The following is a 57671-nucleotide window of genomic DNA, read 5'->3' on the forward strand; positions in this document are numbered from 1 at the left end:
CTGATCAATATTATCTGCATCCTGCAGGAATGGTAGAATTAAAAGGTCTTTCTACAGAGGTTGCTTTCTTCAAGGATTTTGCTGATAAATACGGGATTGGAATTGAAGTAATTCGTCACGGTAAATTCAAGTCTGCAGTAGAACCTTTTCTAAGAAATGATATTTCTCCTGAAAATAAAGAACAGTTAAGCACTCTCTTGAATGACCTTTGGAAAAACACTTCCAATAAAATGGCTGCTTCAAGAAAAATTGATACTGCTCAGTTCAGAATGATCACAGATAGTTTGTATGGAATGATTCCTGAGCAAAGTTTAAAATATAAACTAGCAGATAAACTGATTCAGAAATCAGAATACGAAGATCTTCTTAAGGCTAAGTTAAGCGTAAAAAATGACGAAAAACTGAACAAGATTTCTTTGACAAGTTATATCAATTCTTATGCGGATGAAGATAAATCCGGCGAAAAGATCGCAGTACTGTATGCTTCAGGATCTATTAATAACGGAGATGAATACAATGATATTCATTCTGAGAAATATGTGAAGTATATTAAAAAACTTCAGGAGGATGATAAAGTGAAAGCGGTTGTTTTCAGAATCAACTCTCCGGGAGGAAGTGCTAATGCTTCAGATGAGATCCTATTTGAGTTACAGCAGCTGAAAAAGAAAAAACCACTGATCGTATCTTTTGGAGACTATGCGGCATCAGGAGGATATTATGTAGCAATGGCTGCAGATAAAATTTATTCAGAGCCTAACACACTTACCGGTTCTATCGGAGTGTTCGGAGTAATGCCTTACTATAAAGATATTGCGGCTAAAAACGGAATCCGTGCAGATATTGTTTCTACCAATGCCAACTCTATGTATTATTCCGGGTTAAACGGAGTGACGCCTTATGGAGTGAATATGATGACAAGAAGTGTAGAAGGTACTTACAAGAGATTTGTTCATTTTGTAACCCAAAACAGAAAGAAAACTTTTGAGCAGATTGACAATGTAGGAGGCGGTAGAGTATGGAGTGGTGTTCGTGCCAAGCAAATAGGATTGGTAGATGAATTGGGTACTTTAACTGATGCTGTGAAATTTGCCGCTCAGAAAGCAGGATTAAAATCTTATCATGTAGAGGCTTTCCCTAAGAGAATGACTCCGTTCGAGCAAATCTTTAAAGACCTGAATGAAGAGGACGTTTCTGCCAGAATTATCAAGAACAAGATTGGTAAATCCAACTATGAAATTCTGCAGCAGATTACAGATAAGAAACTACAATCTGAGGTGAAAATGGAGATGCCATATCAGATTAGAATTAACGACTAACTAAATTTTATATTGTATACAAAAATCCCGGACCTGAAATTTCAGATCCGGGATTTTATTTTTTTATCAGCTTTACTATCAGCTTTTCTTTGTGGCCATTCCGTAAATCCAGAGAATGATTAAAGCTCCTCCGATGGAGAGAATCCAGCTTCTTGGATTCCAGAATGAGGTAACATCTCCCCAGTGTAAAACGTAAACTCCTATAGCTCCTCCTACAAATGCTCCCAGAATTCCAAGGATAATAGTGATTAGCCATCCTCCTCCCTGAGTTCCAGGCATGATCATTTTAGCGATAGCACCTGCAATAAGACCGAATAAGATCCATGTAATAATTCCCATAGTTGCAAATTTTTTATTGTTAATATTTTAAAAATGATTTGTTACTAATATAAGGGAAAACATGATATAAATCATCTTTTCTTGAAGAATGAGTCTACAAATTCCGTACCATTAAAAAGTTGTAAATCCTGCATTTTTTCGCCTACACCGATATACTTCACCGGAATCTGGAACTGATCGGAGATACCGATTACAACGCCTCCTTTGGCTGTTCCATCCAGTTTAGTTACTGCTAAAGCATTTACTTCTGTTGCCGCTGTAAACTGTTTTGCCTGTTCGAAAGCATTCTGTCCTGTAGAACCGTCAAGTACTAATAGAATCTCATGAGGGGCATCAGGAATTACTTTCTGCATTACTCTTTTGATCTTGGAAAGCTCGTTCATCAGGTTGATCTTGTTATGAAGTCTTCCTGCAGTATCAATGATGACAACATCTGCATTTTGAGCTACAGCACTTTGTACTGTATCAAAGGCTACTGAAGCGGGATCTGATCCCATTTCCTGTTTTACAATAGGAACACCCACTCTTTCACTCCAGATAACAAGCTGATCAACGGCAGCAGCTCTAAAGGTATCTGCAGCTCCAAGAACTACTTTTTTACCTTCTGATTTGAACTGATGAGCCAGTTTTCCGATGGTTGTTGTTTTTCCAACTCCATTTACCCCTACGACCATGATGACGTATGGCTTTTTGGAAGTATCGATATTTCCTGTACCGGCATGCGGATTTTCAAGCAATAATCCTGAAATCTCATCACGAAGAATTTTGTCAAGTTCGTTGACGCCTACATATTTATCTCTGGCAACACGTTCTTCAATTCTTTCAATGATCTTGATAGTGGTAGAGGCTCCTACATCGGAAGCAATCAGTACTTCTTCCAGATCATCCAGAACTTCATCATCTACTTTGCTTTTACCGACTACGGCTTTCGTCATTTTTTCAAAGAATCCCTGGCTGGATTTTTCCAATCCTTTATCTAAGGTTTCTTTTTCTTCCTTTTTGAAAATATTTTTAAACCAACTCATAGTTTTAGTTTATTCTTATTTATTTTTAATCACTGCTGTGGCTTCTACTTCTATAAGCACGTCATCTCTGAAAAGCTTGCGCACTTCCACAAGGCTGCTTACGGGAGGGTTTTGAAGGTTGATATGCAAATCCCTTACTTTTCTGAAATCAGGTGTTTTTTTGATGTCTGTGGTATAAATTACCAGTTTGATAATATCTTTTCCTGTACCTCCATATTCTTTCAGGATGTTTTCAATATTTTTGAAAACCTGCTGCGTCTGCTCTTCAATAGTATTTCCCACAAGATTACCTTCAGAGTTCAGAGGAACCTGTCCGGATAATAAAATCATTTTAGAATTTCCACAGTCAATACTTACTGATTGTGATAATCCTTTAATAGTGAAAACTTTTGGCGAACTTTTATATTCTACAGAATTCATTGTTTTCTGACTGAATGAAAATAGAAAAGTTGCTGTACAGGCCAGAACAAGTATCTTTTTCATACTTTACTGATTAATAATCTGGTGAGCAAAGATAACAAAAAAACTACCCAAAACAGGAGTTGTTTTTTTATATGTAAACAAAGTCTTTATTATTTTTATTTCCTGAAGCTACTTATCAGGAGTTTTATTGTTGTCTCCTCAATGAAACTGATTGTCGCTATAATTCAAACTCATCTCCCATTCGTGCAATATTAAAACCTTTTTCTATGACCTGCTTACTTTGTTTGCTTTCCGAATTTAAAATTTTATTGGTATGATTAAAATGGATAAAGAAAATTCTTTTTTTATATTCAGGTGATAGGCTTTTAAACAGTTCCATACTCTCCACTACAAATGGGTGCGGGATATCTTCAATATTTCTGTAGCCTATTTCTTCCGAGTCATAGAATGTACCGTCCAGAAATGCATAATCTACTGTTTTTATCAGATCTGTAATATTGTATTTCCACTTATTCCATTTGTCTATATCCGGAATGAATAACGCCTTTTTATGAGGCCCTTTAATGATGAAACCAACCGTTTCTGAATATTCATCACGATGAGGAACCTGTATAGGAGTAACTTCCAAATGAGAGTTCACCTGTATTGGTGTTTCATTCTGCATCTCATAAGGAACAATATTCTGCAAACGGATCAGCTGAGACCACGGTCCATTGTTTTCGAAAAACTTTTTAAGCCGTGGCATGGTGTACACAGGAATATCCCTGGAATTCATAGCTTCTTTCCCCAAAAACATAAGACCTGTATAATGTCCGATATGAGCATGGGTGATAAAGATACCATCAGGTACAGTTTTCTTTGGAACGGCTGTATGTTCCATCAGGAATTGCAGCTGCTGGGTAAAATCCGGACTGGCATCGAAGATATAATTTTTCTGCAGCTCTTTATCAATAAGTCCCAGAGAAGTTATTTTCCTGTCTTGCAGAGGATGTTTCCAGAGGTCCAAACAACATTCTTTACGGCATCCGATCTGGGGTGACCCTGCGTCCTGTACATTTCCTAAAACAATAATTTTTACATTCCCAGGAGCGCTTTCTTTGTTTTGAAGACTTTGAGAATGATATAAAGATCCAGTGAATAATAGGGAGGAAAATAAAATAAAGAATTGCTTCATAATGTGTTTTTTTATGAAGCGAATATAACAAAAAAACTACCCAAAAAATGAGTAGTTTTTTTATATTGTAAACAAAGTATTGATTATTTTTTTAAATAACCGTCTACTTCGTCAGCATTCATTACTTTTTCTTCGAAAACGTAAGCTCCTGATTTAGAAGACTTAACCATTTTCACCACTTTAGTCATCTTCTTAGACTGACCGCTTTGTAGGGTTGCTACTACTTTCTTTGCCATGGTAAGTTATTATTTATAAATTACTTAATTTCTTTGTGAAGGGTAGATCTCTTAAGAACTGGATTATACTTTTTAAGTTCTAATCTCTCTGTAGTGTTCTTTTTATTTTTTGTAGAAATGTATCTAGACATTCCTGGCATACCACTTTCTTTGTGCTCTGTACATTCAAGGATTACTTGAACTCTATTTCCTTTTTTTGCCATGATTTATTAATTCTTTTTAATCAATCCGTTTCTAGTAGCTCTTTCAATAGCTTCCTCGATTCCAATCTTGTTAATCACTCTCAATCCATGAGCTGATACTTTCAGTGTAACGTGCTTATCTTGCTCCGGAAGGTAAAACTTCTTCTCTAATAAGTTAATTTCAAAACGACGCTTCGTTTTGTTATTAGCGTGAGAAACGTTGTTACCAACCATTGCACGCTTTCCTGTTATTTGGCAAATTCTTGACATATCTCGATGTTCTTATTTGTATAATATTTGAGAGTGCAAAATAACGAAGAATTTTTTAGATAGACAAATCTTTTGGAAAATATTTGCAAATAAGTGGCTGATTAATAATATTGAATTTTTAAAATAGCAGAATCCTTGGGATACAGCAGATAAAGGGTGCTGATATATTTCATACAGCCTTTTTTTTACCCTCAGAATTTAATACTCTATCTTTGTTTTTAATTAATCTAAATAAAAACAACTATGGGGAGGATTTATATTCTATGGTCTATGATACCAGCCAGTCTGATGGCTCAGAACTTTACTGAGTTACAGACCAGCATGAATAATTTTTATTATTCTGCAGCTGATATTGCGGATATAGACAACAATGGGACGCTTGATATTGTGCTCAACGGAGCAATAGATTCTGATGGGGACGGAAATGTAGACAGTACCTATAATGAAGTATATCAGAATAATGGGACAACCTTATTGCCATTTGTAGGATTGGGAGCTGATGTAACCCATCTTGGAGATATTAAGTTTATTGATTATAATAATGATGGTCTGATGGATATTATTTCTACAGGACTCAGCTATATGGATGTTGTTAATTATAAACAATACCGATTCAAAAATACCGGGACAGGATTTGTAAAAGAAGCAGAACTGCCTGGTAAAATTTATGGTTCTCTGGAAGTTTTTGATTTTAACCATGATGGGAAACCTGATTATGCCATTAATGGAACTCAATATGCTCATGGAGGAGGTTTTGGAAATAGCTTGGATTATTACAAAAACACAGGCGCCGGTTTTGATCTTACGGAAAATTGGATAGATGGAACTCAGAGTGGAAGTTTTAAAGTAGTAGACCTCAATAACGACAACCTGCTGGATCTTGTGATTATAGGATCGGATATTAATGGTGATGCGGTATCCAAAGTATATATGAACCAGGCTGGAGTTCTGACTCCTACACAGGATCTTGCGCCTGTAGCAGTGGGTAAAATAGATTTTGCAGACTTTAATGCAGATGGTTTTCAGGATATCGTGGTAATTGGAAGAGATGCCAACGATGATGCCTATTCTGCTGTTTTAATGAATGATGGTACCGGTACATTAACTCCTCAGACTATTGCTGTAAACGATATTTCAGATGTGGCACTAAGTGTTGGTGATTTGAATAACGACGGCTATTACGACTTTATTATTTCAGGGAATGAAAATTACAACGCTGTTGTGAAAACCTATATCTATGATGTTTCCAATCATACATTCAATGAAGGAACTGTAACGGGTATTACTGCGCTTGGAGGTCCGGGACTGGTGCAGCTTTTTGATTTTAATAATGATCATCATCCGGACATCTTATTGGGTGGATTCGACTGGTCTGCTTCAGATCTGCCTTCACTGACTAAAGTATTTAAAAATAATTCCACGGCAGCTAACGCAAAACCTGCAGCGCCTACTCAATTGAATCTGACTAAAAACGGAAATCGTTTCAATTTTACTTGGAGTGGCGCATCCGACGATAGAACTCCGGTGAATGCTTTGCGTTATGAAATTACCGTAGGATCTACACAGGGAGCTCATGATATTGCAAAATACATAGTGACAACATCATCATGGTTTCTGGAGCTTGATCCGGCTGTCCAGAATGTATACTGGAGTGTAAAATCAATTGATGCTGCAAAAGTATATTCTGACGCTTCTGCACAAAGTGTGTTGGGAACAGCGGAAATTAAATCTGAAAAGCAGCTTGTTATCTATCCCAACCCTACGTCAGATAAAGTATATATCAAAGGAGAAAAAGTTTCGGAAGCCGAAATGTATTCTATGGATGGAAGAAAACTGAATATCAGTATCAATGGAGATCAGTCTATTGATGTTTCTCATTTATCTAAAGGAGTCTATTTATTAAAACTGAAGATAAAAAACGAAATAACCACCAGAAAGCTTACGATTAAGTAATTGAATCAATTCTATCTTCTATCAATGAGAAAAGCCAGACGTCCAGCTGGCTTTTCTCTTTTTTATGGAACAAAATCTTTATGATCTGCAGATCTTGTGCTATTCGTGCGTAAATTTGTACAATTAGTGTTTGAGAACTAAGCTTTCTTTGTTTTCTTTTTGAACCATTCAATCAGGTAGTAGAACAATAAGAATCCTAACGCAAATATGGAAAACCTTGAAAGAAGATCTCCTGCTCTTGTATAAAATGTCATGGTATCATACAGGTTTACTTTTGCGAATAAGGCTGTCTGGTCACCATAGAAGGTGTCAGCAGTTACCTCACCTTTAGCATTGATATGTGCAGAAATTCCACTGTTGGCCGCTCGGGCAATTTCTCTTCTGGTTTCAATAGCTCTCAGTTTAGCATAAGATAAAAGCTGTTTGTGTCCTTCTGTAACGCCCCACCAGGAGTCGTTGGTCATAATACCTAAGAAATTAGCTCCTTTTTTAACATAGTCTGTCACAAATTCACCATAAATACTTTCATAACAAATGATAGGCGCTAGTTTCCCTTTGTTGTAAGGATTCGAAAAGGCAACTCTTTCTTTATCTGTTCCCAAAGAAGCTACTGTTCCTCCCAGATTCAGCATAGCATCTCCAAGCAATGGCTTTAAAACATTCATATAAGGGAATATTTCAACGCCTGGCACTAGTTTTCCTTTGTGATAAGCCTGTACTTTTTGGTTAGGTACCAGTTGAATGGCGGTATTATAACTGCTCACCCAAACTCCGCTGTTGATCTGGTATGCTTCTTTTGGTAAATCGGCTGGATTATAAAAAAAACGGTGTGAAGAAATTCCTGTTGCAAAAACAGATCCGGGGTGATTGGATAAAAATCCTTTGATATTATTGAGAAGTAAACTCTTTTCAAAAGCTGTTTCGGAAATAGATCCTCTTCCCGGTAAAGCTGTTTCCGGGGCAATATAATAATCAATTTTACCTGTTGAGTTTTTTCCAGCAAGTGCTAATAAATCCTGTTCTATGGTTAGACTGTCTTTCGAATATTTTTCAGCATAAGGATCAAGATCCGGCTGCAGCATCAGAACATTAACTTGTCCTGTTGGTTTCTCATCGAAATTATTGTATTTGATTACCGAAATAATCATAGGCAAAGCAATTAAAGCTCCAATAATAGCCGAATTTTTGATCAAATCTTTTCTCTTTCTTCCGGCTTCCCATGTTCTTACTGTGTAAAAAATAAGTACATTAATCAGTAGAATCCAGAAACTTCCTCCGGTTGCTCCTAGGGTATCATACCACTGGATCAGTTTTGGATAATCTGAAAATACATTCCCAAGGTTTAGCCAGGGCCACGTAAGTTCCCATCCCAGATGAAATTTTTCAAAACTCATCCAGATAGCGATTAAAAATCCTAATCCCCAATATGTTCCCTGAGCATTTTTGTACCAGTGATAACATTGGAATACTAAAGAATATAAAAGAGAATTGACCAGTACCGGAAATAAAACAGCCATCAGAGAGTGGCTTCCGTCAGGGTTTTTGGAACCATACAGCCATCCTGTGGTTACTACATTCCAGATGATAAAACACAGGTAAGACAATCCAAAGACCATCCAGCTTTTCCTTTTATAATCTGAAAATTTCGAAATTCCATGCTCCATCATCAGAAGAGGAACAAGAGCAAAAAATATAAAAAACGGAACCCCATAAGTTGGCCATGAAACCGACAGCAGCATTGCTGAAATAAGTGTAAGCAGAACGTATTTCATTAAATTATTTTAATACACAAATTTAATATTTTTGAAATGAATATATTAGCAGTTCGATGTTAAAGAAAATTTATAAAATCATTATTGTTCCGTACACTCTGTTTTTGCTCTATTTGATGTTTTTAGGAATGGGCAGATTTCAATATGAGGAAAATCTCATTACGGTAGAACCTTTTTTTTCTACCATAAAATTTATTCAGGGGCCTAATAAGACGATAGATATTGTGAGGATTGTTTTAGGGAATATCATAATGTTTATTCCTTTTGGATTTTTGGGTTGGATCATTCCTGAACTGAAAAAACTGAAGCCGTTATTATTTGGTTTTATCTCATGCATCGTTATTGTAGAAGCTCTTCAGTATTTTACCAGGATGGGAATATTTGAAGTAGACGATATCATCCTGAATACTTTTGGGGTGTATCTGGGATTGAAGATTTGCGGATTGATTGAAAAAAAAATTAATTATTAAGTTCCTTTGCACGCTTTTCGGCGTTCAGAATTCCCTGCTTCAGAATTTCTTTAAAACTGTTTTCTTCAAATGTTTTTAAAGCAGCTTCAGTAGTTCCGCCTTTAGATGCAACATCTTTGATCAGCTCTTCAAGATTCTTTTCTGAATTATTGATCAGATGATAAGCCCCAAGCATGGTCTGTTTTACAAAAAGCTTGGAAAGATTTTCTTCAATTCCCATTTCAATACCTGCTTTAATCATAGCATCGATGATATAATAGAAATATGCAGGACCACTTCCTGAAAGGGCGGTGACACCATCCAGAAGTTCTTCGTTCTCCAGATAAACCGATCTTCCTGTGCTGTTCAATAATCTTTCAATATTGATTAACTGGCTGAAAGAAATTCCATTAGCTGCAGTATAACCTGTGATTCCCATTCCCAGAAGGGTAGGAGAGTTTGGCATGGCTCTTACAACAAGCGGATGATTCAGTAATTTCTGGATTTTTTCAATATTGATTCCCGCCATGATCGATAAAATCATCTGGTTTTCTTTAAATGTAAATTGAATATTTTGGGCAACGGTTTGAAAATCCTGAGGTTTTACAGCAATAATAATAAGATCAGCATCAATTTCTTTTACTTCTTGAAAAGTGGAAATTTTAGATTTGGGAAATTCCTCAGCTATTTTGGTGATTTTTTCCTGACTCCTGATAATAAGATGCAGATGCTCAGGTTTGATCAGTTCGTATTTCAGGAATGATTTTGAAAAAGAAAGTCCCATATTTCCGGCTCCAAGAATAGCTATTTTCATCGCAAATTGTAATTTTTAAGCTAAAATAATGATTTTCCGGAGACTGGATATGAATTGATTCTGAATTAATTTTTGTTACGCAAGGGCAAAGGTGCAAGATTTGAATAATATGCTGTTTTAAGGCGTAAGAAAATCGAAGATTTTCAGCAAGAGTGAAATAAAATTAATATCATAAAGATCTGTGCTACCTGAGAAATCCGTGCGAGAAATATATTTCATAAAATAAGACTTCAAAATATTGGACACTTATAGATAATTAAGAAATAAAAAAAGACTGAATTCATATGAATCAGCCTTTGTGTATTTTTAGATTAAATAATATTCACTTCCCTTTCTAATTCTATTCCGAATTTTTCTTTTACAGAATTAATAATCTCAGTGGAAAAATCAAATATTTCTTTTCCGGTAGCATTTCCTGTAGCATTGATGATGACCAGAGACTGCAGTTTGTGTGAAGCTACATTTCCGATCTGCTTCCCTTTCCATCCACATTGCTCAATCAGCCATCCGGCAGGAACTTTTACCATCTCTCCATTCGGGTAACCCTGAATATTTTCAAACTGTTGTTTTAATGCTTCAAACTGAGCCAAAGGAATAGTAGGATTCTTGAAAAAACTTCCGGCATTTCCGATTTCTTTAGGATTTGGTAATTTGCTTTGTCGGATATTGATCACTGCCCTGGAAACATCCTGAATTGTAGGATTTTCAATGCCAAGATTTTCCAGTTCAGATTTGATAGCTCCATATTCTGTCTTGATAAGGTGATCTTTTTGAGTCAGTTTAAAAGTAACTTCCAGAATAACATATCTGCCTTTTCCTTCCTGTTTGAAAATAGAATCTCTGTATCCGAATCTGCATTGGTCAAGAGTGAAAGTTTTCAGTTCAAGATTTTCTAAATCCAATACCTTACAGCTTATAAAAATATCTTTGATTTCTGTTCCATAAGCTCCGATATTCTGCATGGGAGAAGTTCCTACATTTCCGGGAATTAAAGAAAGATTTTCAAGGCCTCCATAATTTTTTTGCAGGCAGAACATTACAAATTCGTGCCAGTTTTCCCCTGCTTTTGCGGTTACCCATACTTCATTTTCATTGATATGCTCTTCAGAAATTCCTCTTAAATTAAGTTGAATGGCAAGACCGTCAAAATCTTTGGTAAGAAGAATGTTACTTCCACCTCCTAAAAAAAGAAGCTGAAGAGATTGGGTTTCTGCAAAATTAAGTGCCTCTTTTAACTTATCAATGGTATTGACTTCAGTAAAAAATCGAGACTTGGCTTCAACACCGAATGTGTTATAAGATTTTAATGAAAAGTTTTCTTGCATGTTTTATTGGTATTCTTTAGGAAGAATCTTGTCTAGTTGTTCTTTAACTTGCTGTAGCTGCTTGTAATGTATAGTGTCTGCATAAGCATTCACATAGATATGTGATTTTTTGGGAGTCCGAATCTGGAAGGTTTCATCTATTCCGTCTACGGACTGTTGACTGTGAGAACTTTTTATATGGTCAAGATCTACAATGTTAATAGATGATGTAAGCTTTTTCCACGTTTCGGAATTGATGGCAGATGCCCACGCTTTATGGGTTTGATTGGCTGTCATTCCTTTTTCTGCAAAAACAGAATCTTTTGTGGCTTTGATAATCCTGTAGTTTCCGAGGTTTCCTTCAACATCAGATACACTGATGAAAGTAATTTCGTGTGGATTTTTAGGGGAAACAGGCTGTTCTGTCTTTTTGGAGTCACAGGAAAAAAATGCCGACAGCAAAAGGATCGAAAACAGGATTTTCAGATGGAGTTTTTTTGTTGTCGGCATAGGGTCTATTTTACAGACTGAATTCTTCTCTGTACTTCTTTAAAGCTTCTTTAAGAATTTCAGCACTTCTTTTTAAATCTTCTTCTTTCAGAACGTAAGCAATTCTTACCTGTTTTTTACCTAATTCAGGATTGCTATAGAATCCTCCTGCAGGCGCCACCATGATGGTTTCGTTATTCAGAGAATATTTTTCAAGTAACCACTGAGCAAATTTTTCAGTATCGTCTACCGGAAGTTCGGCAACACAGTAGAATGCTCCTCTTGGTTTAGGGCAAATTACCCCAGGAATAGCATTTAAAAGATCTACCAATACATTTCTTCTGTGGGTATATTCTTCTCTTACGGCTCTGATGTAAGGTCCATCATTCTGGTGTGCTGCTGTTGCTGCAATCTGTCCTAAAAGAACCGGGCTTAATCTTGCCTGTGCAAAAAGCATGGCAGCATTGCGGATCTTGTTGGAACGTGTTAACATACATCCGATTCTTACACCACACATAGAGTATCGCTTGGATTCTGAATCAATGATGATACAGTTTTCAGCTAATTCCGGGAAATCAAGCATTGAAATCTGTTGCTTCCCATCATAAACGTATTCTCTGTAAACTTCATCAGAAATGATTACGATGTCATATTTTAAAGCAATTTCTGCCAGTTTCTGAAGTTCCTCACGGGTATAAAGATATCCGGTAGGGTTTCCAGGGTTACAGATAATGATTGCTCTTGTTTTCTCTGTAATTTTTTTCTCGAATTCCTCAACAGGTGGCAAAGCAAAACCAGTGTCAATTGTAGAAGGAACTGCTACTACATTCACATCAAATGTGCTGGTGAATCCATTGTAGTTGGCATAATAAGGTTCAGGAATAATCACTTCATCCCCCTCATCACATAAAGTAGAGATGGCAAAGTTTAGTGCTTCAGAACCTCCGTTGGTAACAATAAAATTATCTGGAGTAAGATCTGAGAATCCTAATGAATGGTAGTATTCTGTAAGGGCTTTTCTGTATTCAATATTCCCTTCAGAAAGCGCGTATTCCAATACTTTTAAATCGATGTTTTTTAAAGCATTTAAAGCTGTTTCCGGAGTTTCAATATCAGGCTGCCCGATATTAAGGTGATATACTTTTATTCCTTTTTGTTTTGCTTGTAACGCAAAGGGAACCAGTTTTCTTACCGGCGATGGTGGCATATGCAGTGCTCTGTTTGAAATATTCGGCATTGTTCAAAAAATTTGTATGACAAAAATAGGATTTAATTTCTCAATAATAAAATTAAGAATCAACAAGAAGGTGTTTCATTAAGCCTTACGTTGTCTTTAAAATTTACTGATTTAAATAGTTTTTAATATTAATTTGTCATACATTTTAAATAAAGTTTAGGATTTTGTTAAAAATAATATTTTTGTATTGTTATTTTTCCTAAATTTCGCCACAAATGTGATTAAAATGGTAATAAATTTATTTTCTAGAGTGGTACCTGCTATCGCTCTGTTTTCTGCCAGTGTATTCATGGCTCAGAATTATCAAACTATGCCGGTCTCTTCAGGCTTTACAGCCGATGTGATTGCCAACGGGATAGGTTCTTCAACAATTAGTACAAATAATGATGTAGACGGAGTTTCTTATGCTTTTGTAGCTAAAGATTTTCAGCTTACATCATCAAGTAATGCCATTACGTATGGGATTCCTGTTGACGGAATTATTAATTCTGTAGTGGCAACCACTCCCGGATTGAGTTTTCAGTTAGCAAATTTGAATACGAATAATTCTTTAAGACTGGCTGCAACCAATGATAACGGAACTTTGGCATTTACAACACCAAAGGCAGCAACCAAGCTGTATATGCTTGCTGTAAGTGGAAGTGGTACTTCTACGGTAAGTGTGGTGGTAAATTTTACAGATGGCAGCTCGCAGACGTTTTCAGGTATCAGTCTTGCTGACTGGTATAATGGACCTAATTTTGCGATCCAGGGGATAGGAAGAATTAAAAAGCCGGGAGCTACTCCTGGAGCTGGTGATGATGTTCCTTCTCCTGAAGGCGGAACTAATCCAAGATTATATCAGGCTGAACTGGCAATAGATGCAGCCAATCAGGCAAAACTAGTACAAAGTGTAACAGTAACCAAAGTAAGTGGTTCTGGTATACCAAATATTTTTGCTTTTTCAGCAGATGCTTATTCGGATTGTATGCCTCCTGTATTGCAGGCGGTTTCAGGGATCACAGCTAATTCTGCTTTAGTGTCATGGACAGGTAGTGCTGCCAGTTATGATGTATACCACAGTACTTCAAACACAACACCGGCGAGCTCAGTAGCACCTACTTATCCGGGAGTAACAGGTACCAGCACAACAATAGGAGGTCTTAACTCCAATACAACTTATTATTATTGGGTCAGATCAAATTGTAACACGGCGACAGGCCAAAGTGTATGGTCTTTTGCAGGCACATTTAAGACAGCTTGTTCTACTTTCACTGTTCCATATACAGAAAACTTTGATACCACAAGTACAGGTTCCAGCTCAAATACGAATGCACCAAGCTGCTGGGCATATTTAGAAAGTGCGTCATTTGCAGGATATGGTTATGTAACCACAACGAATAATTACTCAGCACCTAATGCTTATTATATGAATAATTCAAGTGGGACAACAGGTAGCCAAATGTTGGTTGCGCCTCCTACTATAAATCTTTCAGATGGTACGAAGAGGGTAAGATTTTATGCAAAAGCCGGAGGAAGTAATTATACATTATTAGTGGGAACATTATCAAACCCTGCAGATCCTGCTTCTTTCACACAAATTGGTTCTCCTATTGCTTTAACAACTACCCACACCCAATATACCGTTAATATTCCAGTGGGTACTGATTTACAGTTAGCATTTAAACATGGTTTAGGAGGTTCTTCACGTTCTATTTATATTGATAATATTACCGTTCAGAATATTCCTTCCTGCCTTGAACCAACGGCACTTATGTCATCAAACGTAACAATGAACTCGGCAACAATCGGTTGGACGGCACCAGCTTCAGTTCCTGCAAACGGATACGAAGTATATTACAGTACAACCAATACAGCACCTGATGCTACAACGGTATTGAACTCTACCAATTCCGTAACTTCTACCACTATTTCTGCACCATTAAGTTCATTATCTACGGATACGAATTACTATGCCTGGGTAAGATCTGTATGTAGTGCTAGTGATAAAAGTATCTGGAGTGAAGCGACTGCATTCAGAACGGGATATTGTCTGCCTTCATCCAGTTCTCAGAATTCCTGGCTTTCTGAATTCAGTTCGACAGGAGGCCTTGTAGATATGGCTTATTCATCTGGATCAAGTGTTGCAGGTGGGTATCAAAACTTAACAACAAGTAGTAACAAAATAATCAATGCTCCGGGATCCAGTACTTCAGTATCTTTCACTGCCGGTGGTCCTACATGTGGAATCGGGGTTTGGATAGACTGGAATAATAATTTAACTTTTGAAGCTTCAGAAAGAATGTTTGTTACTAACACTTATATTACAAATGCTTCGGGATCTATCACTGTGCCTGCAGGAACACCTCTGGGAACTTATAGAATGAGAGTGGTGACTGATTATAATAGTACAGCCCCTTCAAACCCTTGTTCTGCTATTTCAAGAGGAGAATTTATTGATTTTACATTTGAAGTAGCTACTTCTTTATCAACTTCAGAAACGCAATTGAAGAAAAAAGAAGTGAGTGTATATCCTAATCCTTTCAAAGATGTTCTGCATATTGCGGATATCAAAGATGTTAAATCTGTAACTGTTACAGATGTAGCGGGAAGAGTAGTGAAAACTATTGACAATCCTACCACAGAACTTCAGTTGGGTGAATTGAATGCCGGTTTATACTTAGTGACGATGAACTTTAAGGATGGTTCAAAATCAACAGTAAAAGCCATTAAAAAATAAAATTTTTTGAGTTAATAATTTCTGTAGACGGCTGCATTCGTGCAGCTGTCTTTTTTGTGATCGGTTTATTAATAACTGGACAAAATATTATCAGAAAATGTCCATAAAATTATTATACATTTGCACCGAAAACTATAATATCCATGAATAAATTTAAACTACTTTTTTTAATACCATTATTTTATTCCGAATTTTCCCAGGCTCAGCGAATTGATAAAGAAATAATCAGTTTCCAGCTTTTAAAAGAGCCGGTTTTTCCTACGGAACTTTCCAACAGAAATTATACGATTACGGTAAAGTCTCCCTATAACATTACAAAAGATGATGTCATAAGAATTTCAAAAGAAGACCACCAGAAAAAGGTAGATAATTATCAGACGAATGTTGAAAATGCCAAGTATGAGCATCAGGAAAGATTAAAGGACTATGATGCTGAGGTGAAAAAACTTCAGGAAAAATACAAACTTGAATCTGCAGAATACAGCAAATTGTCAGCGGTTGAAAAAATTGCCGCAACCAATGGTGCTCCTACGCTTAGACTTCCTTCAAGACCTGTCCTTAATATTCCTCCAATGCCGGTTTACCAGCAGCCCGACCTGAGAGATGCTTTAATTGTGGATAACAAAATTCTGGCTTCTCAAATCGATGTGATTGGTTTTTCAAAAGGTGGAAATTATCTTGACATTGTGATTGAGATGGAAAGAACAAACTTTCAGGACAATCAGGGAAAAACCTTTGCCAATCAGCCTACAAAAATCACGGCGAAGCAGGACGGTGCCATAAAACTGGATAAAACCTACTTCTCAGATTTTGCTGAAATAGCAAGTGTTCCAACTAATGAAATTAATCTGAATGCCCAGGAAAAAAGATTTCTGCAAAGAACAATTGACCGTACAAGAAATATTATCAATGAAAACTTCGGCTATCAGACCATTAATTCTACAGTCACATTAGCAACTGTAAAAAATAAAGGAGAGTATGATGATCTGGAAAAAGCATATATCTATGTGACGACCAATCTGAAGAAACTTCAGGCAAAATCTGATTATGCACCGAACAAAATTGCCATGGAGAACATGCAGAAAGGAATTGATCTTTGGAAAACAGCTTTAACAAAAGTAAATTATAATGATAAGAAAGCAGTTTACAATCAGAAGATCGGAGAATACCTTTATTTTAACCTGATCAGATTGAATATTGCGTTAGGTAATTACCAGGAAGCAGAGAAATATTTAAATGAGTTACAGGAACATTTAGTAGATATTAAACTGTCCTACGATGCTAATCTTGAACTGAAAAGACTGGAAGAAAAAATTTATAATAACTAAAGAAAACGATATGATTAAACAGGTTATTGCTTCGGCATTAATTACCGCTTCTGTGTACTCTTATGCACAGACGAAAGTAACGGAAGGAACAAAATTCACTGTGGATGCCAATCTTGAAACGGATGATAAACTGGTGCTGGCAGATGATTACAATTCTTATATGTTCAGCGCTATCAATATTGACGGTCTGATGAGAAATGTTTTTCCTCATAAGAAATTACTGATGAGAAAACTGGATCAGAACGGAAGTCTTGTGGATACTTATGTGAAAGATTATGCCAACAAAACGAATGGTGTTCTTCACAATTATCTGGGGTCACAACAGATTGATGATGATAAATTTATAGCATTTACGGAAGAGTATTTCGGAAAAGAAAACAGAAAAGAAGTTTTCCAGCATGTTTTCAGCAGAAAGGAAGGTACTTTTACAACAAAGAGTATTGCAAAATACAGTATTGAATCTACCAATAAATCAGGAACTACTTATGTCCTTTTCTCAGAAAACGGGAAATATGCAGCCATCTTCAACGACAGATTTGCCAACAAAAAAACGGAAAATGTAAATGACGTTCTGGTATTGGATCTGAGAACACTTACTCCGGTATGGAACAAAGAAATTATATTAAGCAGTGACTATGTTGAAAAGTCTCTGACATTAACGAACTCAGCGAAAATCGTTGTATTGCGTAAAGCAGCAGGCTGGAAGGAATCTTACAAGCTGGAACTGGTTTCCAATACGGAAGATAAAGACCTTCCGTTCGATGATAAATATATTCCTGAAAAATTATATGCATTCAGTAAAAATGATAATGATTACCTGGTAACTTTTGGAAGAAAAAATGCAGCGGTTACTATAGGTTCAAGTACTTTCGGAACGGTAATGTTTTATGATATGAAATCCGGAAAAGCAGTTATCAGCAATACCAATCTGGCAGGAAGTAAAGACATGAGTGATGTGAAAGTCATCAAAACGATTGTAAAAGGAGATGAAACTTTAATGGCTGTTCAGCAGGAGACGGTAACAAGACCGATGCCTACAGCAATGAACCGTTTCCCGGATCCTGTATATTCTCTGGATGCGGGAATGCTGATCAAGTTTAATAAAGAAGGTGAGGTAAAACAATTTGTAGCGGCAGGCACTTCTACCGGAAAAAGAATTCATGTGGTGGAAGCAGGAGACAAACTTTATATTTCCGCTTTCTATCCTAAAGGAGCATTTGGTAATACAGGATTTTCTATGAAAGTTTTTGATTTCGCCAATCTGAAACCTCAGGAAGTAAACCTTGATTATAAAGGCAGAAACTTCTTCCAGAATTATGGTTTTGCAGATGGAAATATGATTCAGTATGTTCCGAATGTTAACAAAATGATGTTCCTTCAAAAGAGCAGCAAGGAGGTTCAGATGTTCAGTGTTTACAATTTTATAAAATAATCGTATTTTAGAAAAAATTATCACATGCAGATTCAATCGGTTTCTATAGAAGATTATATCTCAAAAATTCCTGAAGAGAGACAGGAAGCTTTTAAAAAACTTTTTGATACGGTGAACGATAACCTTCCGAAAGGTTTTGAAGACGCTGCCAATTATGGGATGATAGGCTGGGTAGTTCCTTTAGCAAAATATCCTGCCGGATATCACTGTGCACCCGGGACCCCGCTGCCTTTTATCAATATTGCTTCCCAGAAGAATTTTATAGCATTGTATCATATGGGACTGTATTCAACACCGGAACTCCTCGACTGGTTTGTGACAGAATATCCTAAACACTCCAAAAAGAAACTGGATATGGGAAAATCCTGTGTACGTTTCAAAAAAGCAGAAGATATTCCTTTTGAACTGATCGCTGAACTCAGTAAAAAAATGACCGCAGACGACTGGATTAAAATTTATGAATCGCAGTATAAGAGATAAAAAAAGCCCTGAAATCAAACAGATTTCAGGGCTTTTTTATGTTGGAAGATGGAAGCTGGAAGTAATATTTTTTTTAAACTACTGATTGTCATTTCTTTATAAATATTCCAAGTATTAATAAGTTACTTAAATGGCGTGTATTTATTCATCGGTTTCCAGATGTCTCCATCCTTCTGCTTCCTTCTTCCAGCTTAAAAATGAATATCCCAGATTCCTGCCTTCCTTTCAAGTTCAATTAAAGCTGCTGCATTATCGGCAAGAGCCTGATAATAATCTTTTCGTACATTATTATAGGTTCTCTGGGCATTCAGAACTTCAAGAATAGAACTTTCGCCTCTTTTGTAGCTATAAATGATTCCTTCCAGAATACTTTTGGCCTCAGAAAGCATTCCGTTATGAAATTGTCTGAGCTGTTTCTGAGTGGCTGTGTATTGCTGAAAAGCCTGCGTTACCTCAGCTTTTATCTCCTGTTCGATCTGTTTATACTCAACTTCTGCCTGCGAATGGGCCATTTCTGCTATTTTCAATCCGGCATTTCTTCTGTTGGAAAATTTTAAAGGAATACTGATACCCATTTTTACAGCATTTACAGTGGGAGAAGGGGCAATTTCATTCGTTGCTTCGGTGTGTCGTTCTGTTCCGGCACTGATGCCCAGATCTATGACACGATTAGCTTTTTCAAGATTGATCTGGCTTTTGGCAACTTCTGTATTTTGTTTGGCTGCCAATAAATCTGCTCTTTCATTCAATGCCTGAAGAATCAGATCGTCAATGTTGAAATCTCTGTTGAAGGTATTAAAATCTCCGGTAACATCTCTGCCAGTTATTTTGCTGTCTCCAAGAAATACAGATAAACCGGTGAGAGCCTGCTGCTCTGCACTTTCGGCCTGATATACTTCATTGAGTAAAGAAGCTGCTTCCAGCTTACTCTGTTTGGAAGTGACCAAGGTTATCGTTCCCAATTGGTACCGAATACTGTCGGATTTTGCCAGTTGCTGCATATTTTGATAAGAATCCTGCTGTACTTCGAGCAAAGCCTTGGATTTTAAAGCCTCAATATATCCTAAACTGGCATCTGCACGAAGATTTCTGAAAAAATCCTGCAGCTGTATTTTGCTTAGCTCTGACTGGTTTTTGGCCAGATTAACACGAGCTTTTCTTTTTCCTCCCAATTCAATTGTCCAACCAATGGCGGCTCCGTAGACATATCCCATATTCTGCTTCACTCCGTTATTAGTGGTTTCCATTTCCAGTTGAGGGTCAGGAAACATATTAGCGGTTTGAATGGCAGCTTCGGCCATGCTTACATTATATTTCTGAGAGGCATAACCCAGATTCTTATTTCCGACAAGGTTCAGGTATTCTTCAAATGGTAAAAGCTCTTTTTCCTGTGCCTTTATCCCTGTAATGCTCAATAATACTACAGATAATATGATAAACTGAACTCTAATTTTCATGTGATTCTAAGTTTTGTTTTTCGTTTCGGCGTTCAGCCATAAAATAAATAGCCGGCAGCACGAATAAGGTTAAAATAGTAGAGAACATCAATCCATATACGATTACTGTTGCCAGTGGACGTTGTACATCAGAACCGATTCCTGTGGCCAATGATGCCGGGAAAAGCCCGATTACAGCAACCGTCGCAGTCATCAGTACAGGTCTGAAACGGTCTTTTGCTCCTTTGATGGCAGCCTGTTTCAGTTCATATCCTTTCTTACGCAGATTGTTGATGTGGGAAATCATAATGACTCCATTCTGGATAGCAACTCCGAAGAGCGCGATAAAGCCTACTGCGGAAGATACATTCAGAGACATTCCGCGGATATTGAGTGCCAGCATTCCACCAAATAATGCCAGTGGAACAATAGACATCAGAACCAAAGCCTGTCTGAAATCTCCAAAGGCACCATATAATAACAGAAACATGATGGCTAATGCCAGTGGAACAATAAATGCCAGTCTGGAATAGGCTCTGTTTTGATTTTCAAACTGTCCGCCCCATTTGATCTGATATTTTTCATGATCATATTGGATATCTTTTTCAATTTTATCCTGTGCATTTTTCAGGAAAGAAGAAAGATCGGTTCCTCTTAAATTCAGCTTTACCGTAAGATGTCGTTTATTCATTTCTCTGGTAATAGTACTTTCACCTGTACTTAATTTTACTTCTGCCACCTGTGATAAAGGAATTTTTGCTCCGGAAGCTGAGGTTAGCATCAGATTTCCGATTTTATCAGGAGTGTCACGGCTGTCTTCTGTATATCGGCATGAAATATCATATACTTTATTGCCGATAAAGATCTGGGAAATGGCTTTTCCTCCCAATGCAACCTCAATGAGATCGGCGACATCGGCTACATTCAAACCATATTGGGCAATTTTATCTCTGTTGGCAATAATCTGCAGTTGAGGCAATGGGGGTTCCTGATCTATAGCAAGATCTGCTGAACCCGGAATTTTATTTAAAGTAGACAATACATTTTCAGCAATTCTTCTGGTTTCTTTAAAATCTTCTCCATATACCTTTACTACTAATTCGCTGTGAGCTCCGGAAATTTTATCCATAACTCCGTCAATCATAGGCTGTGAAAAACCTACGGTAAATCCCGGCATATCTTTATAATCAGCTGCCAGTTGTTTGATGAGGTCTGCTTTGGTTTTTCCTTCAGGCCATTCGCTGTAAGGTTTTATCCCGACCGATACTTCAAAATGGGAAGCTGTCCACGGGTCGGTACCATCATCATTACGTCCCGCCTGAACCATCATATACGTAATTTCAGGATGTTTTAAGGTGCGGGAACGTAAGGTATCACTCATTTCTTTTGATTGGGCTAAAGAAATTCCGGGAGGCAGCTGTACCTGCAGCCATATAGAACCTTCATCCAGTTCGGGAAGGAAATCTTTTCCTACCTGATAGGAGAGAATTCCGGCAGATACTAAGACAATCATAATGGGAATGAGAACTCTTTTAGGAGTCTGCATTATTTTTTCAATGCTTTGTCCATAGGCTGTGCTGAGTTTCTCCAGCCATTTATTGTAATAAATCTTTTGTGGTTTCCGATAAATTACATAAGCTAATCCCGGGATAAGAAGTAATGCTACAGCAAGGGCTCCCAACAGAGCATATCCAACAGTAAAAGCCATGGGGGTAAATAATTTTTTTTCTACTCTTTCAAAAGCAAATAAAGGCAGATAGGCGGTAATGATAATGATGGTGGAAAAGAAAATAGGTTTTGCCACCTCAATCACTCTTTGGGTAATGGTTTTTTCTTCCAGTGTCTCTTCAGAATTTTCTTCCCGTTTCTTCAGAATGGTTTCCAGCATGACGATGGCTCCGTCCACAATGATTCCAAAATCAATAGCTCCCAATGAAAGCAGATTGGCGGGAATATTGGTAAAATGCATTAATATAAAAGCAAATAATAAAGAAAGAGGAATGGTAATAGCCACTAAGAACGCTCCACGCCAGCTTCCAAGAAATACAATCAGCACAATAATAACCAGTACAATTCCTTCGGTAAGCGTATGGGAAACTGTTGTAAGCGTTGTTTTGACAAGGTCTGTTCGGTCCAGAAAAGGATGGATCTTTACACCGGGAGGAAGTGTTTCATTATTCAATTCTTCAATAGCTTTGTGTACTCCTTCCAGCACTTGTGATGGGTTTTGACCTCTCAATAAAAGCACGATTCCTTCCACACTTTCAGAATAATTGCGGTTTCTGTCGGTGTAGCCAAGAATTCCTTTCCTTTCCAGATTCCCGTATTTTAATGTTCCTACATCATTCAGGAAAACTGGAACTCCGTTTTGGGTTTTGACTACAATTTTTCCAAGATCATCTAAATCTTTTACCAAACCTATTCCACGAATTACATAGGCAAGATTTCCGCGGGGCAGCATACTTCCTCCGGCGCTTACGTTATTTTTGGAGATGGTTTCAGTAACTTCAGAAAGTGACAGTCCATATTGTTCAAGTTTATGCGGATCCAGCTCAATCTGAAACTGCGTGGTAATTCCTCCGAAATTGGTCACATCGGCAATTCCTGAAACCTGTTTGATACGGGGGATAATTACAAATTTTTGTAAATCCGTAAGTTCCCGCAGACTGTGGTTATTACTTTCTATAATATAACGATAAACTTCGCCAATAGGAGAGGTGAGAGGATCTAATCCAGGCTGTGCACCATAGGGGAGCTCCACATCCGTCAGTCTTTCCTGAATACGCTGCCGTGCCCAGTAATCATCTGTACCATCATCAAAAACCATAGTAATGATGGATAGTCCGAAGGTACTTTTGCTTCGCATTACATGCATTCCCGGAAGCCCGTTGAGTGATCTTTCCAGAGGAATGGTAATCTGTTGTTCTACTTCTTCGGCAGCCAAGCCCGGAACCTGTGTTACCACCTGGGAAGTTACATCGGCGATATCGGGATAGGCTTCTATGGATAGCCTGGTCCAGGAATAATACCCGAAGAATCCCAGTAAAAGGAAAAGGGCAAGCATGAGCCATCTCTTCTGTATCGAGATTGTTAGTAATTTCTTCATAGTTTTTCTTTTACATTATTTCGCATCCAGCATATAAATTCCTCCTTCAGTCATGATGGTTTCTCCGGATTTTAATCCCGATATAATTCTTACTGTTTTCTGATCGGTTTCTCCTGTTGTGACAGCACGTTTTGTATATTGGCTCTTGCCTGTTTTTACCCATACATACTGAGAGTTATCCTGCTGCATTAAAGCGGTTACGGGAATCATTACTGTCTTTTCAGGAGTTGTTGAAAAGTTGACTGTAGCGTACATGCCCGGCTTTAGTTTTCTGTCCGGGTTGTTACATTCAATAAGGACTTTGATGCTTCGGGTATCTTCGTCTACAATTTCATTGATGTGGTATACTTTTCCGGTAATATTCCTGTCGGGATAGGCGCTTACCTTTACAGAAACCTGATCTCCTTTATTCACAAAGCGGATGTCTTTTTCTTTTACATCACCGGAAATCCAGACTTTTGATAATTCTGCGATGATCATTACCGGATCTGCATCTCCTTTCAGATATTGGCCGTTGACAATTTTGTTGGAAATAATTTCTCCGTTAATGGGTGCTCTTACCAAAAGAGGACTTCCTATACCTCCGCCTTTGCTGTTATATACCTTCAAGGCAGAAGAAGCATTGGAGAGGGATGTTTTTTTATTTTTAAAATCAGTTTCTGCTTCGTCCAGTTCCTTCTGAATACCCACTCCATGTTTTACAAGATCCTGTTGGCGTCTGTAATTTTTTTCTGCAAGCTGTACATCATTTAACGCATCTGTGTAATCCTTTTGAACCGAAAAATAATCTGAAGAAAGGATTTCAAAAAGAGGGCTTCCGGCCGAAATATTTTGTCCAAGCTGAATAAAAGATTTTGTAATTCTTCCGGAAAAAGGACTGGCAATTTCCGCATAATGATTGGGTATTGCCTGGATTGTTCCCGCTGAAATCACTCCATCACTGTGTTCCTGTTCAGTAACGACCTGTGTTTTAATTTTTTTGAAAACGGGATGGGTTTCCGGAACGGTGACCTGATTATTTTTGATGAGGAGATCCTGATCCTGCGGAGTTTCACTTTTGGAATTTTTGCAAGAGGTAACAATTGTCAAAAGTACCATTGTTAATACTGTTTTTCTCATATAAGTTATTTATAACCATTATTTTATTGATAGATCTGCTAGCAATGAATTTTGTTACTAAAGCCACTGCCCGAATTTTCTGATAAACCATTGTTTCACAAACTGGGTTAAAACACAATATCCTGTAAGAATTCCTATTAAATAAGGGAAGTAGCTCAGAGGTAAAGGCTGCATTTTGAGATACACTGCCATTGGAGTGAAAGGAACCATAATTCCGATCAGCATGATTAAACTTGTTAAAGCAACAACTGGTGTGGCGGCCCAGCTTTGGATAAATGGAATTTTCTTCGTTCTGATAATGTGAACAATCAAGGTTTGAGATAATAAACCTTCCACAAACCAGCCTGTCTGAAACAACCCTTGTTGTTCTGGTGTATTGGCTTTGAAAATAAAAAATAGTACGGCAAACGTGACATAATCAAAAATGGAGCTCAAAGGACCTATATACAGCATGAATTTTTTAATGCTTGCAGCTTCCCATTTTTTAGGTTTTTCCAGAAAATCTTTATCCATTGTATCCCATGGGATGGAGGATTGTGATACATCATACAGTAAATTCTGTGTCAGAATCTGTAGCGGAAGCATAGGAAGAAACGGAAGTAGTGCACTGGCTCCAATCATGCTGAACATATTTCCGAAGTTGCTGCTGGCCGTCATTTTGATATACTTGACGATATTCCCGAAAGTTCTTCTTCCATAAATTACTCCGCTTCTAAGGACCATCAGATCTTTTTCCAACAGAATGATATCTGCACTTTCTTTGGCAATGTCTGCTCCGGTATCCACAGAGATTCCCACGTCTGCTTCTTTTATAGCTGCTGCATCGTTAATACCGTCACCCATAAAACCAACGGTGTGACCTTTTGATCTTAATATTTTTACAATACGTTGTTTTTGTAACGGGCTTACTTTAGCAAAAACAGAATAGAGATCCATATCCTTGCAAAGTTCATCATCAGTCATATGCTCCAGTTCATCACCCAGCATAATGGTATTGATAGGAATTCCTACATCATGGCATATTTTTTTAGCAACAATATCATTATCTCCGGTTACTACTTTCACTTCTACACCAAGCTTGTGTAAAGCTTTGATACTTGGTTCTGCTGATGGTTTTGCAGGATCAAGAAATCCCATAAATCCTGTAAGGGTAAGTTTATTTTCGTCGGCAACGGAATAATTCAATGGATGATCACCGTCAAATTCCCGGATGGCAATTAGCAATACACGAAGTCCTTCAGCATTGAGCTTTTCAGACATTCTGATAATCTGTTGTTTCATAAGATCATCCAACGGAACACTATTGTCATTCTCAACATGCAGGCTGCGATCATCTCCAGGATCTAAGGCATATTGACATAAAGGAAGCATTTCTTCCACTGCCCCTTTGCAGATCATAAGATGCTTTCCTTTTGATGTATTCAGGATGACAGACATTCTTCTTCTTTCAAAGTCAAAAGGAATTTCATCCACTTTTTGATACAATTCATCTGCCCTCATCATATTGTGAACTTCAGCATGATCGAGAACAGCCTGATCCAACAGATTTTTGAGGCCGGTTTGATGAAAACTGTTAAGGTAGCCCCATTTTAATACTTCATCATCTTCAATACCACGAACGTTGAGGTGGGTTTCCAATACAATTTTATCCAGCGTAAGTGTTCCTGTTTTATCGGTACACAGAATATCCATAGCTCCGATATTCTGGATGGCATTGAGTCTTTTAACAATTACTTTCTTTTTACTCATATTGACTGCACCTTTGGCAAGATTGGCCGTGACAATCATAGGAAGCATTTCAGGAGTCAATCCCACAGCTACGGCAATGGCGAACAATAAAGCCTGCATCCAGTCCCCTTTTACCAATCCGTTGATCAGAAAAATAACAGGAGTCATGATCAGCATAAATCTGATCAGCAGATAGCTCACTTTATTAACTCCGATATCAAATGCAGTCTCAGGTCTTTTAGAAGCCAGACTTCTGCTGATGCTTCCGAAATAGGTGAAAATACCGGTATTGGCTACAACAACCGTTGCTGATCCGCTTACCACATTGGTTCCCATAAAACAGATATTCTGAAGGCTGAGAGGATTACGGTATTGGGCATCTTTGATAGGAAGTGCATTTTTCTCAACCGGAAGAGCTTCTCCTGTAAGAATGGATTCGCTGATGAAAAGATCTTTGCTTTTAAGAATTCTGCAGTCGGCCGGAACCATATCACCTGCGGACAGAACAATAATATCTCCGGGAACAATTTCAGTGATTTCTATTTCTTCGCTCTCATTAAATTTTCTTTTGGTAAGACAGCTTGTTTTTACCATCTTTTTTAATGCTTCTGCCGCTTTGTTGCTTCGGAATTCCTGAATGAATCTTAAAACAGTACTGAAGAGCAGCATCACCGAAATAATAATACTTGTACTGAAATCTTTTTCTCCTGCAGGGACAAGAATAGCATCAATAAATAATGAGATGATGGCAATGCAGGCCAGAATATAATTAAATGGATTAAAGAAAGAATGAGCAAATTGTTTTACCCATGAGGGCGCTTTTTGGGTAGCAATTTCATTCTTACCATAAATTTTCAGACGGTCTTTTACGGTGTTTTCACTGAGTCCTTCTTCTGAGGTTTCCAGCAGGGCATACACCATTTTTTCATTCTCGGCTGCAGCTTCTTTCAATTTTACAAGAGCCGCGGAATTGAGATTTTTGTTTGAAGATTTTTTTAACATCGCTTCAAAGGTTGTTTTTAATGTTACAAATCGTTTTCGGTACCTATAATTTCCCAGCTTACTTTGATGACTTTGTCTTCAATCGTTAATCTGCTGGCTGTTTTTTCCATGAAACTGTCCTGCGGAGTAGAAGCATGAACTTCCGCTGTAATGATGGCGTTTTCAGGCAGCCCATTATCATCGCTGGTAAGAGATTTCAGTAATACTTTATCATTTCCGCTCAGAGACTGCATCAGTTGCACGCGGACGTGATTTTCTACTTCACTTTTGCATTTGATGCTGAGAAGGTATTCTGTATAATGGTTTCTGCTGTTGATATTGTTGCCCAGTTTTACGCCTAAAGGACGAAGGGTGACATGAGTGAGGATAATAAATCCACTGGTAATGGCTGCTTCCACGGGAAATCCCATAGCACTGAGAGCACCTACAGAGGCCGAACACCAGATGGTGGCTGCTGTATTGAGCCCCCTCACGGTAAGACCATCTTTCATGATAACGCCTCCACCTAAAAAAACAATCCCGCTTACAATATAAGAAGCTATTCTACCTGTAGCATCGCCTCCGATTCTGATGGAAAGAAGTACGAATGCTGCGGAGCCAAGGCATACCAGTGTATTGGTGCGGAGACCAGCACTTTTCTGGCGCCATTGTCTTTCAAAACCAATGCTGGCACCCAGAGCAAATGCGGTAAGGAGACGAAGAGTAAATTCTAATGTAGTCATAACTTTTCCTTTTGTTATAAAGCTTTTCAGCTGTACGGGAAAAGTGAGTACAACTAAAGCTTTTAAGATTGATAATTACTGTAGGGATCTGAGTCCATATGCTTTATTTTTTACTGTGCAAAAGTAGAACGGTCTCTTTTTTTTTACCGTTAGAGAAGCTTTAGAATGTTATTAGAAAATCATTAGAGAAAGTTACTTCCTGTTTTTCTTAATGATCCTGCAGGAAATATTTATTATATCTTGTTAATATATGTAAACTGTACCCATGGTAAGAGATAAAATTTCAATACATTTGGAAGCTGATTTTTGTAGGTCGAATTTTACAATTTGTCATATGAAATAAAAGCTTGTTTAATCCCGGAGACTTCCTTCCAATACCTTTTGAATTATATATTTTAGATATGAAAAAATCAAACTTAGCAATACCAGCTACGCTTTTAGCGATTATCTGTGTGCAGGGAGGAGCTTCCATTGCAAAGCAGCTTTTTCCCGCTATCGGAGCTATTGGTACGGTTACTTTAAGAATTGTACTTTCTGCGGTTTTGCTTACGTTGATTAACCGTCCTAAATTTTTACAATTTGACCGTCAGAAATGGAAATACTGTGCAATCTATGGAGTTGGACTGGCTGCAATGAATCTTATTTTCTATATGGCTATTCAAAGAATTCCGCTGGGATTGGCGGTGACTGTAGAGTTTGCAGGTCCTTTATTTCTTGCATTGGCATTGTCCCGAAAACTGCTGGATGTTATCTGGGCGTTACTGGCATGTGTAGGAATTCTGCTGATTGTTCCCTGGAAAAGTGATCATGTAGATTTATTAGGACTTGGACTTGCCTTTCTCGCAGGAGTCTTCTGGGCGCTTTATATTATCATGGGTGGAAAAGTTTCCAAAATAATGGATGGAAAAGATGCGGTTACTACAGGGATGATCTTTGCAAGTCTTGTGATTATTCCATTCACGATATGGGATGGTGCTGTTTTTAATATTACTGCGACGATTTTTATGAAAGGGCTTGGTGTGGCTATTCTTTCGAGTGCTTTACCTTTTTCACTGGAAATGATGGCCTTGAAAAAACTTCCTGCAAAAACTTTCAGTATTCTGATGAGCCTGGAACCTGCATTTGCAGCGCTTTCCGGATTGGTTTTTCTTGCTGAAGAATTATCTTTTTTACAGTGGATTTCTATTGCCTGCGTGATTACAGCGAGTATTGGAACAACTATTTTTAGCAGAGTTTCTAACCATTAAGAAGATTTTTACAATATGATAAGAATGCATTGGAAAATACAATTAATCTTACTTCTTATATCCCTGTTTTTTGTTGGGTTAGGTATGGAAAGTATTGTAGATGAAAAAAAATCAGGATATCTTTTGCTCAGACAATTGTTTCACATGATCCCTTTTATGACCAGCAGTGTGATTTTTATCAGAAATATTTATTACCAACGTAAAAAAAAGAATAAAAAAGTTGATTCTGAAGTTTAATTTCTTCGGTTGTCTATACAATATCAAATATAACTGCAAAAATAGTTTCGTTACCTTCTGATAGCACCGTAATTTTTGCATTATGGAGCAGAATAATTTTCTGGGTGAGAAATAATCCTATTCCATGGCCCTTTTCCTGTCTGGACGTTTCGCTTCTGTAAAAAGGTTCAAAAATATGTTGTAAATCTTCTTTGTTAATGCTATTGCCGGTATTGGTAAAACGCATTGTAAGAATTTTTGAATTGGTATTTACATCAATCAGGCAAGTGTGTTCCGGTGAATATTTGCAGGCATTGTCAATAAGATTGTTGAAGGCAACCTGAAGAAGATATTCATTTCCCTGAATGATAAGCTGATGCTCTTCCACGGAATCTTCTATGTTTAAAGAAACTTTATATCCTGAATTTTCTTTGGTGATTTTGGTATAAGATTCCAGAAGAACTTCATCAAGACGTACCTCTGAAAAACTGATCTCATTGGGATCATAGCTTGCTTTGGCAAGATCCATTAAACTATTCGACAATTTTACCATATTTCGGGCATCATCCAGTGCATATTGGATGGTTTCCCGATATTCTTCTTTGGTTTTATCCTTTGCTGAAGCCAGTTCCAACTCAGTAATAATGGCGGATAAGGGAGTTCTCAGTTCATGTGAAATGTTGGAGACAAAATGTTTTTGTGAATCAAAAGAATTTTCAAGCCGTTCCAGCATTCCGTTGAAATTTTGAGCAAGCTCATTAAGTTCGTCTTTTTCCTTACTAGTTTTCAGACGCAATTGAAGTTTTCCGGCTGTAATTTTTTTAATCTGAATAACCATTTCACTGAGCGGACTTAATGCTTTTTTGGAAAGAAATATTCCTGCCAGATAAATTAATATGAGAATACTGAAGAATGAAATAATACTGATGGTAAGAAGATGTGTCAGATAATCATATCCGTATTGATCATAGGCTGCTGCAGTTACTGCATATGTTTTTCCTTCATAATGATAGGTCATCCCGATCACCTGCAAATCATTTAAAAAGAAATTGATTTTCTTCTTTTGAAATATCTGAGCTAGCATTTCCGGAGTTTCCTTTACATAATCTACTTTGGCATCATCATGATAGATCAATTGCTTATTGGAATTATAAATGGCAACCTGAACTTCATTCAATGTTCTGGTATTGTTTTTATAAAGCTTATGCATTTCCTGTTCCGGAAGGGAGCTTCGGAAAAATAAATCAGCCTTGGCAATCGCCTCGTTCTGAAGTTCGCTGTAAAAAGATTTTTCTCTGGCTTCTTTTGATGAATAATAGATCGAAATACTGTAAATACTTAAAAGCATTGCAGTGATTAAGGTAAAAAGCAGGGTAAGTCTGGTTCTTATTTTCATCCTGATATTTTTGGTTTATCTTATTGATTTACTATACAGTACCTGATTCGTAGTCTTTTTTCAGAATAAATCCCATGCCGGCTTTGGTGTGGATCAGTTTGGTTTCAAAATCTTTATCTATTTTCTTTCTGAGATAATTGATATAAACATCAATGAAGTTAGTCCCCGTATCAAAATGGGTTTCCCATACTTTTTCTGCAATTTCAGATCTGGAAAGAACCCTTTCGGAATTTTCCATCATGAATTTTAAAAGATTAAATTCTTTTGGGGTTAATTTTATAGGCATTTGATCACGGTTTACAGTTTTCTGTTCCAGGTTCATTTCTATGCCTTCGTATTTAAGAACAAAAACTTTTTGATGTAACTGTTGTGAAAAACGTTTCAGAAGTACTTTTATCCTTGCTACCAGTTCCCGCATTTCAAAAGGCTTGGTGAGATAATCATCTGCACCGGCATCAAATCCTTCCAGCTTGTCATCAGTAGTTCCCAGTGCAGTAAGCATAATTACAGGAAGATTGGGTTTTAAAGTTTTGATCTCATGGCAAAATTCAAGACCATCTTTTTTGGGAAGAATAATATCGGTCACTACCAGATCAAAATTTGTCTGTAAAGCCAGTTTCAGGCCTGTGACTCCGTCATATGCTACAGTGACCTCAAATTCAGCTTCCTGAAATCCTTTTGCAATCAGTTTTGAAAGCCTGTCATCGTCTTCAACTAATAAAATATGGGGCATAAGATTGTTGGAATGTTTGGGTTGGTGTGAGGAATAGATCAATATTCCCACAAATGTAATGAATTCTATTTTGTAATTTTGGTACCGAAAAGTATAATAAAATGTCTGAATGTAAAACATTTTTTAATAGAAGAATCAAAGGCATTATGTTGACTGGGCTCTTGTCCTGTTTAATCGTTTTGGTGATCCAGTGTAATCACTCTTATGCAGGTAATGTACAGCTTAAAAATGGAGATCTTCTTTTTGTAACCGCAAAAGAATCGGGACTTTCCGGAGCGATCAATAATGTAACTCAAAAAGAAAAAGCGGCTTCATTTGATCATATAGGAATTCTGGAAAAAGAAGACAACGGGATGTTTGTTCTGCACGCTGCTCCCAAAGGCGGTTCTCAGAGACAGGATTTGAAAGATTTCATTAAAGATCAGAAAGAAGAAGGGCAGGAGGTTATTGTTTACCGTTTGAAACCGGAATATCAGAAAGCAATTCCTGAAGCAGTTAAAAAAGCAATTTCCATGTTGGGAAAACCTTACAACTTCAATTATATTCTGGATGAACAATCCTATTACTGTTCGGACTTTGTAGAAAGAGCTTTTCGGACAGAAAATATTTTCAAACTGGAACCGATGACGTTTATTGATCCCAAAACAGGAAAAACGAATACATTCTGGGAAGAATTTTACACTAAGAAAAATCTCAAAGTCCCCGAAGGAGAGCCCGGTTGTAATCCTAATGGACTGGCTGGTTCCGACAAATTGGAAAGAGTAGGAAATTTTTAAAATATAGAAAGAAGCTGAACGGGCTTCTTTTTTTTATGTTAAATTTTAAAAAATATTAGTCTACTAATTTGGTGGACTAATATTTTTTTATATTTTTGTCACAGATTTAAAAACAAAAGTGTCAAATGATCTGACAATGTTTAACCCAAAAATGTTTAGCAATGATTACACCTAATCCCGGCCTGCAGGTTTTACAAAATAAAATTAACCTGCCTAAAAAAGAATTGTTACTGGAAATAGAGTTGAATGGCAAAATGAAATTTGAACATTTGATGAATACGATCTATAATCAATTCGGCATCTGTCATAGAGTGTTATCTGCTAATGTAGAGTACGTGAACGGATACAGTTTCGGTTCGGTACAGTTATATATTAATGTCAATTCAGAAGATTTTCAGCAGCTTGAAGTCTATCTGAATAAAAATAAACTTATCAATACGACGGTAGAATATACCTGCAGAACCTATTTTTAAGTGAGATTCATATAGTTTTAATTACCAAAGTGTCCGGTGTTTTTACCGGGCACTTTTTATTTTTGTACTAAAACAGATAAAAAAGATCAATCGTTAACCTGGATAAAATTCCCTCCTCGGGAGGAGTGGTAAAAATTCAAAGAATTTTTGACGGGGTGGTAAAACAAAAAAAACGCTCAGAATATTCTGAACGCTTTCCTATTATTAAATAAAATAATTTTAAATTCTTTCGATGTCAGCACCAATAGCTCTCAGTCTTCCATCAATATTTTCATATCCTCTGTCAATCTGCTCGATATTGTGGATAATAGATTTTCCTTCAGCAGAAAGAGCCGCAATAAGAAGGGCGTTTCCAGCTCTGATATCCGGGGAAACCATCGTTGTTCCTCTTAACGGAGCTTCCTGGTTTAATCCGATCACTGTAGCTCTGTGCGGATCACATAAAATGATCTGAGCACCCATATCGATTAATTTATCCACAAAGAATAATCTGGACTCAAACATTTTCTGATGAACCAGAATACTTCCTTTTGCCTGAGTAGCTACCACTAGAATAATAGATAATAAATCCGGTGTAAATCCTGGCCAAGGCGCATCTGAAATCGTAAGGATAGAACCGTCAATAAATTTCTGAATTTTATAATGTTCCTGAGCAGGAATATAGATATCATCACCGCTTTGCTCAAGCTGAATTCCCAGTTTTCTGAAGGTATTCGGAATCACACCAAGCTGGTTCCAGTTTACATTTTTGATGGTGATTTCAGATTTTGTCATGGCTGCAAGACCAATCCATGAACCGATCTCTACCATATCCGGAAGCATCGTATGCTCAGTACCTCTCAGATATTCAACCCCTTCAATCGTAAGAAGGTTGGATCCGATTCCTGAGATATTGGCTCCCATTCTGTTCAGCATTTTGCATAATTGCTGAAGATAAGGCTCGCAGGCTGCGTTGTAGATTCTTGTTTTTCCTTTTGCGAGAGCTGCTGCCATTACAATATTAGCCGTTCCGGTAACAGAAGCTTCTTCCAGCAGGATGAATTTTCCTCTTAGTTCCTTAGCTTTTAAAGAATAGAAATATTCCTCCTCATCATAATTGAATTCAGCACCTAATTCAACAAGTCCCTGAAAGTGAGTGTCCAATCTTCTTCTTCCGATTTTGTCACCACCCGGAGTCGGCATATAAGCTTCTCCGTAACGGGCAAGCATTGGTCCCATCAGCATAATGGATCCACGTAATTTTGCTCCGTCCTTTTTGAACTCATTAGATTTAATATAATCAAAATTAACCTGATCAGCTTTGAAAGTATAATCTCCCTGTCCGTTTTTAGTAATTTTTACTCCAAAATCCCCAAGAATTTCAATCAGCCTGTTTACATCATGGATATCCGGAATATTTTTGATTCTTACTTCCTCATCTGTCAGAAGAACCGCACATAAAATTTGTAGAGCCTCATTTTTGGCTCCTTGTGGAGTTATTTCACCCTGCAGTCTTTTTCCTCCTCTTATTTGAAATGTTCCACTCATTATTTTCTGTTTTTATGATTGTTATTATGCCTTCTCTTGTTAGGCTGGTTATTATTGTTTTTATTATTGTTGTTATTCCTGTTGTTATTGTTGTTATTTCGGTTGTTGTTATTGCTGGTGTAATAGATCTTACTCTTTTCAAGAGAATCTATTCCGGTAAGATCCAACCTGTTTTCGGAAAGTTCTTTCAGGTGGCGGAAAATCACATCATCCGTCACATGTTCTTTATTATAGACATTATAAGACTTCTTCATATTGTTGGCAATCACCTCGATTAGGGCTTCTTTTTCATCACCCGTTTCCAGTTCAATTGCTTTTTCTATCAATTGAAGAATACTTTTTCCGTAGAACTTAAAGTCACCTTGAAGTTTTGGATATTCCATTCTTTTAGGTTTTTCTGCCAGCTCTTCCATTGTGGGGAAGGGATAAGGAGAATCTACATCCAGATCATGATTAGCAAGAATATAAAGATGGTCCCAAAGTTTATGTTTATAATTTTCCTCGTCGCGAAGTTGTGGGTTTCTCTGACCCATAAAATCGATGATTGCCATAGCCATTTCGTTCCTTTCCTCTTTGGTAGGAAGTTCTTTGCAGCGCTCAACCAACTGTTGTATAATTCTGCCATATTCCGGCATATGAAGCTGAGTTTTTTGGGTATTGTATTCCATAGTATGCAAATATATGGATTAAAAGAAAAATTGTCTCGGGATTCTGAAAAATTTATGATTTTTTAATGAAAAAATTGAATGCCTTTCTTATTGATTTATTGTGGGAAATGAAAATATTTCCCATTTATTTGAATTTGTTTTTAATAAAATTGTATCTTGTTTAATAGATTGATAATTAATTAAAGCGATGAAAAAAACAAACTTTTTCCTTTCACTGCTGGCTTTAGCATTAGTAAGCTCATGTAGAACCAGTGATGAATTGACAACTGAACCTTCCAAGCAGGAAGAGGTTCACAACAAAATAGTGAATGTAACCCATCATGATGGCCGGCCTTTCAGTACAGGAAGCGGCTCAGGTTCTGCACAAAGTAAATTTACAGCCGGGCCGGGTGGTGGAGTTTTGATGCAAGGTTTTTACTGGGATGTTCCGGAAGGGGGTAACTGGTGGAATACCGTTAAAGACAAATTAACCGCATGGTCTACTGCCGGAATTGGAGCTGTATGGCTACCACCTGCATCAAAAGCTCAGAATGGGGCTTATTCTATGGGATATGATCCTACCGATTATTATGATTTTGGAGATTTTAATCAAAATGGAAGTACAGAAACCCGTTTCGGATCCAGAGCTGAACTGGAAGCATTGATTACCAAAGCGCATGCTGAAAACATGCAGGTGTATGCAGACATTGTAATCAATCACAACAGTGGCGGACAGTCTGAAGCCAATCCTTTTACAGGAACCAATACCTGGACTAATTTTTCTGGTGTGGCTTCCGGAAAATTCCAGAGAAACTACAATGACTTTTATAAAAACTCTTACGGGAATAATGATGAAGGGGCTTTTGGTGGCTTTCCGGATTTATGTCACGCTAATCCTCATGTGCAGGACTGGCTTTGGGGGAGAGATGATTCCGTGGCAAAATATTATAAAAACGTGATGAAATTTGATGGCTGGAGGTTTGATTACGTTAAAGGGTTCGGTCCGTGGGTAGTTAATACCTGGAATTCTAATGTAGGAGGATTTTCAGTTGGAGAATTATGGGATTCAAATGTCAACACATTGGAATGGTGGGCCAATAATGCCAACAGTTCCGTATTTGATTTTGCAGCTTATTATAAAATGGATGAAGCCTTTGATAATGGTAATTTAAATGCGTTGAATGATGATATGATGTGGAAAAGAAATCCATACAAAGCCGTCACTTTTGTGGCCAATCATGATACAGATATTATTTACAATAAAATGCCGGCCTATGCCTATATCCTAACCCATGAAGGTTATCCGACCATTTTTTACAGAGATTATGAAGAATGGTTAAACAAAGAAAGACTGAATAATCTGATCTGGATTCATAATAATAAAGCTACCGGAACAACTTCCATTCTGTATACTGATAACGATGAATATATTGCAAGACGTAACGGCTATAATGGTAATCCAGGGCTTGTTGTTTATATCAATACTTCTTCAAACTGGCAGGAAAGATGGATAGAAACGAATTGGAGCAGTCAGCAAATCAAAGATTTCACAGGAAATTCAAGTTGGTATCCAACAACTCAGGGTGATAAATGGGTGAAAATCCAATGCCCTCCGAATTCTTATTCTGTGTGGTCGCTTAATTTATAAGTAATGAGCAATGGGTAATTATTGATAATTGATAATTGATAATTGATAATTGATAATTGATAAAGCTGGTAAGAGACTATTCTTCAGTTTGATTTCCATTAAACATTAAACAGGAACACCTATCCGTCTTATTTGTCATTCCGTAGGAATCAATACAATGCATTAATATTGTAGCTAACTCTTACGGAATGATCTTTTTATAAGTTAAATGAAACGGTGTAAGAACAATTAATTACACCTGAATAAATTTTTTCTTCTGATGCTGATCAGGTAAATAACATTTCTGATTGGCCAGCTTCATTCTGTTTCTGGAAATAACATCATACACTTTGTCACTTAAAGATGCCGGCAGAATTTTCCCAACAAAGGAAAGTTTATAAACTCCTCCCAGTAAATTAGCAATTTCCAGTACAGCTCTTGATTTGATCTGATAATAACGTCCGGGTTTCCAAAGATACATCGTATTGAATACATTGGTTTCAAGCCCTCTTTCAGATAAAAACTGTTGTCCGAAATCAGATTGAAGAGAAGCAAACATGAATTGGTCTTTTTTGTCTCTCTCCAAAATCCATTGCACCCAGAAATTACAAACTCCGCAATCTCCGTCAAAAAAAACAATATGTTTATTTTCCCAACTTTCCATGACTTTATTTATTAAACATGATTCCTCTCTCAGTGTCTTCTTTTACTTTTTTGAAATATTGAACAAGATCTGCACGCTGCTCATCCGACAGTTTGGCATCCTGATGACCTAAATAATAAGATTCTAGCGGCATTTCTTTTTTCTCAACCATTTCTATACATTCTTCCAACTTATGAAGTTGTCTCTGAGGTTCATATACTGCAAAGGTAGAAAAATTAAGATTTTTTCTGCCTTCATCAATATTATTTTTTACCCACCATGAAGTTGGGGAAATACTGCTATACCATGGATATCTGGTTTCATTAGAGTGACAGTCATAGCAGGATGTTCTGAGGGTACGGGCAATTTTTTCCGGCGTATTTTTAATTTTTAGAAAGTCCATTCCCGGAGTAAGCGGTGGATTTGTTTTATCGATAGGGAAAAACTGGATGATAATAAAGGCAACGAGAATCACAACAATTATTTTTTTCATAGCAGATGTTCATGTTTGGTCAATATAAAGGTAGTTAATTTATTTTTAGTGGGAGAAAGCTGGAAGTTGGAAGAGAGGATGAAGGAAGAACTTTTAGAAATTGTTGAAATAGCGTGTTTTTTCAGTAATTATCAAATTACTTTTCATGATGCGATTAAACCTCCTTCTTCCAGCCTCCAACTTCCTTTTTCCTTTAAAATCTTACGTTGAGTAATTCTAAATTGGGCTGTATACAGCTGTTTTTATTTAAGTTAATCTGAAAAATGACTAACTTAATACCTCAATTATGTCTTGGCTTTTTAGCTGTTGAAAATATTTGTTTATAGTTTTTAACTATCGTTGAAATAAAAATTAATAGATTGTATTTATCGATCAAACGTTGTAGGTTTGTCATGTTCTTACAACAGAAAATTGAAACTGTATTAATCAACATAAAAAATAAAATAAACGACAATGGAAAAAGATTTGAATGACATCAGTAAATGCCCGTTTCATAACGGAACAATGAAGAAGAACGTAGCAGGCGGAGGAACCCAGAATTCTGATTGGTGGCCTGATCAGCTTAGAGTAGATCTTCTGCGTCAGCATTCTTCCCTTTCAGATCCTATGGATAAGGATTTTGATTATGCCAAAGCATTCGAAAGCCTTGATCTGGAGGCAGTAAAAAAAGATCTTCATGCATTGATGACAGACTCTCAGGATTGGTGGCCGGCGGACTTTGGTCATTATGGACCTCTGTTTATCCGTATGGCATGGCACAGTGCAGGTACGTATCGTGTAGGTGACGGAAGAGGTGGAGCAGGAGCCGGACAACAGCGTTTTGCACCATTAAACAGCTGGCCAGATAACGTAAGTCTTGATAAAGCAAGAAGATTATTATGGCCCATCAAACAAAAATATGGAAGAAACATTTCATGGGCAGACCTTTTGATTCTTACAGGGAATATCGCCCTTGAATCAATGGGCTTTAAAACATTCGGATTTGCAGGAGGACGTGCAGACGTTTGGGAACCGGATGCTGATATCTATTGGGGATCAGAAAAAACATGGCTGGGAGGCGACCTGCGTTATGCTCACGGTTCAGAAGGAGTAGCAGAAGGACAATCAGCCGTTCTTCCTACCGATGATAATGCAGACGGAGATATTCATTCAAGAAATCTTGAAAATCCATTGGCTGCCGTACAGATGGGACTTATTTATGTAAATCCGGAAGGTCCGGACGGAAATCCAGATCCTATTGCGGCTGCTAAAGATATCCGTGATACTTTCGGACGTATGGCAATGAATGATGAAGAAACCGTTGCTTTGATTGCCGGCGGACATACTTTTGGTAAAACCCATGGAGCAGGTCCTGCAGATCATGTAGGTAAAGAGCCTGAAGCTGCAGGAATTGAACAGCAGGGACTTGGATGGGCAAGCACTTATAAATCAGGAAGCGGAAAAGACGCTATTTCCAGTGGTCTGGAAGTAACCTGGACAGAAACTCCGACTCAATGGAGTAATTATTTCTTTAAAAATCTTTTTGAAAATGAATGGGAATTAACAAAAAGCCCTGCCGGAGCTCACCAATGGGTAGCTAAAGATGGAGCAGATATTATCCCAGATGCATTTGATTCTTCTAAAAAGCATAAACCAACCATGCTTACCACAGACCTTTCTTTGAGACTGGATCCTGTTTACGAAAAAATTTCAAGACATTTTTATGAAAACCCTGATGCTTTTGCCGATGCATTTTCAAGAGCATGGTTTAAACTGACTCACAGAGATATGGGACCACGTGCCCGTTATTTAGGTCCGGATGTACCACAGGAAGAACTGATCTGGCAGGATCCTATTCCGGAAGTGAATCATGAATTGGTTGATGGAAATGATATAGAAACATTGAAGTCAAAAGTATTAAATTCAGGATTAAGTAATGCTGAGCTGATCTCTACAGCGTGGGCTTCCGCTTCTACTTTCAGAGGAAGTGATAAACGTGGTGGTGCCAACGGAGCCAGAATCAGGCTGGAGCCTCAAAGAAACTGGGAAGTCAACAATCCTTCACAACTGAATAAAGTATTAAATGTTCTGGAAGGAATCCAGAAAGAATTCAACGATTCTCAGAACGGAGGTAAAAAAATATCATTAGCTGATCTGATTGTTTTAGCAGGTAATGCTGCAGTAGAAGTGGCTGCCAGAAATGCGGGTCAGGACGTAAAAGTTCCTTTTGCTCCGGGAAGAATGGATGCTTCTCAGGAACAGACGGATGTAGAATCTATGGGATATCTTGAGCCTGCAGCGGATGGATTCCGTAACTATCTGAAAAGAAAATACACGGTGTCTACCGAATCTTTATTGATTGATAAAGCACAGCTTTTAACTCTTACTGCCCCGGAATTGACTGTATTGATAGGAGGAATGCGTGCTTTAGATACGAACTTTGACGGTTCAAAACATGGCGTATTCACCAGCCGTCCGGGAGTTCTTACCAATGATTTCTTTGTGAATCTTCTGGATATGGGAACGCAATGGAAAGCAATGTCAGATGACAGAGAACTGTATATAGGAACTGACCGAAAAACAGGTCAGCCAAAATGGACAGCAACGCGTGCGGATCTTGTTTTTGGATCTAATTCTGAATTGAGAGCTATCGCTGAAGTATACGGAAGTGCTGATGCACAAGGTAAGTTTGTGAAAGACTTTGTGGCGGCATGGACGAAGATGATGAATCTGGACAGGTTTGATCTGGTCTAATAAAATGAAAATAAAGAGAGGCAGCTTTTAAGGCTGCCTCTTTTTATATATCGTATTCATATTTCATTTTATAATAAAAGAAGAAAACCACCCTTAAAAAAGGATGGTTTGTTAAACATGTAAATTTTATAATTATTTATTTTTGTCCTAAGATCTTTATCATATTCCCAGGACTAGTTATAAATTTCCGTTCGGGAAATAAGTTATAAAATTATCATCTTTTAATTAATTTCTTCTGTTCGAACCTCGATATCAATTTCTTCAAAATCATCGGGAGTTTCCTGAATGGGTTCTTGAAGTCTTATTCCATCAAGATAATAAGTTGTTCCTAAATAGATTTCATCGCCAAAAACAACTCCATCTATTTTTCTTTTAAAGCATTTCCCAGGATCTGCTTTAATTATATTGTCTGTCTGTGTCATATGTTATTATTATGTTATCGGATAAATTTTTGCGGCAAAATAGCTCCAGTTGGTTGCCGTTTTATAAGCAGAAACACTTGCTGCGGGTACATGAATTTCAATTTTACTAAGGTAGACGTTGTTATTTAATAAATTAGTTGATATTAAAATAGGAGGCGTTGTTGCTAAAATTTTAATTACTATTTTTTGAACACTATCTTGACCATCTTGTGGATTCAAAATCATACAACCATTTTCTATATAATTAATAGAAGCAGGAAAGATAATATTCATTTCCCTTTCACCAGTTCTTAATCTTAATCTTAAACCAAGGAAATCTATCCTTTCAAGACTTGTGCATGCTTGAAAATCAGCAAGATTAGTGACATAACCTGGAAGATTTGTAAGGGAAATATACATGTTAAACATATTTTCAAATATTCGAGTGATATAAGGAAGATTATAGATACCATCTACAGGATACATATAAATAAATGAAGATTGTTGGTAGATCTTAACATTTTTAAATAGATTAATATTTAAGTATATTCCACCAAACGGAGCAATACCTAATTCTTCAATCTTTTCAAAATTGGCATTTAAGGCAGATGCGTTGGCTAATTCAAAAGCACTATTTCCTATTTTTTTAACGTTAGGAGGAAAGAAAATGCTTAGCATTGTTTGATTACTAAAAGCATTATCCCCAATCGTCTCTACATTTGTAAAAAATCTAAATTCATCAAAATTCCCTAAAAGATGTGTTCCGGAATTAACATAAGGATTAAAAGTATTGGCAGGTATTTCAGTAACAGATCTTGCTTCTGAAAAACTTAATTCTTTATCACCATCAGTATCATAAAGTTTTAATAAAATATCTTTTTTTCTTGAATCACTAATTTGGATAAAATTAGTAATGTTTTTATAAGTAAATTTAAAATCTGGCCAGTTAGCTTCCATAAAAGTTTTATCCTCTGCATAAATGTTTGTAAAAGTCCATTTTCCTTCAACGATAGAATGTGGGGTTGTATTACCCGAATCATCAATTCCTTTAGCATTTATAAGTGGAAAAAAATTTTCACTAGAAGTACTACTTCCGTTTAAATTGTTAATTCTCAATCTAGCCAAATTTTTCAACGAAGTGGCAATATCATAAACATTAATCAAAGGACAATCCTTAATTACAAGAGTTGTTATAGAACTTGCAGTAAAAGTTAAATTAGAATTTTTAATAAATTTTTGATTATCCAAAATCAAAGTATTGGCTGTATTTGGCAAAATTAAAGAAAAGAGCAACCCGCCTTTAGGTAACAATACAGAGGTTATTCCTGTTCCTGCAGCGGAAATATTTTTAATACTTGTACAACCAGTTAAATCTATTGATTGTTTTAAATTTGGGCAATTTGAAATATCTAATTCTTCTAAAATTGTATTATTACCAATAAACAAGTTTCTCAAATTTTGATTTGAATAACCGGAAATTTGACTTCCTATTCGTAATTTTGACAAATTCGTCGCTTTGGAAACATCTAAAGTACCAAGATACTTTCCTGACAAATCTCCAAGATCTTTAATTGCAGATGCACCATAAATAATAGTTTCCGTGTCGTTAAAAGTAATAGCCGGAGCTTGAACTAAGGATGCAACATTTTTTCTAAGCCTCGCACGGTTGATATAGGAACCAAACTTAATTTTAGTATACCCGTCTTTTTGAGCAGTTAGTAAAAAATTAGCGTTGGGAGTAACTACAGGCGTGCCCGAAGGTGTATAAAGTCTCATTGTGATATAATCAGAAGAGAAAGTAGAGGTATCATACTTTCCGTCCATATATCTGAATCTGTTTAATAGCCAATAATTCCTGTGCGATTTTCTTGAACCTTGTGCGGGGTATAAATAACTTCCATTCCCGGCAACAACCAAAGGGTCTATATATTTATATTTCGCATCTTCATTAAAAATACTTTCCGCCCATTTGTCAGATTCTAATGTATTAAAATAAGTGTTGCACTTATCATAAGTCAGAATTCCTGAAGTTCTCATTTTCTGATACAAAGCCGTAATTTCAGTATCAAAAGCCACTTCAACCAGTTTCCAAAGCTCTGAAAGCGCGCCATTCCAGACAAAACCACTTCCTACTTGGTCGTGAGCCTCTACCCAGTAATCATATACATTGTGGCCTTCGTTATTAAGCCCTAAAACCGTATCATTATCATAAAAAATAAGATACCAACGTTTGTTTCCCTGCGCATTTGGATACATGGCAAACATTTGATTTTTAGCGCGCTGATCGACCATTGCAAAAAACTCAGTGAAGACATAATAAAACAGTAAAAACTGAATGTTAAAATGATCTGGAGCCTCGGTTTTGAATTTTACAGGATTATTTTTGCAACTCACAATCCATGTATGCAAAGCTTCAAGATTCGAAGTATCTTCATTATTTTCCGGATATCTTCCCTCAAAATCATTTTTCCATAAATGCTTACCATTTTCGTCTACACTTTGAAAATCTGTAGCAATAAATAATGTATTATCTGACGTATTGTTTAAAAATTCCCAACATTCCTGACCACCTGTAAAACCCGTTGTTGCTTCATTTGACTTGTCATTGTTAAAATTATATTTCCCTAAGAAAATACGCTCCGAATCTGGTGTTGCTCTGTGAAATATAAGCATTGGAAACCCGTCCATCGTAGTACGGATATTAGGATCAATTAATTGTGGTGGAACCAAATAACCCAATTGATTTAAAGAATCTTGTGCAAGCCTCGCCAAACCAATGTTGTGAGAACCTGAAGATTCCATGAAGTCAGCTTTAAAAGTAAATGTCTTTTCCGCCAATGAATTGTCACGAAGCTTGTATTTTGAAGAATTTATTTCACCATTTTTAAAACCTCCATTAAATTTGATTTTAAAGTTTTTTCGGGGATAATATTGTGATGATGTACCCTGAACATCAATGCTCGCATTTACATAAGAAAACGATTTTGTAGGATCCTGAGCATTTTCATACTCTCCAACAATTGTTTTTTTATCGCCTTTATAAGTTGGCAAATCTCCAACAATGGTTAAGCATGGAATTGATTGTAAACATTTATCGTAGGACAAATTTCCGAATGCATCGTACAATTTATTTCTCTCGTAAATGTTGACTTTTTCAACCAGGTTATCCATGTCAGCGATGTAATTCGACAACATCTGATCGGCGTTTAGGTTATTATTATACACCCGAATATTATATAGATTAATATTACAATCACTGCTTCCGATGGTAATGTTTTGAGGAGCTTGTTGTAAAAAGCTGTCTAGTGAATTATACTGATATAGTGAAGATATAATTCCATTGATATACACAAATACCAATCTTTGATCTGCAACCTTTGTAACGACTACACTTACGCGAATCCTTTCATCTTCTTTAAAAAATATGGACGTGCCGTCCTGCTCAGAACTGAACGAAAACGAATTTGAGGTAGCAACAAATCCAACATTTCCATTTTTACAAGAAAAAATAGTACTGTCACTGTTTTTTATATCTGAAGTTGAAAATTCAAATTCTAATGTTTTACCACCTGTTTTAAAATCATTTTCAAAAATCTTGAAAGGAATCTCAACCCTTGCATTTCCGCTCACTTTAAGCGCCACAGAACCCTTTGAATCTTGAATCCACCCATTGGTGCTGAAATCAAAATCAGTAAGAGTACATGACAGGTTTTTGTATTTCCACTCGTTTTTGTTAATCTCTGAATTGCTTCTGTTTCTACTGCTTAAAAATAATTCCAAGCCTAACGTTTCGGCTTCAACTTGAATATCGAAGGCAGTTACAACTACTGAAGTATTTTTCGTGACATTGCCACATTTAAAAGTTACAGTGTGTGCACCTGAGTCCGAAAATGTATAGGTGAACTTCTGCAAACTTCTATTTATAAGTAATTCAGAAACCTTCACTCCATCCACTAAAATCTCAACATCGCTATAATTTGACGATGGTGAATACACCAGATATTCAATCGAAGCTGGAGCATATTGATTAGCAACAACATTATTTGCTGAGGAAACCAAAGGCGTTAAATTACCGGCAACAACGCTGATGATATCTGTAAATAAGTGATTGCTTTCAATGATCTCTCCTGACAAATCAGCGGTCATATACACCTCTAAAATATGAACTCCGTGCGACTGTGCAGGAATTTCATAAAGAAGCTCTTTGTTATTTATTGAAGTAACTACAGACGGAAGATCTGATCCATTTAATTTGAAATGAATCGTCTTCTCTACATTCCCGGTTGGAATATATCGAAAAATGATTGGTCCCGAATTAATAGTGGTCTTGTCGTATGTGGTACTTAAAGCAAGTGCTATTGTTTGAATATCATATTTTAATTTTCTATTATTTCCATAACTATCTGTGATACTAAGCGTTATTGTATTGTCTCCTGCCAAAATATATGGCGTGATATCTATATCATTGGCTCCCTGATTAATATTTTTATTAAATAGGATCGTGTTTCCTTTTAAAATACTCGCAGTTCCTCCGCCAGTCTCACTACCATCAACGCTGTCGATGGATGACCACGAAAAAACTATTCTAACTTCACTTCCAAATGATTTTACGAACGATGCAGGTATTTCAGATTTTGCGCGGAAAACAATTCCATTGCCTCCTCCGGTTCCACCACCAGTTCCGTATTCACTTTCTGACTTTTCTCCTAAAGCTGAATATGCAATCTGTTTAATGATTTTTCCATTTTCATTTTTAATGAAAAACATGACGGGATAAATGAAATTATCTGCAACTTCTTTATCTGATCTTTCATAATTTGTAAAATAAATTCTTCCTGTATTTCTCATTTTAATCTTCTTGTGTTAAATCAATAAAACCATCTGTTCCACCTCCAGGCATATTAACCTCCAGAACAGACCAAACAAAACCGTCAAAGGAAATTATTCCGAAATTTTCAATCGTAACTCCTGAAGCATTTTCGTAAACTCCACTCCCTGCCCAAAACCATTTTGCTGATCCCGGCTTAATAATAATATTATCAGTAGGCCTTAAAATTCCTCCAAAGGAAGAATTTGCTCCTGAACCTTTAAGTAATTCTATCTGCTCCCTGTTTTCTTTGATATAGTCTACGATTTTCTGAAGCTTATCAAAGTTATCATCATTCGAGGTTAGTATTTCGCTGATTTTTGCAGTCAGCTCAAACATTTCATTATCTTTTGCCTGAAGTATATTTACAATTTCCTCGATTTGCTCCTTTGTATAGACATTTCCTGTTTCTTCACCATTGTCTATAGTGGCTGCTGGTTTGATCTTTAATTTTTCTTTCCATTCTTCTACATTTCTGGCAGTAAGATTGGATGCATTAAGTCTTGCGAGCACTAAATCGTGTGCTCCTTCATCTTGCAGATGATTTGTAAAAGTTGTGCTGGATACCGTTTTTTGAAAAGTTTCATTTAAACCCGTTACCTCATCCATCCTGATATTTTCATCTAAATGACGGAATGAAGAAAAGGTCTGCTGAAACTGATGTTCTGTGGGAATATCACCCTTTTCAAACCAGCTAAATATTGTTTTTAATGGTACTTTCATTATTATTGATAATTAGTTTTTATAAGATTGATAATTTGAGGGAGAGTCTGTTCTTGACAGACTTAATGTAGTTAAATAGAATTGTGTTTTTTGAACAGTTATTGATTTTTGGCCTCTTTTATCGCACTGTCAATTAGTGAATTATTAATATGGTTACAGCTTAGAAAACATATGTTTTTGCAATGTTTTTTTTGTAATTTTATTTTAAATCAACTCCATTCTTTTATATTTTTTCTACGCTGTTTTCTTGGTATATTTTTCTGACTTCAATGATCATTTACATTCTTTAGAGTGCAAATTTCATTGTTTTCCGGTCGTTATAAAAGTTTTTTGACCTCGCTATTCTGTAGTTGCAGTAACAAGTATTTTTAACCGAAATAAGACGGGAGTATTTTATAGTAGTACCATAAATATCAATCTCAAAAGTTGTGGATGTAGTGTTAAGTTTTAAATTTGGAATATGTATATTCCTGATGAGCTAGTAAAACTCTTGCTTCAGAATTTTTAGTAGAGTACTTTGATAATAGAAGAAGAAGAAGAAGAAGAAGAAGAAGTTGATGGAGTGATGGGAAAACGGGTTCTACTTCATATCAAAAGAAGGGGATGGATTGATAAAACCACTGGAGAATCTATCAATAATGAATCATTATAGAGAAATCTTAGCCTTTTTTAACCAAAGAAGCACTGATGCTTTTGCTGAATCTTTTAATGCTAAAATCAAAAACTTCAGAATGCAGCATAGAGGGGTAAAGGATAGGTCATTTTTCTTTTTTAGAATTAACCAAACTTTTTGCTTAGCCCACAACTTTTGTGCTTGATCCTTTTTATGATTAATTCACTATCTACCTTTTTAATTTTCGAAAGGGAACAAAAAACAAAAACCATCCTTAAAAAAGGATGGTTTGTAGACCCACAGGGATTCGAACCCCAGATGACTGAACCAAAATCAGTAGTGTTACCGCTACACCATGGGTCTGTTTCTATGCCGCGAAATTATAGAAATTATTTTAAATATGAAAATCTAAATTAAAGATTAATTAACATAATAAGGATGCAAAACGCTTTACTTATTGATATCCAAATAATTATTTTTTAATAAAAATTTAAAAAAAAATCTGCTTCTCCTAGTAAATAGGAGATTTGTGGATATTATCTGTTCAATTGGAAGAGTACGGTTAACGTTAATTTATCAGATAGATAATACATCTCACCTCTTTTTCCCAGCTTCCATCTGTTAAATAATAAAACCCTATCTTTGCAAAAAATTGGGCTCCAAAAGTTGGAGTAACCCATTAATAACATATCCTTGAGCAAAGCAAAAGGATTATTAAACATTTTTTATGTCAAATATTGTTGCAATCGTTGGACGTCCCAACGTAGGAAAATCCACGCTTTTTAACCGTTTATTAGAAAGAAGAGAAGCTATTGTAGATTCTACAGCTGGTGTTACCAGAGACCGTCACTATGGAAAATCAGACTGGAACGGAGTAGACTTTACCGTAATTGATACCGGAGGTTATGATGTAGGTACAGATGATATCTTCGAAGAGGAAATCCGTAAACAGGTACAATTAGCGGTGGATGAAGCCACTTCTATTATCTTTATGATGAACGTAGAAGAAGGGCTTACCGATACAGATCACGAAATCTACAGACTTCTTAGAAGATCCAACAAACCAATTTATATCGTTATCAATAAAGTAGATTCTGCAAAGGAAGAACTTCCTGCAACAGAATTCTATCAGCTAGGAATTGATAAATATTATACACTTTCTTCTGCTACAGGTTCTGGAACGGGAGATTTATTAGATGATATCGTTAAAGATTTTCCTACTACAGAATATAAAGATCCATTTGAAGGATTACCTAAAATCACGATTGCAGGTCGTCCAAACGTAGGAAAATCTACAATGACCAATGCTTTATTGGATGTTGAAAGAAATATTGTAACCGATATTGCAGGAACTACAAGAGACAGTATCCAGACTTTATATAACAAATTCGGACACGAGTTTGTATTGGTAGATACGGCGGGGATGCGAAGAAAGTCTAAGGTAAATGAAGATCTTGAATTCTACTCTGTAATGAGATCGATCCGTTCTATTGAATATTCTGACGTTGTGATCATCATGGTGGATGCTACACAGGGTTGGGAATCTCAGGATATGAATATCTTCGGTTTAGCTCAGAAAAACAGAAAAGGAATTGTAATCCTTGTGAATAAGTGGGATTTGATCGAAGACAAGCAGACCAATACGATGCGTGATTTCGAAAAATCAATCAAAGATAAAATTGGTCAGTTCCAGGATATTCCAATCCTATTCGTTTCAGCTTTGACGAAGCAGAGAATCTTAAAAGCTGTAGAAGTAGCCATGGAGGTTTATGAAGACCGTAAGAAGAAAATTAAGACTTCAAAACTGAATGAAGTAATGCTTCCGATCTTCGAACAGACACCACCACCAGCGTTGAAAGGAAAATACATTAAAATCAAATATTGTGTACAGCTTCCTACACCTTCACCACAGTTTGTATTCTTCTGTAACCTTCCACAATATGTGAAAGAACCGTATAAGAGATTTACTGAAAACCAGTTGAGAAAACAATTCGGGTTTACCGGAGTTCCGATTGAAGTTTATTTCAGACAAAAATAATAAGAACTTATGTTCACGAAAACTCCGGCAAGCGAAGCTTGCCGGAGTTTTTTATACCATCAGAACGGACTTCTCCTTAAGTGCAATCTTTCAATTCGTTTTTTAGTTGTAATTTTGCAGCAATTAATATCTGAAATTAAAATAAAAATTTTCATGCTTACTATTTTATCGCTACACTTTTCTCTGGTCAACGAATGGATTAACGAACTTAGAAACGTTACGATCCAGCACGACCGAATGAGATTCAGAAGGAATATGGAAAGAATCGGGGAGATTGCCGCTTTTGAAATCAGTAAAGGACTGGAGTATAGAGAAGTTGAAATTCAAACTCCTTTAGATACAATAAAAAGCAGAGAAATTGCCGTACAGCCGGTTATTACAACCATTTTAAGAGCAGGAGTTCCATTATTCGAAGGAATTCTTAACTATTTAGACAGAGCAGACTGTGGTTTTGTAGCAGCATACAGAAAACACGATGCTAACGATTATTTCTCAATCAAACAGGATTATCTTACCTGTCCTAGTATCGAAGGCAGACCTTTGATCGTAGCAGATCCTATGTTGGCAACAGGAGCTTCTTTAATTGAAGCGATCAAGGATTTGCTTACCAACGGAAATCCAACCCAGCTTCACATCGTAGCAGCCATTGCTTCAAAACAAGGAGTTGAAACAGTTCAGAACGCTTATCCTGAAGCGCACATCTGGGTAGGAGCCATTGATGAACATTTGACTTCAAAAGGATATATCACTCCAGGATTAGGAGATGCCGGAGACTTGAGCTACGGAGAAAAACTTCAGAGATAATTTAAGAAAGATTCCAGAAATCTTTTATTAAATTCAATAATAAATCAGGTCGTACTTTATCCATAGGATGCTTTGTGTCCGGAAGTACGGCCAGTTTTGCGTTTGGAAGGCTTCTGTACACTCTCATACTCTCTTCAATAGTGACCATATTATCTTTATCTCCCACCATAATTTGAGTTGGAGTAGTAATCGTGGCAAAATTATTTTCCAGAGGAGGATTTTTACCTAAATCAACCATTAGATCAGCAATAGCCGGAAGAAGTTGTTTCCATTTTGTTCCGTGTTGTGATTCTAAAAGCTGAGCATACTGCGGAATTTTTTCAAGAATAATATCAGGATTAAGCATTTTACTTTCTTTTAAAGCCTCTTCCTCAGTCCAATCGAACTTTGTTCCCAATGTTATAATAGAATTTACATTTTCAGGGTTTTCCATGGCATAACAAAGCGCTACATAACCACCCATACTATGTCCGAAAATTGATACTTCAGTCAAATTGTTCACCTTACAATATTCAGATAATTCCTGAGTATATTTTTCAATATTGATGCCACCAGCAGGGAGCTCCTGATCTCCGTGTCCTGAAAATAAAGGGGTGTGTACCGTGAAATATTGGGACAGTGTATTTAGATAAGGTTTAAAAATGTCGCTGTGACCTAAGGCTCCGTGCAGTAAAAGCAGATTTGGCATAGTTGTATAGTTTCCGGAAAATTAGGAAAAAGAATTGAATGGTGAAAATGGGTGGTATATAGAGTAAGAGTGCTTGAGAATGGGAGAGTTTGAGTGGGTTTTTACCTGATAATATTTTTGAAGATGATCTCCACACCTCGTCTTCCGCCTCAAATATCCACAGCTATCACCAATACACTTACTTTATTGTCACCAGCATTTAAAATCTCCCACGCAACTGATGAAACAGTATTTCCTGTAGTAAAAACATCATCAATCAGGAGGATATGCTTTCCGGAAACAGGTTGGGTAACTGAAAATGTATTAGTGGTCTTCAGCCTGTGTTTTTTGTCTTTTAAAGCCTGAGCTTTGGAATAATGATTTCTTTTGACTAATTCATGATCAAACGGAATATCATAAAATTCTGATAATGTTTCTGTGAATAAATGAAGCTGATTATATCCCCGTTCTCTTAATTTCTTTGGATGGAGTGGTACAGTTACTAAAAGATCAGGATGGTCATCTCTAAAATCCAAACGATCTATCATCCACTCTGCAAGAATCTTTCCTATACTTTCCCTGCTTCTGTATTTTAGTTCATGGATAATCTGCCGGCTTAAACTTTCCTCTTCAAACTGAATTAAAGAAAACGCATTTTCAACCGGAAAAAATAAACTGCATTTTTCCTTGACTGGATTATTTTCAAAATAATTGTAATGGGTAAAATGAATCTGGCTGAAACAAAGGCCACAAACCAATAGTTCTGGATCAATGATTGTGTTGCAGTGGATGCAGCGGTTGGGAAACAATATATCTAATATCATAGTGTGTTTTTACTAAGATAGAAAATAATTGTCAAATTTTGCTTTGCAAAGCCAATGTTGAATTATTATTAACGCTAATGTTCACAAAGTTTGTTATTTTGTATTGTTCTCAAGGGCATTTCATTTAGCAAGGGAAAAGCCTTTTTGTTGCTGAGTGTAACGTCTTGGCGAGCAAAATATTCTAAAATTATAATAGAAAACTTTGTGATCTCTGCGTTTAAGATGAAAATAAGTTATTGTGGATTTTACCCAAGTCCATTACTTACAACTTACAACTTACAACTTACAACTCACACTCCACATAAAATTCACGAGCGAAGCGTATTGACGATTCACTATTCACTTACTAATTCTCAAATCTCTTCCTGATCTTCTCCACAGAGCTCTTCATACTCATATTAAAATGTTCCTTTTCCAGTCTCACAGGGGGTGCCTGTCTTACTTCGCAATCTGCAATACTGCAGGATTCGCAGGTGACTCCTACATTGATGGTTTTTAAAGAAGGAGATTTGATAAACCCTATTTTCTTTATTGTTTGAGAATTCAAGAGAATCCCCAGGCAATAACTTCTGTTGCTTCCATCTGAGAAGGGATTTTTTTGTGAAGTAGAAATCACAAGATAGCTTATTCCCTGATCCTTATAGTGAGAAACCTGAGCATCCGTAAGGGTTTCATTTTCTTTTAAATCACCAAGGTTTTTTACCGCAATCCATCTTCTGCAATAATGTTCATTGGTAGCATTGGCGTGAGGAGCTTGTTGATGGTTAAGATGAAGCTCCTTTAAAATCTGAATCTTATCCGAATTTTTCTTTTTTACCAGACATAGATAGAACAGATCTTTGATTCCCATTTCAGCCGAGAGGATGTTGGTCAGCCGGTAATAAAATGTTTCAGGCGAGTGGGTGAAACTGCTGATAAGACTCTCAAAATTTTTAGGTTCCCACGTATTTTGCTGGAAAAATTCTGCGGTCTTTTCAATGACAGGTTCTTTTGAAATGAGCAATGCACCTGCGAAATAAGACGCGTAAAAGTTATTCAGAATTTCTTCAAAGCTTCCGAAATCAAGCCACGAATATGTATTGGGACGGTTTTTTAATTCCAGTACATTGAAGCCGATTTCTTTAGCCAGAATGAATGTTTTCTGATCCTTTTCCAGTTTTTGATTCAGAAGTAAAAGTTTTTTCTCAGGAATGAAAAGAGAGCGGAGATTATCCAGAGTTCCATATTTTTCAAAATCTTCAGACTGAATGGAGTAACTGAATTTTTCTGCAAGAATTGCCTCCAGGATGTCAGACTTTAGATCTTTTCCGGGTTGTAACTGATTTTCCCGGGTAAACAGATCAACCTTTTCTTCAATTTCCGGAAAATAGTTATCATATAACTCCTGAAATGACCTTAAGACGGCAAAATAAAATCTTTCCTTACCAAGATTGTAATTCTGAGAAATTTCGATCAGTGCATTGATAAAAGCCGTTACTTTTTTAGGAGCATCACTAATAATACTGATTAGGTTGTTCTTATTGATTCCAAACAGCTCTAGTGGGACTTCTTTGAAGAAATCAGACTGAAGAATTTCGTTGAATGGGGCCAGACTTTTATCCAGCTTGGTAGAAACAAGATCATCGAAAGTGCAGCTGAGTGCTTCAGAAAGCTGAATAATTTTATCGTGTTTGGGATACTTTTTCCCATTCTCAATTTCGTTGAGGTAAGATTTTGATAATCCTGTCTTTACAGCAAGGTCCTGCAGAGACCAGTTTTTCTTTTGTCTCTGCTGTTTCAGTTTTAGCCCGAAAACTGTTTTGATAAAGTCGCTTTCTGAATTCATTACTTCAAATATAAATAATTAGATGCGATTATTCGCATAATAATTTTTTAAATAAATTTAGCGAACGTTCGCTGTTTGTGAAAATTTTTATTTATGTTTGTAACATCAAATCATAAAATCAATAAGTTATGGAAACAAAGACTCAATTAGAAATAAAGTCACAGAAGCAGTTTGAGGAAGTATTTACTCCAGATTTGGCAGATTTTCTGATTTCGCTTCATCAGCACTTTAATGATAAAAGACTTGAACTTTTAGAAGAAAGAAAAATTACTCAGCAAAATTTTGATAAAGGAAATCTTCCTGAGTTCTTGAAAGAAACAGCAGACATCCGGAAAGGAAATTGGGTATGTGCTCCGCTTCCTGAAGATATGTTGGATAGAAGAGTAGAAATTACCGGTCCTGTTGACCGCAAAATGATTATCAATGCCCTGAATTCCGGAGCTTCTACATTTATGGCCGACTTTGAAGACAGCAGCTCGCCAGTGTGGGAAAACTGTATTCAGGGACAGATTAATCTTTCTGATGCCATTAACCGGACTATTGATTTTGTCAACGAAAAAGGAAAAGCTTACACCCTTAATGAAAAAACGGCTGTTTTACAGGTTCGTCCAAGAGGGCTTCATCTTCCGGAGAAACATATTGAAATCAACGGAGAAAAAGCTTCCGGATCACTGACTGATTTTGGAATTTATTTTTTCAGAAATGCAAAACAACTTTTGGAAAACGGAAGTGGCCCTTATTTTTACCTTCCAAAATTAGAACACTATAAAGAAGCCCGATGGTGGAATGAAGTTTTTGTTTTTGCCCAAAACTATCTCGGAATTCCGAAGGGAACTATTAAAGCTACTGTTTTAATAGAAACCATTACTGCTTCATTTCAGATTGATGAAATTTTATTTGAATTAAAAGAACATAGCGCAGGATTGAATTGCGGAAGATGGGATTATATTTTCTCCTACATTAAAAAATTCAGAAACCTTAGCGAATTTATAGTTCCGGACAGAGATCAGGTGACTATGACCTCTCCTTTTATGAGTGCCTATTCAAAAAGAGTGATCGAAATCTGTCATAAACGAAATGTCCATGCAATCGGTGGAATGGCAGCCCAGATCCCTGTAAAAGACGATGATGAAGCTAATCGTATTGCTTTTGAAAAAGTAAAAAATGATAAAGAAAGAGAAGTGAAAAATGGTCATGACGGAACTTGGGTTGCACATCCGGCCTTGGTACCTGTAGCAAAAGAAGTTTTTGACCAGTATATGCCTTCCAAAAATCAGATCGATAAAAAATTCGAATACCATATAACAGAAAGCCAGTTGCTGGAAATTCCTAAAGGTGATATTACCGAAAAAGGAATCCGAAAAAATATCAATGTAGGAATTCTTTATCTGGAAAGCTGGCTGATGGGAACTGGCGCAGCCGCCATTTATAATCTCATGGAAGATGCAGCTACTGCTGAGATTTCAAGAACACAAATCTGGCAATGGCTGAAAAACGAAGCGGTCCTGATTGACGATAGAACATTAACCCGAAGTATGGTATTACAGTGGGAAAAAGAGGAAATGGACAATATTGAAAAGTATGTAGGAGAAATCCGTTTCCAAAACGGAAAATTCAACCTTGCCAAAGAACTTTTCAATGAATTGATTTTCTGTGAAAAGTTTGAAGAATTTCTAACCCTTAAAGCATATCCTTTTATATAGTTTGAGAGTGAGAGAGTAGGAGTGTCCGAAAGTTTGAGAATCATATCTCGAAACCTTGTACCCCGAATCCCGTATCTCGAAACCTTAAATCTAATCAAACAAAATCCAAATATTATGAAAACAAGACAAGAACAAATCCAGGCTATAGAGCAAGATTGGCTGACAAATCCACGTTGGCACGGTGTAAAAAGACCTTATACGGCAGAAGAAGTTCTTAAACTTCGCGGTTCTTATACCATTGAATACACTATTGCGACAGAAATGTCCAAAAAATTCTGGGATAAATTGAATACTCAGGATTATGTGGCAGGGCTTGGTGCATTAACGGGTAATCAGGCAGTGCAGGAAGTAGATGCAGGTCTGGAAGCAATATACCTTTCAGGATGGCAGGTGGCTGCAGACGCCAATCTATCTGGGGAAATGTATCCTGATCAGTCATTGTATCCAGCCAATTCAGTACCTTCAGTGGTAAAGAAAATTAATAATGCTTTATTGAGAGCAGATCAGGTGCAGTCGGTAAGCGGATCAGGAAATAAAGAATATCTTGTGCCTATCATTGCCGACGCCGAAGCTGGTTTTGGAGGCAATCTGAATGCTTTTGAGCTGATGAAACAGATGATTGAAGCAGGAGCAGCTGGTGTACATTTTGAAGATCAGCTTTCTTCGGCCAAAAAATGTGGACACTTAGGAGGAAAAGTATTGGTGCCTACACAGGAAGCAGTCAATAAACTGATTGCGGCACGTCTGGCTGCTGATGTACTTGGAGTTCCGAGTCTCATTATAGCAAGAACAGATGCGGATGCAGCAGATTTACTGACCTCCGATATTGATGACAGAGATAAGAAATTCGTTACAGGAGAGAGAACTTCCGAAGGATTTTACGTGGTAAGAAATGGAGTAGAACAAGGCATCGACAGAGGACTGTCTTATGCTCCCTATGCAGATCTTATCTGGATGGAAACTTCAAATCCCGACCTGGAACAAGCCAAAAGGTTTGCAGAAGGAATTCATGCGAAATTCCCGGGAAAAATGCTGGCTTATAACTGTTCACCTTCATTCAATTGGGCAGCAAAACTGAGTGTGGAAGAAATGTCTACTTTCCGTGAAGAGTTGGCTAAAATGGGATACAAATTTCAGTTTATTACCCTTGCAGGATTCCATGCCTTGAACACCGCTATGTTTGAATTGGCATTAGCTTATAAAGAAAGAGGAATGGCAGGATACTCAGAACTTCAGGAGCGTGAGTTTGCATTACAGCACAAAGGATTCAGAGCAGTGAAACATCAGTCTTTTGTAGGAACAGGATATTTTGATGAAGTACAGAATATTGTGACCAACGGCTCTTCAGCTACTGTAGCGATGAAAGATTCTACAGAAACGGCACAATTCCATTAGTCGTTTTTCCATATTTTTTTGATGTTAAACCTTCTCGTTTGTGGGAAGGTTTTTCTTTTGTTTAAAGGGCTTTGAAACTGTTTTTACAATATGTATATTTCAAAATAGTAAAGAAATAAATGCGACATGATAAGTAATTGAAATTTGAATTATATTTGGGGCTGGAAAAAATATTATTAAAAATGAATTTAATTAAAGTACTTTTTATTACATTAGGATTAACGCTTACTGCAAATGCTGCAAATGCTCAACAGAAGGTTGGAAGTGTAAACACAGAGGATATTTTTGCAAGTTTATCTGAAGTAACCACTATAGGAACTACTATTGATAATCTGACTAAGTCTAAGCAGGCTGAAATTGAAAAAATGATCGGTGATTATCAGACTAAATTGAAAGCAGCACAGGCTAAAGAAAAGACTCTTAGTGAAGCCAACAAAGAAGCTGTGACTAAAGAACTGATGGCAGCACAAACAGAGTTGCAGACTTTAGGTAAAAAAATAGAAGATTCAAGAGCACAGGCTGCTAAAGATATTTCAGCTAAGCAAAGTGAATTGTACACTCCTTTACAACAAAAGGTAAAGAGCGTTATTTCTGCTGTTGCTAAAGAAAGAGGATTGAATTTTATCTTCGATACATCATTCCATGAATCTAATAATTTAGTTTACACAGATGGAAGTGAAGATATCACAGCTCTGGTAAAAACCAAATTAGGAGCTACAGCAACGCCTGCAAAACCTGCTGGAAAGTCTAAATAAGAAATTCAATATACTGAATATTATACCGGGATCAGAACTTATGATCCCGTTTTTTTATGTATAAAAGTGTTGGGTTGAATGAAGAAATTTTATTTTAAAATGATACATTTGAGTAAACTTTAAGCAGAATGAATTTAATGTACGAAAAACAAATAAAGGTAACAGAAGATCATATTGATCAGAATAATCATGTGAATAACGTACAATATGTGCACTGGGTGGAGGAAGTAGCAGCGGAACACTGGGATCTTCTGAAACAGCAAACAGAATATGTAAACGATGCCTGGATGCTTCTGGATCATCATATCCGATATAAAAAACAGGTTTATCTGGATGATATCATTACGGTAAGAACTTATCCTCTGACTCCCGAAGGAGCCAAACAGCCAAGAAAAGTTGAGTTCTATTGCAATGAAGAACTTGTGGTAGACTCAAGTACGCTTTGGATTCTGTTCGATCCTGAAACCAAAAAAATAAAACGTCTGGAAAA

The 57671-nt window shown here is 36.8% G+C and carries 49 protein-coding genes and 1 tRNA gene (2 of these 50 only partly in view); 20 read left to right on the plus strand and 30 right to left on the minus strand.

The window, feature by feature from the left end; translation table 11 throughout:
* Window positions 1-1316, plus strand: the 3' portion of a protein-coding gene (gene sppA / locus KBP46_RS19125) for a signal peptide peptidase SppA (RefSeq protein ID WP_062676202.1). Its footprint begins 442 nt before the window's first position; the window shows 1316 of its 1758 coding nt (coding positions 443-1758); the start codon falls outside the window, past its left edge; its stop codon occupies window positions 1314-1316.
* Between the two features lie 78 nt (window positions 1317-1394).
* Here sppA and KBP46_RS19130 read toward each other — a convergent pair whose 3' ends face one another.
* From KBP46_RS19130 to rpmB, 7 genes are all read right to left on the minus strand, one after another.
* Entirely contained in the window at window positions 1395-1655 is a 261-nt protein-coding gene (locus KBP46_RS19130) for a GlsB/YeaQ/YmgE family stress response membrane protein (RefSeq protein ID WP_034694983.1), read from the minus strand.
* A 71-nt stretch (window positions 1656-1726) separates the two neighbouring features.
* Window positions 1727-2680: a signal recognition particle-docking protein FtsY gene (ftsY, locus tag KBP46_RS19135; protein WP_034694984.1), complete on the minus strand. Its 954-nt coding sequence runs from the start codon at window positions 2678-2680 to the stop codon at window positions 1727-1729.
* A 15-nt stretch (window positions 2681-2695) separates the two neighbouring features.
* The gene (locus tag KBP46_RS19140) at window positions 2696-3163 is read right to left on the minus strand and encodes a RidA family protein (protein ID WP_216443921.1); all 468 of its coding nucleotides are present in this window, start codon (window positions 3161-3163) and stop codon (window positions 2696-2698) included.
* 157 nt (window positions 3164-3320) lie between these two features.
* A complete protein-coding gene (locus KBP46_RS19145) occupies window positions 3321-4277 on the minus strand; it encodes an MBL fold metallo-hydrolase (RefSeq protein WP_216443922.1) in 957 nt (318 codons plus the stop codon).
* Window positions 4278-4360: 83 nt separating this feature from the next.
* Window positions 4361-4513: a DUF4295 domain-containing protein gene (locus KBP46_RS19150; protein ID WP_002976755.1), complete on the minus strand. Its 153-nt coding sequence runs from the start codon at window positions 4511-4513 to the stop codon at window positions 4361-4363.
* 20 nt (window positions 4514-4533) lie between these two features.
* Complete coding sequence (gene rpmG / locus KBP46_RS19155; RefSeq protein ID WP_027373683.1) at window positions 4534-4716, minus strand: 50S ribosomal protein L33; 183 nt, start codon at window positions 4714-4716, stop codon at window positions 4534-4536.
* A gap of 6 nt (window positions 4717-4722) precedes the next feature.
* Window positions 4723-4965, minus strand: a complete 243-nt coding sequence (rpmB, locus tag KBP46_RS19160; protein WP_002976757.1) for a 50S ribosomal protein L28 — start codon at window positions 4963-4965, stop codon at window positions 4723-4725.
* A gap of 270 nt (window positions 4966-5235) precedes the next feature.
* Between rpmB and KBP46_RS19165 the strand changes: the two genes are divergently transcribed.
* Window positions 5236-6918, plus strand: coding sequence for a T9SS type A sorting domain-containing protein (locus tag KBP46_RS19165; RefSeq protein ID WP_216443923.1), 1683 nt, complete (start codon window positions 5236-5238; stop codon window positions 6916-6918).
* A 137-nt stretch (window positions 6919-7055) separates the two neighbouring features.
* Here the strand turns inward: KBP46_RS19165 and lnt are convergent, their stop codons facing one another.
* Window positions 7056-8690: an apolipoprotein N-acyltransferase gene (lnt, locus tag KBP46_RS19170; RefSeq protein ID WP_123279207.1), complete on the minus strand. Its 1635-nt coding sequence runs from the start codon at window positions 8688-8690 to the stop codon at window positions 7056-7058.
* A gap of 56 nt (window positions 8691-8746) precedes the next feature.
* Here lnt and KBP46_RS19175 point away from each other — a divergent pair, with 56 nt between their 5' ends.
* Window positions 8747-9160, plus strand: coding sequence for a VanZ family protein (locus KBP46_RS19175; protein WP_120232163.1), 414 nt, complete (start codon window positions 8747-8749; stop codon window positions 9158-9160).
* Here the strand turns inward: KBP46_RS19175 and proC are convergent.
* From proC to KBP46_RS19195, 4 genes are all read right to left on the minus strand, one after another.
* The gene (gene proC, locus KBP46_RS19180; RefSeq protein ID WP_120232162.1) at window positions 9150-9953 is read right to left on the minus strand and encodes a pyrroline-5-carboxylate reductase; all 804 of its coding nucleotides are present in this window, start codon (window positions 9951-9953) and stop codon (window positions 9150-9152) included. The two genes, KBP46_RS19175 and proC, sit on opposite strands and share 11 nt — an antisense overlap.
* A 311-nt stretch (window positions 9954-10264) precedes the next feature.
* Window positions 10265-11278 carry a UDP-N-acetylmuramate dehydrogenase gene (murB, locus tag KBP46_RS19185; RefSeq protein ID WP_062676194.1) on the minus strand — a complete coding sequence of 338 codons (1014 nt, stop codon included), beginning with the start codon at window positions 11276-11278 and terminating at the stop codon, window positions 10265-10267.
* A gap of 3 nt (window positions 11279-11281) precedes the next feature.
* Window positions 11282-11767 carry a hypothetical protein gene (locus KBP46_RS19190; protein WP_062676193.1) on the minus strand — a complete coding sequence of 162 codons (486 nt, stop codon included), beginning with the start codon at window positions 11765-11767 and terminating at the stop codon, window positions 11282-11284.
* A 10-nt stretch (window positions 11768-11777) separates the two neighbouring features.
* A complete protein-coding gene (locus tag KBP46_RS19195; protein ID WP_062676192.1) occupies window positions 11778-12983 on the minus strand; it encodes a pyridoxal phosphate-dependent aminotransferase in 1206 nt (401 codons plus the stop codon).
* A 226-nt stretch (window positions 12984-13209) separates the two neighbouring features.
* On the opposite strand from KBP46_RS19195, the gene KBP46_RS19200 reads away from it, so the two are divergent.
* The 4 genes from KBP46_RS19200 to KBP46_RS19215 all read left to right on the plus strand — a co-directional run bounded on the left by KBP46_RS19200 (window position 13210) and on the right by KBP46_RS19215 (window position 18942).
* Entirely contained in the window at window positions 13210-15702 is a 2493-nt protein-coding gene (locus tag KBP46_RS19200; protein ID WP_216443924.1) for a GEVED domain-containing protein, read from the plus strand.
* Between the two features lie 143 nt (window positions 15703-15845).
* The gene (locus KBP46_RS19205; protein WP_062676190.1) at window positions 15846-17030 is read left to right on the plus strand and encodes a hypothetical protein; all 1185 of its coding nucleotides are present in this window, start codon (window positions 15846-15848) and stop codon (window positions 17028-17030) included.
* A 10-nt stretch (window positions 17031-17040) separates the two neighbouring features.
* Entirely contained in the window at window positions 17041-18462 is a 1422-nt protein-coding gene (locus KBP46_RS19210) for a hypothetical protein (RefSeq protein WP_216443925.1), read from the plus strand.
* A 24-nt stretch (window positions 18463-18486) separates the two neighbouring features.
* Complete coding sequence (locus KBP46_RS19215; RefSeq protein ID WP_062676188.1) at window positions 18487-18942, plus strand: DUF1801 domain-containing protein; 456 nt, start codon at window positions 18487-18489, stop codon at window positions 18940-18942.
* 191 nt (window positions 18943-19133) lie between these two features.
* On the opposite strand, the gene KBP46_RS19220 is transcribed toward KBP46_RS19215, so the two are convergent.
* Genes KBP46_RS19220 through KBP46_RS19240 form a run of 5 tightly spaced genes read right to left on the minus strand, consistent with a single transcriptional unit; the run spans window position 19134 to window position 28055 of the window.
* On the minus strand, window positions 19134-20399 hold the full coding sequence (locus KBP46_RS19220) for a TolC family protein (protein ID WP_216443926.1): 1266 nt from the start codon (window positions 20397-20399) through the stop codon (window positions 19134-19136).
* Window positions 20389-23484 (minus strand): efflux RND transporter permease subunit, encoded by a 3096-nt coding sequence (locus tag KBP46_RS19225; RefSeq protein WP_216443927.1) that lies wholly within the window; start codon window positions 23482-23484, stop codon window positions 20389-20391. Before KBP46_RS19225 ends, KBP46_RS19220 begins: the two co-directional genes overlap by 11 nt.
* A gap of 15 nt (window positions 23485-23499) precedes the next feature.
* On the minus strand, window positions 23500-24603 hold the full coding sequence (locus KBP46_RS19230) for an efflux RND transporter periplasmic adaptor subunit (RefSeq protein ID WP_216443928.1): 1104 nt from the start codon (window positions 24601-24603) through the stop codon (window positions 23500-23502).
* A 57-nt stretch (window positions 24604-24660) separates the two neighbouring features.
* Window positions 24661-27333, minus strand: coding sequence for a magnesium-translocating P-type ATPase (gene mgtA, locus KBP46_RS19235; protein ID WP_216443929.1), 2673 nt, complete (start codon window positions 27331-27333; stop codon window positions 24661-24663).
* 23 nt (window positions 27334-27356) lie between these two features.
* Complete coding sequence (locus KBP46_RS19240) at window positions 27357-28055, minus strand: MgtC/SapB family protein (RefSeq protein WP_216443930.1); 699 nt, start codon at window positions 28053-28055, stop codon at window positions 27357-27359.
* Between the two features lie 401 nt (window positions 28056-28456).
* Here KBP46_RS19240 and KBP46_RS19245 point away from each other — a divergent pair, with 401 nt between their 5' ends.
* Window positions 28457-29302, plus strand: a complete 846-nt coding sequence (locus KBP46_RS19245) for a DMT family transporter (RefSeq protein WP_062676307.1) — start codon at window positions 28457-28459, stop codon at window positions 29300-29302.
* Window positions 29303-29552: 250 nt separating this feature from the next.
* Here the strand turns inward: KBP46_RS19245 and KBP46_RS19250 are convergent, their stop codons facing one another.
* Together KBP46_RS19250 and KBP46_RS19255 are read right to left on the minus strand one after the other, a co-directional pair.
* Window positions 29553-30914, minus strand: a complete 1362-nt coding sequence (locus tag KBP46_RS19250; protein ID WP_216443931.1) for an ATP-binding protein — start codon at window positions 30912-30914, stop codon at window positions 29553-29555.
* Window positions 30915-30945: 31 nt separating this feature from the next.
* Window positions 30946-31647 carry a response regulator transcription factor gene (locus KBP46_RS19255; protein WP_062676305.1) on the minus strand — a complete coding sequence of 234 codons (702 nt, stop codon included), beginning with the start codon at window positions 31645-31647 and terminating at the stop codon, window positions 30946-30948.
* Window positions 31648-31829: 182 nt separating this feature from the next.
* Between KBP46_RS19255 and KBP46_RS19260 the strand changes: the two genes are divergently transcribed.
* Both KBP46_RS19260 and KBP46_RS19265 read left to right on the plus strand, forming a co-directional pair.
* Complete coding sequence (locus tag KBP46_RS19260) at window positions 31830-32423, plus strand: YiiX/YebB-like N1pC/P60 family cysteine hydrolase (protein WP_253297092.1); 594 nt, start codon at window positions 31830-31832, stop codon at window positions 32421-32423.
* 161 nt (window positions 32424-32584) lie between these two features.
* Window positions 32585-32896: an NIL domain-containing protein gene (locus tag KBP46_RS19265; protein ID WP_062676181.1), complete on the plus strand. Its 312-nt coding sequence runs from the start codon at window positions 32585-32587 to the stop codon at window positions 32894-32896.
* Between the two features lie 219 nt (window positions 32897-33115).
* On the opposite strand, the gene murA is transcribed toward KBP46_RS19265, so the two are convergent.
* Together murA and KBP46_RS19275 are read right to left on the minus strand one after the other, a co-directional pair.
* Window positions 33116-34423, minus strand: a complete 1308-nt coding sequence (gene murA, locus KBP46_RS19270; RefSeq protein WP_110008022.1) for a UDP-N-acetylglucosamine 1-carboxyvinyltransferase — start codon at window positions 34421-34423, stop codon at window positions 33116-33118.
* Window positions 34423-35091, minus strand: coding sequence for a DUF4290 domain-containing protein (locus KBP46_RS19275; RefSeq protein WP_034695011.1), 669 nt, complete (start codon window positions 35089-35091; stop codon window positions 34423-34425). The genes murA and KBP46_RS19275 overlap by 1 nt, the downstream gene beginning before the upstream one ends.
* Before the next feature lie 187 nt (window positions 35092-35278).
* Between KBP46_RS19275 and KBP46_RS19280 the strand changes: the two genes are divergently transcribed.
* The gene (locus KBP46_RS19280; RefSeq protein WP_123279217.1) at window positions 35279-36718 is read left to right on the plus strand and encodes an alpha-amylase; all 1440 of its coding nucleotides are present in this window, start codon (window positions 35279-35281) and stop codon (window positions 36716-36718) included.
* A 232-nt stretch (window positions 36719-36950) separates the two neighbouring features.
* Here the strand turns inward: KBP46_RS19280 and KBP46_RS19285 are convergent, their stop codons facing one another.
* Both KBP46_RS19285 and KBP46_RS19290 read right to left on the minus strand, forming a co-directional pair.
* Window positions 36951-37361, minus strand: a complete 411-nt coding sequence (locus KBP46_RS19285; RefSeq protein WP_120232147.1) for a thiol-disulfide oxidoreductase DCC family protein — start codon at window positions 37359-37361, stop codon at window positions 36951-36953.
* 4 nt (window positions 37362-37365) lie between these two features.
* Complete coding sequence (locus KBP46_RS19290; protein ID WP_062676178.1) at window positions 37366-37833, minus strand: heme-binding domain-containing protein; 468 nt, start codon at window positions 37831-37833, stop codon at window positions 37366-37368.
* Window positions 37834-38286: 453 nt separating this feature from the next.
* On the opposite strand from KBP46_RS19290, the gene katG reads away from it, so the two are divergent.
* Window positions 38287-40566, plus strand: a complete 2280-nt coding sequence (gene katG, locus KBP46_RS19295) for a catalase/peroxidase HPI (RefSeq protein ID WP_216443933.1) — start codon at window positions 38287-38289, stop codon at window positions 40564-40566.
* Between the two features lie 221 nt (window positions 40567-40787).
* On the opposite strand, the gene KBP46_RS19300 is transcribed toward katG, so the two are convergent.
* From KBP46_RS19300 to KBP46_RS19310, 3 genes are read right to left on the minus strand one after another with little or no spacing between them, the layout of a single operon-like run.
* On the minus strand, window positions 40788-40988 hold the full coding sequence (locus KBP46_RS19300; RefSeq protein WP_062676176.1) for a hypothetical protein: 201 nt from the start codon (window positions 40986-40988) through the stop codon (window positions 40788-40790).
* A 9-nt stretch (window positions 40989-40997) separates the two neighbouring features.
* Complete coding sequence (locus tag KBP46_RS19305; RefSeq protein ID WP_216443934.1) at window positions 40998-45815, minus strand: leucine-rich repeat protein; 4818 nt, start codon at window positions 45813-45815, stop codon at window positions 40998-41000.
* A gap of 1 nt (window position 45816) precedes the next feature.
* Entirely contained in the window at window positions 45817-46557 is a 741-nt protein-coding gene (locus KBP46_RS19310) for a hypothetical protein (RefSeq protein WP_216443935.1), read from the minus strand.
* Window positions 46558-47074: 517 nt separating this feature from the next.
* Here KBP46_RS19310 and KBP46_RS24060 point away from each other — a divergent pair.
* Together KBP46_RS24060 and KBP46_RS19315 are read left to right on the plus strand one after the other, a co-directional pair.
* Entirely contained in the window at window positions 47075-47209 is a 135-nt protein-coding gene (locus KBP46_RS24060; protein WP_301285861.1) for a hypothetical protein, read from the plus strand.
* A complete protein-coding gene (locus tag KBP46_RS19315) occupies window positions 47196-47375 on the plus strand; it encodes a transposase (RefSeq protein WP_216443936.1) in 180 nt (59 codons plus the stop codon). Before KBP46_RS24060 ends, KBP46_RS19315 begins: the two co-directional genes overlap by 14 nt.
* 87 nt (window positions 47376-47462) lie before the next feature.
* Here KBP46_RS19315 and KBP46_RS19320 read toward each other — a convergent pair.
* A tRNA-Gln gene (locus tag KBP46_RS19320) sits at window positions 47463-47533 on the minus strand.
* Window positions 47534-47897: 364 nt separating this feature from the next.
* On the opposite strand from KBP46_RS19320, the gene der reads away from it, so the two are divergent.
* Window positions 47898-49208 carry a ribosome biogenesis GTPase Der gene (gene der / locus KBP46_RS19325; RefSeq protein WP_062676152.1) on the plus strand — a complete coding sequence of 437 codons (1311 nt, stop codon included), beginning with the start codon at window positions 47898-47900 and terminating at the stop codon, window positions 49206-49208.
* A gap of 153 nt (window positions 49209-49361) precedes the next feature.
* Window positions 49362-50012, plus strand: coding sequence for a uracil phosphoribosyltransferase (gene upp, locus KBP46_RS19330; RefSeq protein WP_216443937.1), 651 nt, complete (start codon window positions 49362-49364; stop codon window positions 50010-50012).
* Window position 50013: 1 nt separating this feature from the next.
* Here the strand turns inward: upp and KBP46_RS19335 are convergent, their stop codons facing one another.
* The 3 genes from KBP46_RS19335 to KBP46_RS19345 all read right to left on the minus strand — a co-directional run bounded on the left by KBP46_RS19335 (window position 50014) and on the right by KBP46_RS19345 (window position 53328).
* Window positions 50014-50700 carry an alpha/beta fold hydrolase gene (locus tag KBP46_RS19335; protein ID WP_216443938.1) on the minus strand — a complete coding sequence of 229 codons (687 nt, stop codon included), beginning with the start codon at window positions 50698-50700 and terminating at the stop codon, window positions 50014-50016.
* A 149-nt stretch (window positions 50701-50849) separates the two neighbouring features.
* Window positions 50850-51503, minus strand: coding sequence for a ComF family protein (locus KBP46_RS19340; protein ID WP_216443939.1), 654 nt, complete (start codon window positions 51501-51503; stop codon window positions 50850-50852).
* Between the two features lie 346 nt (window positions 51504-51849).
* On the minus strand, window positions 51850-53328 hold the full coding sequence (locus tag KBP46_RS19345) for a helix-turn-helix domain-containing protein (RefSeq protein WP_216443940.1): 1479 nt from the start codon (window positions 53326-53328) through the stop codon (window positions 51850-51852).
* A 128-nt stretch (window positions 53329-53456) separates the two neighbouring features.
* On the opposite strand from KBP46_RS19345, the gene aceB reads away from it, so the two are divergent.
* The 4 genes from aceB to KBP46_RS19365 all read left to right on the plus strand — a co-directional run.
* Complete coding sequence (gene aceB / locus KBP46_RS19350) at window positions 53457-55031, plus strand: malate synthase A (protein WP_216443941.1); 1575 nt, start codon at window positions 53457-53459, stop codon at window positions 55029-55031.
* Between the two features lie 111 nt (window positions 55032-55142).
* The gene (gene aceA, locus KBP46_RS19355) at window positions 55143-56426 is read left to right on the plus strand and encodes an isocitrate lyase (RefSeq protein WP_346563532.1); all 1284 of its coding nucleotides are present in this window, start codon (window positions 55143-55145) and stop codon (window positions 56424-56426) included.
* A gap of 182 nt (window positions 56427-56608) precedes the next feature.
* The gene (locus tag KBP46_RS19360; RefSeq protein WP_120232135.1) at window positions 56609-57181 is read left to right on the plus strand and encodes an OmpH family outer membrane protein; all 573 of its coding nucleotides are present in this window, start codon (window positions 56609-56611) and stop codon (window positions 57179-57181) included.
* Window positions 57182-57309: 128 nt separating this feature from the next.
* On the plus strand, window positions 57310-57671 hold the 5' portion of the coding sequence (locus KBP46_RS19365) for a thioesterase family protein (protein ID WP_120232134.1). The gene runs 25 nt beyond the window's last position; the window shows 362 of its 387 coding nt (coding positions 1-362); it begins with the start codon at window positions 57310-57312; the stop codon falls past the right edge of the window.

Source organism: Chryseobacterium sp. PCH239 (assembly GCF_018924625.1).
In the GTDB taxonomy this organism is placed as follows: domain Bacteria; phylum Bacteroidota; class Bacteroidia; order Flavobacteriales; family Weeksellaceae; genus Chryseobacterium; species Chryseobacterium cucumeris.

Excerpts from the sequence above, each read along its gene's own strand:
- KBP46_RS19140 (WP_216443921.1), bottom strand. The coding sequence starts at position 3,163 with ATGAAAAAGATACTTGTTCTGGCCTGTACAGCAACTTTTCTATTTTCA.
- KBP46_RS19285 (WP_120232147.1), bottom strand. The coding sequence starts at position 37,361 with ATGGAAAGTTGGGAAAATAAACATATTGTTTTTTTTGACGGAGATTGC.
- rpmB (WP_002976757.1), bottom strand. The coding sequence starts at position 4,965 with ATGTCAAGAATTTGCCAAATAACAGGAAAGCGTGCAATGGTTGGTAAC.
- KBP46_RS19265 (WP_062676181.1), top strand. The coding sequence starts at position 32,585 with ATGATTACACCTAATCCCGGCCTGCAGGTTTTACAAAATAAAATTAAC.
- KBP46_RS19300 (WP_062676176.1), bottom strand. The coding sequence starts at position 40,988 with ATGACACAGACAGACAATATAATTAAAGCAGATCCTGGGAAATGCTTT.
- KBP46_RS19245 (WP_062676307.1), top strand. The coding sequence starts at position 28,457 with ATGAAAAAATCAAACTTAGCAATACCAGCTACGCTTTTAGCGATTATC.
- proC (WP_120232162.1), bottom strand. The coding sequence starts at position 9,953 with ATGAAAATAGCTATTCTTGGAGCCGGAAATATGGGACTTTCTTTTTCA.
- KBP46_RS19225 (WP_216443927.1), bottom strand. The coding sequence starts at position 23,484 with ATGAAGAAATTACTAACAATCTCGATACAGAAGAGATGGCTCATGCTT.
- KBP46_RS19230 (WP_216443928.1), bottom strand. The coding sequence starts at position 24,603 with ATGAGAAAAACAGTATTAACAATGGTACTTTTGACAATTGTTACCTCT.
- KBP46_RS19275 (WP_034695011.1), bottom strand. The coding sequence starts at position 35,091 with ATGGAATACAATACCCAAAAAACTCAGCTTCATATGCCGGAATATGGC.
- KBP46_RS19150 (WP_002976755.1), bottom strand. The coding sequence starts at position 4,513 with ATGGCAAAGAAAGTAGTAGCAACCCTACAAAGCGGTCAGTCTAAGAAG.
- KBP46_RS19360 (WP_120232135.1), top strand. The coding sequence starts at position 56,609 with ATGAATTTAATTAAAGTACTTTTTATTACATTAGGATTAACGCTTACT.
- katG (WP_216443933.1), top strand. The coding sequence starts at position 38,287 with ATGGAAAAAGATTTGAATGACATCAGTAAATGCCCGTTTCATAACGGA.
- KBP46_RS19200 (WP_216443924.1), top strand. The coding sequence starts at position 13,210 with ATGGTAATAAATTTATTTTCTAGAGTGGTACCTGCTATCGCTCTGTTT.
- mgtA (WP_216443929.1), bottom strand. The coding sequence starts at position 27,333 with ATGTTAAAAAAATCTTCAAACAAAAATCTCAATTCCGCGGCTCTTGTA.
- der (WP_062676152.1), top strand. The coding sequence starts at position 47,898 with ATGTCAAATATTGTTGCAATCGTTGGACGTCCCAACGTAGGAAAATCC.
- KBP46_RS19205 (WP_062676190.1), top strand. The coding sequence starts at position 15,846 with ATGAATAAATTTAAACTACTTTTTTTAATACCATTATTTTATTCCGAA.
- murA (WP_110008022.1), bottom strand. The coding sequence starts at position 34,423 with ATGAGTGGAACATTTCAAATAAGAGGAGGAAAAAGACTGCAGGGTGAA.
- KBP46_RS19280 (WP_123279217.1), top strand. The coding sequence starts at position 35,279 with ATGAAAAAAACAAACTTTTTCCTTTCACTGCTGGCTTTAGCATTAGTA.
- KBP46_RS19190 (WP_062676193.1), bottom strand. The coding sequence starts at position 11,767 with ATGCCGACAACAAAAAAACTCCATCTGAAAATCCTGTTTTCGATCCTT.
- KBP46_RS19220 (WP_216443926.1), bottom strand. The coding sequence starts at position 20,399 with ATGAAAATTAGAGTTCAGTTTATCATATTATCTGTAGTATTATTGAGC.
- KBP46_RS19340 (WP_216443939.1), bottom strand. The coding sequence starts at position 51,503 with ATGATATTAGATATATTGTTTCCCAACCGCTGCATCCACTGCAACACA.
- KBP46_RS19195 (WP_062676192.1), bottom strand. The coding sequence starts at position 12,983 with ATGCCGAATATTTCAAACAGAGCACTGCATATGCCACCATCGCCGGTA.
- KBP46_RS19335 (WP_216443938.1), bottom strand. The coding sequence starts at position 50,700 with ATGCCAAATCTGCTTTTACTGCACGGAGCCTTAGGTCACAGCGACATT.
- KBP46_RS19210 (WP_216443925.1), top strand. The coding sequence starts at position 17,041 with ATGATTAAACAGGTTATTGCTTCGGCATTAATTACCGCTTCTGTGTAC.
- KBP46_RS19310 (WP_216443935.1), bottom strand. The coding sequence starts at position 46,557 with ATGAAAGTACCATTAAAAACAATATTTAGCTGGTTTGAAAAGGGTGAT.
- lnt (WP_123279207.1), bottom strand. The coding sequence starts at position 8,690 with ATGAAATACGTTCTGCTTACACTTATTTCAGCAATGCTGCTGTCGGTT.
- KBP46_RS19255 (WP_062676305.1), bottom strand. The coding sequence starts at position 31,647 with ATGCCCCATATTTTATTAGTTGAAGACGATGACAGGCTTTCAAAACTG.
- KBP46_RS19165 (WP_216443923.1), top strand. The coding sequence starts at position 5,236 with ATGATACCAGCCAGTCTGATGGCTCAGAACTTTACTGAGTTACAGACC.
- KBP46_RS19175 (WP_120232163.1), top strand. The coding sequence starts at position 8,747 with ATGTTAAAGAAAATTTATAAAATCATTATTGTTCCGTACACTCTGTTT.
- KBP46_RS19290 (WP_062676178.1), bottom strand. The coding sequence starts at position 37,833 with ATGAAAAAAATAATTGTTGTGATTCTCGTTGCCTTTATTATCATCCAG.
- KBP46_RS19215 (WP_062676188.1), top strand. The coding sequence starts at position 18,487 with ATGCAGATTCAATCGGTTTCTATAGAAGATTATATCTCAAAAATTCCT.
- KBP46_RS19345 (WP_216443940.1), bottom strand. The coding sequence starts at position 53,328 with ATGAATTCAGAAAGCGACTTTATCAAAACAGTTTTCGGGCTAAAACTG.
- aceB (WP_216443941.1), top strand. The coding sequence starts at position 53,457 with ATGGAAACAAAGACTCAATTAGAAATAAAGTCACAGAAGCAGTTTGAG.
- upp (WP_216443937.1), top strand. The coding sequence starts at position 49,362 with ATGCTTACTATTTTATCGCTACACTTTTCTCTGGTCAACGAATGGATT.
- KBP46_RS19240 (WP_216443930.1), bottom strand. The coding sequence starts at position 28,055 with ATGACTACATTAGAATTTACTCTTCGTCTCCTTACCGCATTTGCTCTG.
- ftsY (WP_034694984.1), bottom strand. The coding sequence starts at position 2,680 with ATGAGTTGGTTTAAAAATATTTTCAAAAAGGAAGAAAAAGAAACCTTA.
- KBP46_RS19250 (WP_216443931.1), bottom strand. The coding sequence starts at position 30,914 with ATGAAAATAAGAACCAGACTTACCCTGCTTTTTACCTTAATCACTGCA.
- KBP46_RS19130 (WP_034694983.1), bottom strand. The coding sequence starts at position 1,655 with ATGGGAATTATTACATGGATCTTATTCGGTCTTATTGCAGGTGCTATC.
- rpmG (WP_027373683.1), bottom strand. The coding sequence starts at position 4,716 with ATGGCAAAAAAAGGAAATAGAGTTCAAGTAATCCTTGAATGTACAGAG.
- KBP46_RS19305 (WP_216443934.1), bottom strand. The coding sequence starts at position 45,815 with ATGAGAAATACAGGAAGAATTTATTTTACAAATTATGAAAGATCAGAT.
- KBP46_RS19145 (WP_216443922.1), bottom strand. The coding sequence starts at position 4,277 with ATGAAGCAATTCTTTATTTTATTTTCCTCCCTATTATTCACTGGATCT.
- murB (WP_062676194.1), bottom strand. The coding sequence starts at position 11,278 with ATGCAAGAAAACTTTTCATTAAAATCTTATAACACATTCGGTGTTGAA.
- KBP46_RS19315 (WP_216443936.1), top strand. The coding sequence starts at position 47,196 with ATGAATCATTATAGAGAAATCTTAGCCTTTTTTAACCAAAGAAGCACT.